We start from the raw sequence: 56,157 nt of genomic DNA on the forward strand, positions 1-56,157 counted from the left end.
GCCCACCAAAGTGTCGCGGGATGGAGCAGCCCGGTAGCTCGTCAGGCTCATAACCTGAAGGTCGTAGGTTCAAATCCTACTCCCGCAACCAAAACCCAAACAATCCAATAAACCTACAATTGATCCACTGAATCAATTGCTTAACGTCCTCACCTCGTCGGGCTCATATTCCTGGGCCGCAATTGAACAACGTCGCGTGACAAGCGAAAGACAAAGGTCTGCGGCTTATGGTCTCCGGTTCAATGGACAAACTAGGGTTCGCCGACCTAGGGCAAAGGCTGTTTGCTTGCCTTAGTCGCCCAGTTTTGCGTGCACCTCGTCAAGATCGATCTCGGCGATCGGCATCTTGTTTGCGGGGTTTTCGAAATCGTATTTGAACAACTCGAAATCCTGTTTGTAGATCTCGTAGACCAGATGCATCGACAGGTCGTCAAAGTAGTCCTCGACCGGATGCGCGCGCTTTGGTCCGTGACCCTCGGATTCGTTGAAGCGCGGAATTTCTGACAGGGTGACAGGATGCGCGGTCTCTAGGTTGTTCAAAACATCCTGCATGCCGTCGTTGAACTTTTCGGTCCAGAAGATGTTGTCATACTGACCGCCATTCGCAATGAGGGTCGAGACATGCCCCGACATCGCCGACCAGTGAATGTCCGGGTCCATCGGGCGTCGCCAGCGAATGGTGTCGCGTGCGAACAGCAGGAATCGGCGAAAGCTGGCGATCTGGTCGAACTCTCCTTTGCCGTCGTCACCGCCTACTTCGATCCCGTAATTGTAGATCAATGTCGGCACCAGATTACCGCGATAGCGTTTGCCATTGCGTTGAATGCCGCAGATCTTGTCGAAAAAAGAGCTCAGGATCCGCGTGTAGGGATTGCGCACACAGGTGAATGTGTACGAGGCATGAGACTGTACGTTCCGGGTGATCGTGTCCTTGCTGGGATCAAAGGCCCATTTGTGCATCCCGTCGGTGGCGTCATGAATATCCCCGTCAAAGAACTGACCGTGATCCGAATAATACATGATCTGGCCGATCGTCGAACACGCGCATTTGGGCACAACACGGTACACCATGCTTTGGCTTTCGGTCATCCATGTTCCGGGAAAACCCATCTGCTATGCCTCCTGCGCTGGTTTGGTCTCAACTCGACAGTCCAGCTTATGAAATCAAAGAACCAAAAATATTCTGTTTATTCAATCGTTCATCCTCAGTATCACGGTTGCAAACGGGCAGAAATGGGAAATACCGACAACGATGGCAAAGATTGCCTTTATCCTTTTGTGCCACAAAGACCCCGAGGCCATCATCGCCCAGGCCCGGCAGTTGACGGCCGCAGGGGACTGTATGGCCATTCATTTCGACGCCAGATCGAGCCATGAAGACTACTCGCGCATTCAGGCGGCTCTGAGCGACAATCCGAACGTGACCTTTGCTGCAAAGCGGATCAGATGCGGCTGGGGGGAATGGTCGCTGGTTCAGGCCACGTTGAACGCTTTGCAAGCTGCGACTGACGCGTTTCCACGGGCTACCCATTTCTACATGCTGTCGGGCGATTGCATGGCGATCAAAACCGCCGAATACGCGCATCATTTTCTGGACGAATCCGACATGGATTTTGTCGAAAGTCACGATTTCTTCGAAAGCGACTGGATCAAGACCGGCATGAAAGAGGACCGCCTGATCTATCGCCATTTCTTCAACGAGCGTACACAGGCCGGCAAGTTCTATGCCAGTTACGAGGCGCAGAAAAAGCTGGGTCTGACCCGCGACGTGCCGCAGGACATACAGGTCATGATCGGCAGCCAGTGGTGGTGTCTGCGCCGCCGCACGGTTGAAATGATCCAAGTATTTCTGCGTGAACGTCGCGACGTGATCCGGTTTTTCTCGACCACCTGGATCCCGGACGAGACGTTCTTTCAGACCCTTGTGCGCCACTTGATCCCGAAAGAGCAGATCGAAAGCCGCACCCTGACCTTTCTGATGTTCTCTGATTATGGGATGCCTGTAACGTTCTATAATGACCATTACGATCTGCTGTTGGCGCAGGACTATTTGTTTGCTCGCAAGATCAGCCCCGAGGCGCATGAGCTCAAAGACCGTCTGGGACAGCTATATGCGGCCGAGGGCGTGACCTTTCACATCTCGGACGAGGGGCGCAACCTTTATCGTTTTTTGACCGGGCGCGGGCGCGTTGGGCGGCGGTATGCGCAGCGCTTCTGGGAGGCCTCGAATACGCTTGGGCCGGACCGGGATCTATTTCTGATCACCTGCAAGAAATGGCACGTGGCCAAACGCTTGCTGGATCAGATCATTTCGGAAACTCAGCTGCCCTGCGTAGAATACCTGTTCAACGAGGAACGTACCCAATTGCCTGATTTGGGCGGGATCGAAACGACCCTGAAGAAACGCGCGCGCCATCGCCGGGCAACTGTTGGCATGTTGTATGACGAGTTCGCGTCCGACCGGCTGGTGCTGTGCGTCGATCCCGGCAGCATCGAGATCATTCGTGATTTCCAGGCCGATCAGGTCCGGCTGCGCGTCTTGGATATCGAGTGCAGCTATACCGACGACTATTTGGCCGGACATGCGGAACGTGTGGGACTTGTCGGCGCAAACAGCCCTGCGGAATCGGTGCAGCGCCTGTTGCCAACCCTGCGCAGCGAGATCACGCATGAATCCGAGCTGATCAGGGAGGCCGCGGGCGACGGATATTTCCGTATCCGCGAAACCGCAAACCGGGCCGAAAACGCCGAGGAATTGGCCCGGTTCCTGTCCGTTTCATCGCAAAAAGCCGAAGCCATATTGCAGCTGGACTATCTGTTTACGGACTGAGCGGCCTCAGATGTCGAACTTGACACCTTGCGCCAGCGGCAATTCGTCCGAATAGTTCACGGTGTTCGTTTGCCGGCGCATATAGGCCTTCCATGCATCCGACCCGCTTTCGCGCCCGCCTCCGGTTTCCTTTTCGCCACCGAAGGCACCACCGATTTCGGCGCCTGACGGGCCGATATTCACATTGGCGATCCCGCAATCGGACCCGGCTGCCGTCAGGAACTGTTCAGCCTCGCGCATGTTCAGGGTGAAGACGCAGGATGACAGCCCTTGCGGCACGTCATTTTGAATGTCGATCGCCTCGGCAAAATCGTCATACCCCATGACGTACAGGATCGGCGCGAATGTTTCGGTTTTGACCGTTTTGGTCTGGCCCGGCATCTCGACGATCGCGGGTTCCATATAGACGCCCGCCGGCACGCCATCGGTCACGCGCTTGCCGCCAAAAACTACGCCGCCCTCGGCCTCGGCGGCGCTGAGCGCAGCTGTCATCGCCGCGCCCGAGGCTTCGTCGACCAGAGGTCCGACCAATGTACCCTCGGCCAGCGGATCGCCAATCGGCAGCCCCGAATAGGCTTTCTTCAACCGTGCGACCAGTTCATCCCTGATCGAGTTGTGGACGATCAGACGGCGCAATGTGGTGCATCGCTGACCCGCCGTGCCAACGGCTGAAAACACGATTGCGCGCACCGCCATTTCCAGATCGGCCGATGGACCGACGATCATGGCGTTGTTGCCGCCCAGTTCCAGAATGCATTTGCCAAACCGCTGCGCCACAACGGGCGCGACGGCGCGGCCCATCCGGGTCGATCCAGTGGCCGAGATTACGGGCACATCCTCGCTGGCCACCAACGCCTCGCCCAATTCGGTCCCGCCGATCAGTGTTTGCAGCAACCCTTCGGGCGCGTCCCCGAACCGCGCCAGCGCACGTTCGAATATCTTTTGACATGCCATAGCTGTCAGCGGTGTCTTTTCCGAGGGTTTCCAGATCACCGGATCACCGCATACAAGCGCAATCACCGTGTTCCACGACCAGACGGCTACGGGAAAATTGAAGGCCGAAATCACACCAACGGGTCCGGCAGGATGCCAGGTTTCCATCATCCGGTGACCCGGACGCTCTGATGCTACGGTCAGGCCATAAAGCTGCCGTGACAGGCCAACCGCAAAGTCGCAGATGTCGATCATCTCCTGCACTTCGCCCAGCCCTTCCGAGGTGATCTTGCCGACCTCCCAGCTGACCAGCGCGCCCAGATCATCCTTGGCGGCGCGCAGCTCTTCGCCCAGCAGGCGGATCAACTCGCCCCGGCGCGGAGCAGGCACAACCCGCCAGGCCTTGAAAGCGGCGGTGGCACGCGCAAAGACAGCTTCCATTTCTGTCGCTGGGGTTTCATGCACCTCAGCCAGCAGGCTGCCATCGATCGGAGAGGTGACGCGCAGCGTGCCGCCTTTCAGCTCGGCCGCTGTCAGGTCCAGATTTGCCAGAATAGTATCCGCAGTCATCACGATATCTTTCATGTCTCAGGCCGCCTTGTTCTGTTCGGTGACGTCGCCGGCGCGATAGAGCCGGCCAAATTCAGTGTTGAGGAAATCCGAGAGCTTGACCTGCTCTTGCCGGACAAACCCTTTGGTCGGCAGAATGCCCTGCCGCATCAGGTCGACGACACCCAGCACACCGGCGGCGGTCGTGACCTGAATGGCGCTCCAGACCTGGCCGCCGATGGTGCGGGCGAAAGACTTGTTAATCAGCGACCGCTCGCGCAGTTCACCGTCGATTGTCCCGCGCGCCGTGCAGTAGACCAGCACGACATCCTGATCGGTGCGCGGCAGCGCGGTTTCGAAAATCTCTTTCAGCAAGTCCCGGCGCCGTTCAAGCCCCAGATCGTTCAGCAGCAGCCGAAGGATGTCCCGATGTCCCGGATAACGGATCGAGCGGTAGGAGACCGCCCGCGCCTTGCCTTCAAGCGTTTCGGGCAAGGTTCCCAGACCGCCCGAAGTGTTGAAGCATTCGTACTCAACGCCGTCATGGCCGATGACCTCGTAATCCTCCAACGGCGCGGTCTTGACCCGTTCGCCGTTTACGATGGCATCGCAGGGGTTGCAGTATTCGTTGATCAGGCCGTCCGTCGACCAGGTCAGGTTGTATTTCAATGCGTTGGTCGGAAACAGTGGCAGCGCGCCCACGCGCATGTGCAGGCTGTCGATCTTGTCGAATTCTACCGCCAGCGCAGCCCCGGCGATGCCGACAAATCCGGGGGCCAGCCCGCATTGCGGCATGAACGCCGTCTTGCTGTTTTGCGCAAGGTCGCGCACGGCTTGGGTGGCCGCCACATCCTCGGTCAGATCAAAGTAATGAGCACCGGCCTTTTGAGACGCTTCGGCAATCATTGGCGTCAGGAAGAACGGAGCAGCCGATATCACCGCGTCAAACTCTGCCAGCCCCTTGGCAAGCGCATCGGGATCACTGGCATCAATCTGACGGGTAGCAATGCCCAGCCCCTTGAGGTCCGACAATGCAGACAGGTTGTTGTCCGCCACAGCGACCGAATAATGGGGTGAGGTTTTCAGCAGGGTTGCGATCATTCGCCCGATCTTACCCGCCCCGACAACGCAAACATTCCAGACCAAAACGCGCCTCCTTTGCCTGTTTCCTTTAAGTATGGAGGGCAGATCGTCCGCGTGGCAGATGGTATCTTGACGAAAACGCCGTGAGTCGCGTCATATAGACGGTAAAATGGACGAATTGACGAATTCCAGTATGCCCCTGCGTCCCCGGATCTATCCGGCAGACGCGAGGTTAAGAAAGCGCGCAACCCATTGGACCGACACTGGGATTCGGTCTCAGTCCGATTGAACGAATACTGGGGGGAGTTTGCGAAAAGGGGCTGGCCTGTACCGGCCAGCCCGATGTCTCAGACCTGACGCACAGCGCCCTTCGCCGCGCTGGTGGCCAGCTTTGCGTATGCTTTCAACGCCGTGGAAACTTTGCGTTTGCGCGGTACGGCTGGTAGCCAGCCCTTCTCATCCTGCTCTTCGCGCCGTGCGGCCAGTTCCTCGTCCGAAACCGCCAGATGGATGGTGCGGTTGGGGATGTCGATCTCGATCTTGTCGCCATTCTGGACTAGGCCGATCTCGCCGCCTTCGGCCGCCTCGGGTGAGACATGACCGATTGAAAGACCCGAGGTGCCGCCGGAGAACCGGCCGTCGGTGAGCAATGCGCAGGCTTTGCCCAGTCCTTTCGATTTCAGGTACGAGGTTGGGTAGAGCATTTCCTGCATGCCCGGCCCGCCGCGCGGACCCTCGTAACGGATCACCACCACGTCGCCTTCCTTGACCTTGCCGGTCAGGATGTCGTTGACGGCCTGATCCTGGCTTTCGCAGACATAGGCCGTGCCGGTGAAGGTCAGAATGTGCTCATCCACGCCCGCCGTTTTGACGATACAGCCGTCGCGCGCAATGTTCCCGAACAAAACCGCCAAACCGCCATCCTGACTGAACGCGTGTTCCTTGGAGCGGATCACGCCGTTTTCGCGGTCGGTGTCCAGTTCCTTATACCGGTTCGACTGGCTGAACGCCTGCGTTGTTCGCACTCCGCCAGGGGCGGCTTTGAACAGGTCCTGCGCGGCCGGGTTGTTGGCGATCTTGATGTCCCAATTAGCGATCGCTTCGCCCATGGTGGCGGAATGCACAGTGTGGCATTCCTCGTGCAGTAGTCCCGCACGGCTGAGTTCGCCGAGGATCGAAAAGATGCCGCCGGCGCGGTGGACGTCCTCCATATGCACGTTCTCAATATTCGGCGCGACCTTGCACAGACAGGGGACCTTGCGGCTGAGGTGGTCCATGTCGCTCATGTTGAAATGTACTTCGCCCTCATGCGCAATGGCGAGCAGGTGCAGCACGGTGTTGGTGGAACCACCCATGGCGATGTCCAGACTCATGGCGTTCTCGAACGCCTCGAACGTCGCGATTTCGCGCGGAAGGAAACCCTTTTCGTCAAGATCGTAATGCCGCTTGGTGATCTCGACGATGCGGCGACCGGCCTCAAGGAACAGTTCCTTGCGGTCGGCATGGGTGGCCAGGGTCGAGCCATTACCCGGCAGCGCCAGACCCAGCGCCTCGGCCAGACAGTTCATCGAGTTGGCGGTGAACATACCCGAACATGACCCGCAGGTGGGGCAAGCGTTTTCCTCAATGTGTTGGACTTGCTCATCGGTGAACCGGTCATCAGCAGCGGCGACCATGGCGTCCACGAGGTCGATCTTTTTGGCGTCCAGATCGGCGATGTCGATCTTGCCAGCCTCCATCGGCCCGCCCGAGACAAAGATCGCCGGGATGTTCAGGCGCATGGCGGCCATCAGCATGCCGGGGGTGATCTTGTCGCAGTTCGAGATACAGACCATCGCGTCGGCGCAATGCGCGTTGACCATGTATTCGACCGAATCCGCGATCACCTCACGCGAAGGCAAGGAATACAGCATCCCGTCATGGCCCATGGCGATACCGTCATCGACCGCAATGGTGTTGAATTCCTTGGCAACACCACCGGCGGCCTCAACCTCGCGGGCGACCATCTGGCCGAGGTCTTTCAAGTGGACGTGGCCGGGCACGAACTGGGTGAACGAATTGACGATGGCGATGATCGGCTTGCCAAAATCATCGTCGCCCATTCCTGTGGCGCGCCACAGTCCACGGGCTCCGGCCATGTTGCGGCCATGGGTCGATGTTCTGGATCGGTACATTGGCATGATGCTGTTTCCCTTTTGCCCCGGTTGCGATATCCGAGTTTCGTACGTTATAGCGCACGTACCACATGTGCGCTATAACGCACAAGAGGATTCGAAGGACGGCAGAATGGCACCGGACGAGATAACGCTGAAATTAAGGGATGTGCGGGCGGCTTCGGGGCTGAGCCTTTCAAAAGCGGCCGAGCTGACCGGCGTCAGCAAAGCCATGCTGGGCCAGATCGAACGCGGTGAATCGAGCCCGACAATTGCCACCCTGTGGAAGATCGCCAAGGGATTTGAGATACCGCTCAGTGCGCTGATTGGCACCACCGCCGGGCGAGACCCGTCTGCCGGTGTTTTCCAGACCGTAACCTTTCCGGGCAGCATTTCGGTCAAGATCGTATTTCCGTTTGATCCGGCCCTTGCAGCGGAAACCTTTCACGTCACGTTGAAACCGGATCAGAGCCACACCTCTCCCGCCCATGCGTCGGGCGTCACCGAAGAGGTGTTCGTTCTGAACGGCCCGTTGGAGGTTCGGCGAAACGGCGAGTGGGTGATGTTGCAGGACGGGCAAGGGTTGCGCTTTGCCGCCGACCTGCCGCATGGGTATCGCGCGGGTCCGGATGGGGCGGAATTTCTGAACATGCATCACTATGGGCAACAAGCAGCAGGCCAACAGGATATTTGATCATGGCATTTTTGAACTCTCTGACTTTTGCCGACGCTGTCGGATCTTTTGGCGCTTTGCTGGTGGTTGCGGCCTATTTTGCGACGCAGATGCGGATGATGAACTCCGAGGATTTGGCCTTTCCGTTGATCAATCTGTTCGGGTCCATTCTGATCGTCTATTCCCTGCTCGAGAACTTCAATCTGGCCTCGATGCTGATCGAAAGCTTCTGGATCGTGATCAGCCTGATTGGTATCGCTCAACATTTCCGCCTGCGCCGCGCCAAGTGAGCGCTATCCAAGCTTGAACCCTTACCCTGCGAAGTATAGGGAAAACTCAAGCTCGCTTAGGGGAGGCTTTGATGCAGGACGATCCAAAAACCCTCGTGTCTACAGACTGGCTGGCCGCGCATATCAAGGACCCGGATCTGCGGATTCTGGACGGGTCCTGGTATCTGCCCGCGCAGAACCGCGACGCCAAGGCCGAATATGACGCGGCGCATATCCCCGGTGCGCGGTTCTTTGATATCGACGACATCTCGGATCATCGCTCGGACCTGCCGCATATGGCGCCACCGGTCGAGAAATTCATGTCGCGCCTGCGTGGCATGGGCGTGGGCGATGGCCACCAGGTTGTGGTCTATGACGGTGCCGGGTTGATGTCGGCCGCACGGGTCTGGTGGTTGTTCCGCCTGATGGGTCAGGACAACATTGCTGTGCTGGATGGCGGCTTGCCAAAATGGCAGGCCGAAGGGCGCGAGGTCGAGGATCTGCCGCCCGTTGTTCGCGATCGCCATATGACGGTCCGCGTCCAGAACCATCTGGTGCGGGATGTGACGCAAGTGTCCGCCGCAGCCAAGCTGGCAGATCATGAAATCATCGATGCCCGGTCGGCAGGTCGATTTGCCGGTACCGAGGCGGAACCGCGCGAAGGTTTGCGATCGGGCCGCATTCCGGGCTCGCGCAATGTACCGTTTGGTATTTTGCTGAACAAGAACGGCACGATGAAATCACCCGAAGAATGTCGCACCATCTTTGAGGCGGCAGGCGTGGACCTGTCAAAGCCCGCAATCACGTCGTGCGGGTCAGGTGTGACTGCCGCAATCCTCAGCCTAGCGCTCGAGCGCATGGGCAAGAAAGACCATTCGCTTTATGACGGCTCCTGGGCTGAATGGGGTGCCTTCCCGACCCTGCCCGTCGCAACCGGAGAGACCTGATGTTCGAGAACCTCAAACCGCAGCCTGCCGACAAGATCTTGGCGCTGATGCAGATGTATCGCGAAGACCCGCGCGATCAGAAGATCGACCTGGGTGTTGGCGTCTACAAGAACGCCGAGGGTGTCACTCCGGTGATGCGCGCGGTGAAGGCGGCCGAGCGGCGTCTTGTCGAAGAGCAGGACAGCAAGGCCTATACCGGGCTTGCAGGTGATCCGGCCTATGCCGATGCGATGATCGGCCTGATCCTTGGGAACACCGTAGCGCGCGGCAATATCGCTGCTGTTGCGACCCCGGGTGGCACCGGGGCCTGCCGTCAGGCGTTCGAGATGATCCGAATGGCCAAACCTTCCGCACGCGTCTTTCTGTCGAACCCCACATGGCCGAACCACCCGTCGATTCTGCGTTATCTGGGAATTGAAACCGCCGAATATCGCTACTTTGATAGCGAAACCCGTGGGGTCGATTTCGATGGCATGATCGAAGACCTGAAAACAGCGAATGCAGGCGACGTGGTCCTGCTGCATGGCTGCTGCCACAACCCGACGGGCGCAAACCTGAACATGGTGCAATGGCAGGAGGTCGTGAACCTGATCAACGAACGTGGCCTCGTGGCGATGATCGACATTGCCTATCAGGGCTTTGGCGATGGCCTGGAAGAGGACGCGCAGGCGACCCGTCTGGTAGCTTCGTCGGTCAAGCGGTGCCTGATCGCGGCCTCGTGCTCGAAGAATTTCGGGGTCTACCGCGAACGCACCGGTCTGTTGATGGCGATCAGTGATGACCCGGCGCAAACGGCTTTGAACCAGGCGACTTTGGCGTTTCTGAACCGCCAGAACTATTCCTTCCCACCGGATCACGGCGCGCGGGTGGTAACCACGATCCTGAACGACGACGCGTTGCGCGCCGACTGGGCGGCCGAGCTGGAAGAGGTCCGTCTGTCGATGTTGGGACTGCGCCAGCAACTGTCGGATGAATTGCAGCGTCTCAGCGGTTCCGACCGGTTTGGTTTCATCGCCCAGCATCGCGGCATGTTCTCGCGCCTTGGCGCGGCCCCGGAACTGGTCGAGCAACTGCGCAACGATCACGGTATCTATATGGTCGGGGACAGTCGCTTGAATATCGCCGGTCTGAACGCGGTTACCGTGCCGATCTTGGCCAAGGCGATTGTCGACGTTGGTGTTTGAGCGGTCTGAACATAAGACAAAAGAAAACCCGGGCGAAAACGCCCGGGTTTTTTGTTTTCCATACTTTACGGTTAGCCCTTAGAGAACTCGGGATAGGCTTCCATGCCCAGTTCTCCCATATCCAGACCGTTGATCTCTTCTTCTTCACCAACGCGCAGGCCGATGGTGTTCTTGAGGATCGTGAACAGGATAAAGCTCACCACGAAGACAAAGATGCCAATGGCGGCAAAGCCGATGATCTGGGTCACGAAGGACGCATCCCCGTTTGTCCACGCGACGATGAAAGTGCCCCAGAAACCTGCGATCAGGTGAACCGGGATTGCGCCGACCACGTCGTCGATCTTCATCCGGTCCAGCATCGGAACTGTCAGGACAACGATCACACCGCCGATGGCACCGATGATCAGAGCCTGGAACAGTGACGGGGCCAGCGGTTCGGCGGTGATCGACACCAGCCCGGCCAATGCGCCGTTCAGCACCATGGTCAGGTCGACCTTGCCGTACATCACCTGCGTCAGGATCAGCGCAGCAACGGCACCGGCGGCAGCGGCCATATTGGTGTTGGCAAAGATGCGGCTGATATCGGCCATGTCTCCGATGGTGCCCATCGCCAGTTGCGAGCCGCCGTTGAAGCCGAACCAACCCAGCCACAGGATGAACGTACCCAGGGTTGCCAGCGCCAGATTTGAACCGGGGATCGGAACAACCTTGCCGTCTTTGTTGTATTTGCCGATCCGCGGGCCCAGCACGATGGCACCGGCCAGCGCTGCGAACCCACCTGCGGCGTGCACAAGGGTCGAGCCTGCGAAATCGCTAAAGCCCATTTCGGACAACCAGCCGCCGCCCCACTGCCAGGATGCCTCGATCGGGTAGATGATCCCGGTCAGGACGATCACGAAGATGAAGAAGGGCCACAGTTTGATACGCTCGGCCACAGTTCCTGACACGATCGACGCTGTTGTGGCGCAGAACATCAGCTGGAAAAAGAAATCCGAACCGACGGAAGCATAGGACAGGTCGGTCTCGACACCGTCAAGACCAACAGGTTCCAGAGAGGTCGGCGAGAACGCGCCCAGAACACCTGTGATGGTCCAGCCGTCACCCGGATACATCAGGTTAAAGCCAACCAGCCAGTACATGATGGCGGCAAAGGAAAACAGACCCATGTTCTTGATCAGCTGCATGGCCACGTTCTTTGACCGCACCAGACCGGCCTCGAGCATGGCAAAACCGGCCGCCATCCAGAACACAAGGAAGCCGCCAACCAGAAACAGCAGAGAAGTCAGGATATATTGCGTGTGTTGCGCGGTCTCACCGGCAGCGGCCTCTTGCGCCAGGCCCATCTGCGGCAGCGCGACAAGCGCGGCGGCAGGGATGAGAGATTTCATCAGGTTCATTGTTCGTCCTCGAATTGTGGTGGATCGGGCGCCTACAGCGCTTCCTCGTTGGTTTCCCCGGTCCGCACGCGCAGCGCCTGCTCGACATCGAGGACAAAAATCTTGCCGTCACCGATCTTGCCGGTTTTGGCGGTTTTGGTGATCGTCTCGACGATCTGATCGGCCATGGTGGCGGGCACCACGATCTCGAGCTTGATCTTGGGTACGAAATTCACGGCGTATTCTGCGCCGCGATAGATCTCTGTGTGTCCGGATTGCGAGCCGAAGCCCTTGATCTCGGTCACCATCATGCCGCGTACCCCGGCCTCGGTGAGCGCTTCGCGCACCTCCTCAAGTTTGAATGGCTTGATTGTCGCAATGATCAGTTTCACATCTTTCCCCTCTGCTGCCCCGGCGATACCGGTTTGTTTGCACCTGCAGAAAAAGAGCGTGACTGGGCCCGGGAAGGCACGGTCTGTCAGTGGATTTTCGGGTCGAAAGCGGTCAAAGTTGCACAATTTTTGCACAAAATCTTAGAGCAGACTAAAAAATAGGCGGATTCAGAAGGGGAATTTCAGGAAATTCGGACCTCTACATGGGCGCCGCATCGCGGTATGGTGGCGCAAAAGTATAATCGGGCAGAGTTTGAGCATGACTGAGTCCAAGCGCCGCAAACCGACGTTGGTTGCAGATAAACGGTATCCGTCGAAGGGTCGTAAGCCTTCGGCGTCGAAACGTGCGGCAAAACCTGCGGGCAAGAAATCGACCGCCCGCAAAACCACCACACGCAAGACGGCGCGGCGTAAAACGCGAAAGACCGGCGGCGGCAAAGGAGGCGGGATTTTCCGCCGCATGTCCCGCTGGATTTTCCGACTGATCTGGGGCCTGACCTGGCGTGTCGGTGCTGTCGTCGCCCTGCTGTTGGCGCTGGCGGTTGGCGTGGTGTATTCGACTTTGCCCGACGTCGACGCGCTGCTCGATGGCCGTGCGCGAGGGTCTGTTACCCTGCTGGATCGCGACGGCAAGGTCTTTGCCTGGCGTGGGGATCAGTTCGGCGGTGTCATTACGGCGGATACGGTGTCGCCGCATCTGAAGAACGCGGTGATTGCGACTGAAGACAAGCGCTTTTATCGCCATTTCGGTGTCAGCCCGCGCGGTGTCGCCAGCGCCGTGCGTATCAACCTGAGCGAAGGACGTGGCCCGCTGTCTGGGCACGGTGGATCGACGATCACGCAGCAAACGGCAAAGTTGCTGTGTCTGGGTGTGCCCTATGTGCCGGAAGACTGGGAATCCGAGGCCGCATATGAATCCGATTGCCGTCAGGGCTCGTTGTGGCGCAAGGCCAAAGAAGCGATTTATGCCATTGCCATGGAGGTCAAATACTCGAAAGACGAGATTCTGACCATCTATCTGAACCGGGCTTTCCTGGGGGCGGGCGCACGTGGGTTCGAAGCGGCCAGTCAGCGTTACTTTGGTATTTCAGCGGCCGAGGTCAGCCCTTCTGAGGCGGCGATGCTGGCAGGGCTACTGGTTGCACCCTCGCGATACGCGCCGACCAATAACCTGAAACGCTCGCAGGATCGTGCGCGACTGGTTGTCGGGTTAATGGAAACCCAAGGCTACCTTTCCCCGGCGCAGGCCAGCGAAGCCCGCAGTCGACCGGCCGAGCTGTCCGAGGCCGCCGCCGCCCGCGCAGGCGGCTATTTCGCCGATTGGGTAATGGCGAGCGGGCCGGAGTTCTTTACCCGCAACACCACCGAAGACGTGGTGATCCGCACCACGCTGGATCAGCGCATTCAGCAATCCGCGGAAGAGGCTTTGAAGTTCATCTTTCAGGAAAAGGTTCGCGATGGGTCTAAGGCTCAGGCGGCGATTGTCGTGATGTCCGCCGACGGCGCGGTGCGCGGTATGGTCGGCGGGCGCAAGACACGGGTGTCGGGTGCGTTCAACCGCGCCACGCAGGCATTGCGGCAGACGGGATCGTCGTTCAAACCCTTTGTCTACGCCACAGCACTGGAACTGGGGTATTCGCCGCTGGATACGGTGATGGATGAGCCCACCTGCTGGAACATCCCCGGATCGGGTCAGTGGTGCCCAAAGAACTACACCAACAAATACTACGGTCGCGTGACGCTTGCGGATGCGCTCAAGAATTCGCTGAATATCCCGGCGGTCAAAGTGGCGGACATCGCCGGGCTGGACAACGTGCGTACGGTCGCCAGCGGGTTTGGCATCGCCAGCGATCTGGCGGAAGGCCCTGCGCTGGCGCTGGGCGCATCGGAAAGCACCCTGATCGAGATGACAGGCGCGTATGCGGGTATCCTGAACGGAGGCTCGGCGGTGGAGCCCTATGGGCTGACCGAATTGAAGCTGTTGGGCGATGAAACGCCGGTGATGGTGACGACAACCGGGATCGGCGAGCGGGTCATCAACGACAACGCGGCCAAGCAGCTGACCTGGATGATGGAGCGCGTGGTTTCAGAAGGCACCGGTGGGCGCGCCAAGCTGCCCGGATGGCAGGTGGCCGGCAAGACAGGTACGACACAGGCCGCGCGCGATGCCTGGTTCATCGGGTTCACCGCAGATTACGTGACCGGAGTCTGGATGGGCTATGACGACAACACGCCCTTGTCCGGCGTCACCGGTGGCGGGTTGCCCGCCGAGATCTGGAAGGAAACCATGCTGCGCGTGACCGAAGGTATGACCCCATCGCCGCTGCCCATGATGGCCCCCGAACCACCGGTTCAGGTCGCGCAGCCGCAGCGTCAGCCACGCCGGAAACAGAATGGCTTTGAACGCGCAGTTAATAAGCTGTTGAGTGATATCTTCGGCAATTGATGCCGAATGCAAAGGGCGGCGCTTTCAGCGCCGCCTTTTTTGGTCCTCAAAGGCTGTCGTCCAGCGCGGCGACAATCGTATCGCCCATTTCGCTAGTCGACACCGGTGTTACGCCCTCATCAGCCAGCAGGTCTGCTGTGCGTACCCCGTCGGCCAGAACCTTTTCGATGGCAGCCTCAAGCCGGTCGGCTTCCTCGCCCTGATCAAAGCTGTAGCGCAGCGCCATTGCAAAGCTGAGGATGCAGGCGATCGGGTTGGCCTTACCCTGACCGGTGATATCCGGGGCCGAACCGTGAACGGGTTCGTACATCGCTTTGGGGCGGCCATTGGACATCGGCGCGCCCAGCGAGGCCGATGGCAGCATGCCCAGCGAACCGGTCAGCATCGCGGCGGTGTCGCTCAGGATGTCGCCGAACAGGTTATCCGTCAGGATCACATCAAACTGTTTCGGGGCGCGGACCAGCTGCATTGCGCCGTTGTCGGCATACATGTGGGTTACTTCCACTTCGGGATATTCTGCGGCCACCCGGTCCACGACCTCACGCCACAGGATGCCCGATTCCATCACGTTGGCCTTCTCCATCGAGCAGACCTTCTTGTTCCGACGCATCGCCAATTCAAAGGCCGAGCGCGCGGCACGTTCGATCTCGGATTCGGTATAGCGCTGGGTGTTGATGCCGACCCGCTCATTGCCTTCCTCGAAGATTCCGCGCGGCTCGCCGAAATAGACGCCCGAGGTCAGTTCGCGCACGATCATGATGTCGAGACCCGCGACCACGTCCTTTTTAAGCGACGAGAAATCTGCCAGCGCGTCAAAACACTGCGCCGGACGCAGGTTCGAATACAGGTCCATTTCTTTGCGCAGGCGCAACAGCCCGCGCTCGGGCTTGAGGCTAAAGTCCAGATCGTCGTATTTTGGACCACCAACAGCACCCAGCAGAACTGCGTCGACCTCTAGCGCCTTGGCCATCGTCTCGTCCGACAGTGGCTTGCCATGGGCGTCATAGGCTGCGCCGCCAACCAGATCCTCGCTTACGTCGAATTCCAAGCCGCGATTGGTACGGAACCAATCGATGATCTTGCGGACTTCGGCCATGACTTCGGGGCCAATTCCGTCTCCGGGCAGGATGAGGAGCGAGGGGTTGGACATGAAGGATCTCCTTGCGTTTTACAGCACAGCCCCTAGCGCCTGCGCCGCACCGGGTCAATGTGATGGAACTGCCAATTTGTAAGGAAAACAGGGGCAATCAAGGAAATCCGGCATCAGCCTTTAGCGGATTGCTGCTCTGCGCTCTATTCTACGTCCAGATCGACCCAGACCAGGCGATGGCGACTGGCGGTCGCCGCAGGATCGTGCGGCGCGTCGATGGGCCAAAAGACCCCAGCATCAGCGACAGACCAGTCCGACGACGGCAGAACATAGTCGACACGCCTGTCACCAACGCCTTTCCACGTCACAGTTGTCTGCGCGCCGTTTTGGTCACGTGGTTGCGGGTCCTGAAGCCGGGGATCAGCAAGAAGCGATTGCATCGCCTCTTTCAATCCCTCCCCGTCTGCGGGGTCGAGGTTGGCGTCGCCCGCGATCACGAAGCGGCTTTTGGGGGCCGGTCCCAATTCGCCATCCAGCAGCACTTGCCAGAATCGAATTTCATCGCGGTTGCGCAATCCGTTGCGATCCTCGGGGCCGTCAAACACCGGTGGCGTTGCGTGGAATGTCATCAGGTCCAACTGTCCCCCAGGCGCCTGGATCGGGACCACCCAATGCGCGGTCGAGGATAACCTCTGGATCGTGTGTGCAGTGGCAGACGGGAACGGAGCGTCGTTCTTTTCCGGCAGTCTTGCGCCGGGAAGATCCTGCCACAGCAGTTCCGAAAAGTTGTTGATCTCGTGTTCGAGGATCGGAAACCGCGACAATACGGCCAGTCCATGGTGACCGGTGAACCTGCCCCAACCCTGCGCGTCGCCGGGGTCATGCGTCTGCCCGTTGCCGTTCAGATCGACATTGGTTTCCAGCCCCGCGTTTGGCTGGGCCGAAAACTGATAGGCGTAATCCAGACCCGCATCCGCCAGCGTCTGGACCAAGGCCGACAAGGCAAGCCTGTCAAGATCCCAGTCGATACCCTGAAGCGCGACGATATCGGGGCGGGTGGCTGCAAGCACGTCCACCACCGCAGAAACCTGCGGATCACCACGCTGGATGTCACGCAGCAACAGGCCGGGACCGTGCCGGCTGAGCTCGGTGTTGAAGGTGGCTACGCGAATCGTTTCGGCCTGCGCTGCAAAGGGCAGCAGCAACAGGACAAGGGCACGGATCATGCGGCCTGAGTGGTCTCGGATGTTGAATAAGCGCGGCGTTTCTCGACGATCAACCCGGCGATGCGAAGGGTCGCCATGCCGCGCATGATCATGCTGGCGGGCAAGAAGGCCCATGCGCTGAGCGTCCAGATCAGCGTCTGCGGATTGCCAAGCGCGATGGGGTCGATAACTGCGGCCAGCAGTTTGATCAGGGCTGGGATCAGGAATGGCAACAGGATACCGATCGAGATGTTCAGCCGACCGTCACGCTGCAGGCGTGAAACCACATCGCCGCCCTTGGTCGGGTCGAACAGTGGCAGATTGGTCCAGACATTGAAGGCCCCATTGCCCGTTGGCCATCCCCGCCATTTCACCGCATAGGCAAAGCTGGCGATTGTCACCAAGGCCAGAACATATGCCACCCCGGCGGCAATGCGTACCAGTTCAACCAGCGGCGCCGCAGCATCAGCTGGCAGCATCAAAACGACAAGTCGCACAGGAGAATACGGAAAATCGGCAACATTTGCGATCATTAGGCCCATGGAATACACCAGCCCGGTCACTTCGGTCGGTGCATAGGCGTTCTTGCAGATCAGCGTCAGGAACATCACCATCGACATCAGGCCGACAAAGCGAAGGCGGTTCACCGGCGGCGCATCGCGGAATTCGATCAGGCTGGGGAATGCGGAGTTGTATTCCGAGAAGGTCAGGATAAACGCAAGGATCGCCAGAAAGACGACAATCTCTGTTCCGTTTTGCGTGGATGCCGGCAGATACAAAGCAGGGGTGAGCACCAGAAGTGCCACCAATAGACCACGTATCGCCGCCCCCGTTGTGCGTGCAATCACTATCCGAACCCTTTTCCAAACCGGACCAGTCGATTCTTTGCCAACTTGGTTCCAACTTGTGCCCGCCGCTCTTTTTTTGACGGATGCCTCTTTTCCGTCAACAGTGGCGACATTGAACTGACCGCTCAAGCCAAGGGGCAGAAAACACTGTGTTTCGGGCAAAATGATGGCGCAACTGGTGCGCGATTGCATCATTTGGGGCGCAAATGTGGCGGGTATCTCAAAATGAGACCTAGATGTAGTATCTGTTAATAAATCAACCCCAAGAATGCGAACGGGGCCGCGTCAGCGACCCCGTTAGGTTGAGTGTCCACAGAATCATCCCCAGGTTCATACCCAGGGGCGCGCCTGATTTGCGTGATCCTCGAATCGGTCGATGTGATGGTCTTTTTCCATCGTCAGGCCAATATCGTCCAGACCGTTCAGCAGGCAGTGCTTGCGATGCGGATCGATGTCAAATTCGATGACAACCCCGTCCGATGTGGTGATCTGCTGATCTTCCAGATGCACGGTCATGCGGGCGTTTTCACCCTTGTGCGCGTCGTCCATCAGGATCGCATGGTGTTCTTCTTCCACCACGATGGGCAGGATGCCGTTCTTGAAGCAGTTGTTGAAGAAGATGTCGGCGAAGCTGGTCGAGATCACCACCTTGATGCCGAAATCCTTGATCGCCCAGGGCGCGTGTTCACGCGACGAGCCGCAGCCGAAATTGTCGCCTGCGACCAGAATCTCTGTCTGCCGGTAGGCGGGTTTGTTAAGAACGAAATCTTCGTTCTCGCCGCCATGTTCGTGATAGCGCATCTCGTCAAACAGAACGACGCCAAGGCCGGACCGTTTGATGGTCTTCAGGTGCACTTTCGGAATGATCATATCGGTGTCGATATTGATCAGCGGCATCGGGGCGGCCACCCCGTGGACTTTTTCAAACTTTTCCATGTTCACACTCCTGCCGGAGAGGGCCGCGCCCGTTCTCCGCGTTTAAGCTTCTTTCGTTTCGTCCTTGGGTGCGTTCTTGACGAAGAACGCCATGAAGACCAATCCGAACCCGTTGAACAGCATCTCGATGCCCAGCAGTATACCCAGAAGGCTCAGCAAAGCGGCAGGTTCGCTGCTTGCATAAGACCAGATGATACCTGCCAGGATGATCGACAAGATGCCCGAGATCATCGTCGGCCAGAAAAACTGCGTTCCCTTCATCTGGAACGACAGAATGACCCGCGCGATGCCGCCTGCCATGAACAGGATCAGCATCACGGTCGCCAGCGTCAGCGTGCCCTGAAGCGGATGATCCAGAAAGGACCAGCCCAGAAACAGCATGACCGCACCCATGATGAGCGACAGGATCTTGTTGCCGGCACCTTCGACCGTGAAGCCGCCGACAATCTGCATTGCGCCCGCGATCAGCAGCAACACGCCGGTCACAACCGTCACCGCCACCGATGCCACAACGGGCGCGCCCAGCACAAAGATGCCGAACGCTATGGACAGAAGCCCCAGCAGGAGCCATTTGATCCAGTCACTCATGTGTTCAATCCCTCAAATATCTAGATATGAGGGGACCTTACATCAATTCACGGACGTCTGTCAGCCGTCCTGTGATTGCCGCTGCGGCAGCCATTGCCGGGCTCAGCAGATGGGTCCGTCCGCCACGTCCTTGACGACCCTCAAAGTTGCGGTTCGAGGTCGCAGCACAGCGCTCGCCCGGTTGCAACTGATCAGGGTTCATCGCCAGACACATCGAACATCCGGCCAGACGCCATTCGAAACCGGCCTCTTTGAAAATCTCGGCAAGGCCCTCTTCCTCGGCCTGCGCGCGAACCAGACCCGAGCCGGGCACGACCATCGCGCGCATCCCGTCCTTGATCTTTTTGCCCTTCAGGATTTCCGCCGCAGCGCGCAGGTCTTCGATCCGACCGTTGGTGCAGGAGCCGATAAAGACGGTGTCGACTTCGACCTCGCTCAGTTTCTGCCCGGCTTCCAGACCCATGTATTCGATTGACCGGCGCGCCGCGTCGACCTTGCCGCCCTCGAAATCTTCAGGGTTCGGAACGGTCGCGGTGATCGGCAGCACGTCTTCGGGGCTGGTGCCCCATGTGACAACCGGTGCGATGTCTTCGCCGCGCAGGGTGATGACCTTGTCAAAATGCGCGCCTTCGTCGGTATAGAGCGTCTTCCACCAGTCCATCGCCGCTTCCCACTGGGCACCTTTCGGGGCATGCGGGCGACCTTTGACATATTCATAGGTGGTCTCATCCGGAGCGATCAGACCTGCGCGAGCGCCGCCTTCGATGGCCATGTTGCAGACGGTCATGCGACCTTCCATCGAAAGGTCACGGATCGCTTCACCGCAATATTCGATGACATAACCGGTGCCGCCGGCGGTGCCGGTCTCGCCGATCACGGCCAGAGTGATGTCCTTGGCGGTCACGCCCGGCTGCAATTTGCCAGTGATTTCCACCTTCATGTTCTTGGATTTCTTCTGGATCAGGGTCTGCGTGGCCAGAACGTGCTCAACTTCAGAAGTACCAATGCCGTGGGCCAAAGCACCAAACGCGCCGTGGGTGGCGGTGTGGCTGTCGCCGCACACAACGGTCATGCCGGGCAGGGTCCAGCCCTGTTCCGGGCCAACGATGTGGACAATGCCCTGACGCACGTCATGCACCGGATAATAGTGGATGCCGAAATCCTTGGCGTTCTTGTCCAGCGCTTCGACCTGAATGCGCGATTCCGGGTTTTCGATACCGTTCACACGGTCCGGCGTTGTCGGAACGTTATGGTCCGGCACCGCGATGGTCTTTTCCGGCGCACGCACCTTGCGGCCGGCCATGCGCAGGCCTTCGAACGCCTGCGGGCTGGTGACTTCGTGCACCAGATGGCGGTCGATATACAGCAGGCAGGTGCCATCATCGGCTTCGTGCGCGACATGGGCATCCCAGATCTTGTCATAGAGTGTTTTGGGGGACATCGGTCCTCTCCCGTATGTAATGAGAAATAGCTGGCGAGTTGGCTTAGGCCGCGGATAGGCGGGCCAGAACCGTGCGGGCAGCCCCAAAGAACCGTTCGCGCAAACGTGCGCGGTCTTCCAGATTCTGTTCTTGGGCCACATTGAGTCTCATGCCGGTTCAGATATAGACACTGGCCGAATCTATCAAGGTCTTGTGCAACCCAGCAGATGCCGTCAGGGCACATTCCTGCGAGGGTCGCCGGGCCTTCATTGAAATGTCATGGGGCGCTTGTTACCTTGTAAGTGTCCCAGCGCCGGGGATTTGACGGCGCGCAGCAAAGGAGGACTATGTCCTGTCTCTACATACACAGGCGGGTTTGCCCGCCGAAGATGGGGCCAGCGTAATGGCCCACTCTCAGTCAATCAGCGACAAGCTGCTTGAACGTATCCTTTCCTCACTTTCCGATGACAAGGCCGAAGACGTCGTGCAGATCAACCTGCAAGGCAAGTCGTCCGTCGCGGATCACATGGTTATTGCCTCGGGTCGGTCGACCCGTCAGGTCTCGGCCATGGCGGAAAAACTGACGGATCGCATCAAGCAGGAATTCGGTTTCACCTCGAAGGTCGAAGGCAAGGATGCCGGCGACTGGGTGCTGATCGATACGGGCGACGTGATCGTCCATATCTTCCGCCCCGAAGTGCGTGAATTCTATCAGCTGGAAAAGATGTGGCTGCCCCAGGGCGGCAGCGCCTCGGCGAACTGAGGCGCTATCCCGGCCCGTATTGAGGGGCCGGAGGCGAGAGAGACATGCGTATCAGCATCGTTGCGGTCGGGCGATTGCGCGCCGGACCGGAGAAATCCCTGCTTGATGACTATCTGACCCGATTTGACCGGACCGGACGCGGCTTGGGCCTTGGGCCTGCGCGCGTGATCGAGGTTGAAGACAAGAAAAATGCCGGTATGGGTGCCGAGGCCACATTGTTGCGCAAGGCGTTGCCCAAGGGCGCAGTGATCTGCACGCTGGATGAGCGTGGGCGGATTATGTCCTCGCCCGATTTCGCCAAAAAGCTGGGGGGCTGGCGCGACGCCGGGCGGCAGGATCTGGCGCTGATCATCGGTGGAGCGGACGGAATAGACCCTGATCTGCGGGCTGAGGCCGATTTTTCCATCTCATTCGGATCGATGGTCTGGCCCCATATGCTGGTCCGTGTGATGCTGGCCGAGCAACTTTACCGGGCCGCTACCATCTTGTCGGGCGGTCCCTACCACCGGGTCTGAGATGGCGCAGCTGCTGATCGTATATCATTCACGCACCGGCGGCGCACGGCAGATGGCCGAAGCGGCGGCCGAGGCTGCGCGCGCCGAAGCAGACACCGTTCTGAAATTCGCTGATCAAGCCGGACCCGAGGATTTGCTGGCAGCAGACGGGTATATCTTTTGCGCGCCCGAAAACCTGGCAGCACTTTCGGGTCTGATGAAGGAGTTCTTCGACCGCTGTTACTATCCCGTACTTGGACGGATCGAAGGGCGGCCCTATGCACAAATGATCTGTACTGGGTCCGATGGCCAAAACGCCGCCCGTCAGACTGCCCGGATCGCAACCGGCTGGCGGCTGAAAGAGGTTCAGCCACCATTGATCCTGTGCACACATGCCCAGTCGCCTGAGGCGATCCTGGCGGAGAAGACCATCCCAAAAGATCAGCTTGAGAAATGTCGCGAGATCGGGGCCGCGATGGCCGCTGGCCTGAGTCTTGGGGTGTTTTGAACCCTAGTTCAGATCAACGATGGTGGTGTCTTCGCTCCAACCGCCAACATTGTCGCGCGCCTGAATTTGTACTTGTGTCATGCCCTCTGGGATCGCGACGCCACTCAACGATCGGGTAAAGGGCTGCTCATCGACATGGGGATGATGCAATACGCGCATGCCCAGTTCGGTTCCCTCCATGTCCAACACGCGCCAGCCATCGGCGTAGTCATCCCAGCCGGTATCGGGATGCCGGATCGTCACATCAAATCGCCACGTGTCACCACTGCGGCTGGCCGAGACCTTTTCGATCACCGGTGAATCGGCAAGGGCTGGACCGGCCAGAAGAAGGCTGAGAATCATATATCGCATGACCCGAACTTACGGGTTGAAGGGCTGCGTTGGAATCACGACTGTGTGTTCGGGGGCCGCGCCATGAGAACCGCGCGTGAATTCGAGACAAATTCGCGCCGGTACAGCACGCCCAGTGTCACCAATGAACTGAGGATCAATGCCGCGGGTCCCAGTATCCAGGCAACCGATGCCAGCGCAAAATAGGTAACGCGCAACCCTCGGTTAAAGCTGCGCGCACCCGTGACACAGATCTCGGCCGCTTGTGCGGCCCGCGGATAGGCTTGCGGGTCTTCGGGATCGTTGGGCACAGCAGCCATCAACACGGCGCAATACCCGAACAGGCGATGAGCCCAGACATATTTCAGAAACGCGTTGGCCAGCAGGGCGATGATGATCAGGATCTTGATTTCCCACACCATTGCCGGGGCGCTGCCAATAGCCAGATCGTTTGCGACGCCTGCCAACCGCTCGGTATTGCCAAGCAGGGCGAGGCCACCGCCGATCGCAATCATCGTGGTCGAGGCAAAGAAGGTGCTGCCCTGCCGCATTGCAGCTACGACTTGCGCATCGAACACCCTGGGCTGGCGCGTAACCATCTCGCGCATCCACGCCCGGCGATAGTCATCCATCATCGTCGCAACGGACGGCTTTGATGGTGCCGGGTTTTCGATCCGCCACCCGATCCAAAGCCAGCCACCCAGCAAAAGCAGAATTGCGGCGTAGTCCAGCGGTGAAAACAGGTGCGCTCGGTCAATCCACGTCATGTCAGCGACATTACGTCCGAAGGCGAAAACTTGCCAGACGGCTAAATTGGTAATATTATTTTACCAAACTGGAGGATCAGCAATGGAAATGCCACAGCCAAATCCCGATGTGCTTGCGCGCAAACCAGCGGTTCTGGCCCGTTTGCAACAGGTTCTACCCCCCGATGCAGTGATCCACGATCCGGCTGAGACGCGGGCATATGAGTGCGATGCCCTGACGGCGTATCGCTGCCCTCCGATGCTGGCGGTGCTGCCGTCGACCACGCAAGAGGTCTCGGACGTTCTGCGCATTTGCCATGAAGAAGGCGTGCCAGTGGTGCCGCGCGGATCGGGCACGTCGCTGGCCGGTGGCGCGCTGCCAACGGCCGATTGCGTGATCCTTGGTGTCGCGCGGCTGACCGAAGTGCTTGAGACCGACTATGACAACCGCTTTATCCGCGTGCAGTCGGGCCGCACCAACCTGAGCGTGACCGGCGCGGTCGAAGAAGAGGATTTCTTTTACGCCCCTGATCCGTCATCCCAGTTGGCCTGCGCGATCGCGGGCAATATCGCGATGAATTCGGGCGGGGCGCATTGTTTGAAATACGGTGTGACCACCAACAACCTGCTGGGCGTGACCATGGTCATGATGGATGGCAGCGTGGTTGAGATCGGCGGCGCGCATCTGGACGCTGGCGGGCTGGACCTGTTGGGCGTCATTTGCGGGTCCGAAGGTCAACTGGGTGTTGTGACCGAGGCCACGTTGCGCATCCTGCGCAAGCCCGAAGGGGCGCGGCCCGTGCTGATGGGGTTCGATGACAATGCTGTCGCCGGTCAATGCGTGTCGGACATCATCAAGTCCGGCATTCTGCCGGTGGCGATCGAATTCATGGATACGTTGTGCATAAAAGCCTGTGAGAACTTTGCCCATGCGGGCTATCCCGATTGCACGGCTTTGCTGATTGTTGAGGTCGAAGGCTCGGAAACCGAAATTGACCATCAACTGTCCAAAATCATCGAGATCGCCAGACGCCACACACCGGTCGAAATCCGCGAAAGCCAGTCGGCTGAGGAAAGCGCAAAGATCTGGCTGGGTCGCAAATCGGCCTTTGGTGCCATGGGGCAGATGAACGACTATATGTGCCTGGATGGCACGATCCCGGTGTCATCACTGCCCGATGTGCTGCGTAGGATCGGAGAACTGAGCGAGGAATACGGCCTGCCCGTCGGCAACGTTTTTCATGCGGGCGATGGCAACATGCATCCGCTGATCCTGTTCGACGCCAACAAACCGGGCGATCTCGAGAAGTGCGAGGCGTTTGGGGCCGATATCCTGAAACTCTGCGTCGATGCGGGCGGCTGCTTGACGGGCGAGCATGGGGTCGGCATCGAAAAGCGAGATCTGATGAGCCATCAATATGCTCCACAGGATCTTGAGGCGCAGATGGCGATCAAAGATGTGTTCGATCCGAGCTGGTTGTTGAACCCGGCCAAGGTCTTTCCACTGGACGTGTCCGAGGCGCGTCGGATGGCGGCGGAATAGGGGGCTCTGCCCCCGCCGCAGCAAGCTGCGACCCCCCCGAGGTATTTTTGAACAGAAGAAGTGACATGGGACCAGAAACAGAAGCGGAACTGGCCGAACTGGTGGCTGGGCTCAATGGCCCGGTGCGGATTGTTGGCGGCGGCACGCGCGGTGTGACCGGTGCAGCACCAGTGCTGAGCACGGCGCGGCTGAGTGGCATCACACTGTATGAGCCCGGTGCGTTGACGCTTGTGGCGCGGGCGGGAACGCCCTTGGCCGAGGTTGAGGCGGCGTTGGAAGCCGAAGGGCAGCAGCTGGCTTTTGAACCGATGGATCATCGCGCTTTGCTGGGCACCAGCGGCGAGCCAACCATTGGCGGAGTTGTTGCGGCAAATGTCTCGGGGCCGCGCAGGATACAATCGGGTGCCTGTCGTGATTTTCTGCTGGGCGTGCGCTTTGTCGACGGTTGCGGGCGTGTCATCAAAAACGGCGGGCGGGTAATGAAGAACGTAACCGGTTATGATCTGGTCAAGCTTATGGCGGGGTCCTGGGGGACGCTGGGCGTTCTGACCGAGGTTTCGCTGAAAGTGCTGCCAAAGCCCGAGGCGTCCGCAACACTGATGGTTCGGGTTCCTGGCATCGAAGCTGCGGTCCAGGTTATGTCGGCGGCACTGCGGTCCCCCTTCGAAGTGACAGGCGCCGCCTATGATCCGGCGCAGGGGTCAGCTTTCCTGCGACTCGAAGGGTTTGCGGATTCGGTTGCCTATCGCAGCGGCAAGCTGCGTGCAGATTTGGCGACGTTGGGAGAGGTCTCGGACCACGCTGAGTCACAAGACCTGTGGCGCGATCTCCGCGATGTCCGCGGCTTGGCGGATGGGGCCGGAGATATTTGGCGGATATCGGTCAGGCCGAGCGAAGCGCCCGGGATTGCCAAAAAGCTGGATGCGGATCGACTGTTGTTCGATTGGGGCGGGGGTCTGATCTGGGCGCTCGTCCCGCAAGGGACCGACGTGCGCGCGCGTCTTGGTGCTATAGCCGGACATGCGACCCTGATCCGCGCCAGTGACGAGACATTCAAGTCCTTGGGTCGCTTCCAACCGGAAACGAAGGAAATTGCGGCTCTGACAAAGGGAGTTCGGCAGAAATTCGACCCGCGAGGTGTTCTCAATCCGGGGTTGATGGGGTAGCGAAATGCAGACAGTTTTCACCGACAAGCAATTGCAGGATCCGACCATTCGACGGTCAAACGAAATCCTGCGCAGCTGCGTGCATTGTGGCTTCTGTACGGCCACTTGTCCGACCTACCAAGTGCTTGGCGATGAGCTCGACAGCCCGCGCGGGCGCATCTATCTAATCAAGGACATGCTGGAAAACGAGCGTGTGCCAGATGCAAAAACCGTCAAGCATATCGACCGGTGCCTGTCCTGTCTTGCCTGCATGACCACGTGCCCGTCGGGCGTACATTATATGCATCTGGTAGATCACGCGCGCGACTATATCGAGCAGAAGTATAAGCGCCCGTTTTCCGACCGTGCCTTGCGCTGGGTGTTGGCGCGTATCCTGCCCTATCCGACGCGGTTTCGCTGGGCCCTGATCGGGGCCAAACTGGGTCGCCCGTTCCGGTTTCTGATGCCGGATGCCCGCCTGCGCGCGATGCTGGATATGGCACCCCGGCACATCCCGCCGGTCAGCCGCAATGACGACCCGCAGAGCTTTGCGCCCGAAGGCCCGCGCCAGAAACGGGTCGCGTTGATGACCGGTTGCGCGCAAAAGGCGCTGAACACGGATATCAACGATGCCACGATCCGCCTGTTAACGCGGCTTGGGTGCGAAGTTGTCGTGGTCGAAGGGGCCGGCTGCTGCGGGGCGCTTACGCATCACATGGGAAAAACCGACTTAAGCCATGCGGCAGCCGCAGCCAATATCCGGGCCTGGAGCGCAGAACTGGATGGGAGCGGTCTCGATGCCATCGTCATCAACACGTCCGGTTGCGGAACCACCGTCAAGGATTATGGCCATATGTTCCGCAACGATCCCCTTGCGCGCGACGCTGCGCGGGTATCGGCGATCACCATGGATGTCAGCGAACTTTTGATGCAGCTGGAGATGCCGGAAGGTGACCGGAAAGACCTGAAAGTTGCTTATCATGCTGCCTGTTCCCTGCAGCATGGGCAACAGATCAAGACCCATCCTAAGGAGTTGTTGAAACGGGCTGGATTCGCCGTGTTAGAGCCTGCTAACAGCCATTTGTGCTGCGGGTCGGCCGGAACGTACAACCTGATGCAACCAGAGATTTCAGCAAAGCTCAAAGAGCGCAAAGTACGTTCGCTTGAAGCCACGACCCCGGACATCATCGCGGCAGGCAATATCGGCTGCATGATGCAGATCGGGTCGGGCACGGACATCCCGGTGGTGCATACGGTCGAATTGCTGGATTGGGCAACGGGCGGCCCCGTGCCGGGCGTCCTGCAACGCGGACAAGCCACGGCTTCGCCCATCCCGATCTTGCGCTAGGATCGCCTGCTGCATTCACGCATCACACCCGGCCAATTCTGCCGGACGCCCTTCCTGCCCTATTTTCGCCCCACAGCGCGGGTAGTTTCGGTGTTCGGAAAAACCGCCGGAGTCGCGCGTGCGCAAATGGATCACAGCCATCGCCTTTGGGATGCTGCCGCTGGCGGCTATGGCGCAGGATTCCGGGTTGAAAAGCTTGAACACCACCGATTCCGGGCGGCAATGGATGGCCGTTGGCCGTCTCAACATTGACGGGACGGGGTTTTGCACCGGGGCGCTGATCTCTCCGACTCTGGTGCTGACGGCGGCCCATTGCCTTTATGACAAAGTTTCGGGCCAGCGGATCGACCCGGGCCGGATCGAGTTTCTGGCCGGGTGGCGACTGGGTCACGCCTCGGCCTATCGGGCCGCGCGGCAAACCGTGATTCACCCCGGTTATGATTTCAATGCTGACACAACCGCGGACCGAGTGCGCCACGACATCGCGCTGATTGAGCTGTGGCAGCCGATCCGCAACACATCCGTCATTCCGTTTGAAACCGGGGACAGACCGGCGCAGGGCGAAGATGTCGGCGTCGTCTCATATGCGGAAGACCGCGCCGAGGCGCCCTCGTTGCAAGAGGTGTGTTCCATCGTGGCGCGCCAGTCCGGCGTTCTGGTGATGTCCTGCAATGTTGACTTCGGGGCATCGGGTGCGCCGGTCTTTTCCTTCGCGTACGAGCGGCCACGGATCGTATCGGTCGTGGCCGCCAAGGCGGAAATGGGCGGCAGCCGCGTGGCGCTGGGCACCGCGCTCGAGGAATCTTTGGAACTTTTGCAGACAGAACTGGCCCAAGGACGAGGGCATACGGCGTCGACCGAGGGGATTGGAAAAAACATAGGAGCGAGGTTTCTGAAACCATGATCCATCATTTGATCAAGGTATTATTTTGTTTGGCTATTTTCGGCACAGCAGCACAGGCGCAGTTGAGCAATCAGCGCCGATTGACCGATCGCGATGACCTGTATGGCTGGGAAGCTGTCGGGCGTCTGGATATTGGCGAGAGCGGGTTTTGTACCGGGACGCTGATCGCGCGGGATCTGGTGCTGACTGCGGCTCATTGTGCGTTGGACAAAGCAACTGGCAGACCTTATCCGCCAGGAAAGGTGACATTTCGTGCAGGTCTGAGCGATGGCAAATCGCTTGCCGATCGCAAGGTTATCCAGATCGCCTCGCACCCAGCTTTCGTGGCCAACGCGCCGGTATCGGTGCAGCGCGTTCGCGTTGATGTCGCGTTGATGCGGCTGGAAGAGCCGATCCCATATTCTGTCGCTGACCCCTTCGCCCTCTATGACGGGCGAATTCTGGGTAACGAAATCAGCGTTGCCTCGTATGGGCGGGGTCGGGCGGATGCGATCACACGCCAACGGTCGTGCCGCATTCTGCAACGTGGACAGGGTCTGATCAGCTTTGACTGCGATATAACCTTCGGCTCGTCCGGGTCAGCTATTCTGGCAAAGAAAGGTTCGCGCTGGCAGATCTTTTCTGTTGTATCCGCCGGCGCATCTGACGGTCGGCGCACCATCGGTTACGGCATGGAATTGCCCGAAATAGTGGCCGAACTCAAAACAATTCTGCGCCGTGACGCGCCGCGACCCATGGCGACGATCAGACGCCTGCAACCGGGGTCAGACAAGTCCAGTTCCGGTGCCAAATTCCTCAGCGCCGGCGGGTCTTGAACTGCTTCCAGCCACTACCCATGTGAACTGTACCGGGTCGCCGCAAACGGGGCCCGGTATACTCCACCGCCCGTCCGAATGGAGGGCAAACTGTAGATCGCTCTGATATGAGGATACCACACATGCGTACATTTGATTTTGCACCGCTGCACCGCGCGACCATCGGCTTTGACCAGATTGCCGACATGATGGATCGGGTTCTGACCAATGACGGCGCTCAGCCCACTTATCCGCCTTACAACATCGAAAAAACCGATGCTGACACCTATCGGATCTCGGTCGCTGTCGCGGGCTTCTCGGATGCTGACCTGTCGGTCGAAGTGAAGGAAAACGCGCTGATCGTTGCAGGCAAGAAAGCCGCTGACGAAAAAGAGCGCAGCTATCTGCACCGTGGCATCGCCACCCGCGCGTTCGAGCGCCGCTTTGCGCTGGCCGATCACGTGCGCGTCACCGGCGCCAGCCACGAAAACGGTATGCTGAACATCGACCTGAAGCGTGAAGTGCCCGAAGCGCTGAAACCGCGCCGGATCGAGATCGCCTCGGCCAATGCCATCGAAAAAGACGTGGTCGATGCCAAGGCCGTAAACTGAGGCTACCTGATCACTGGGCGATAGTTCCGCCTCTCTGAACTGTCGCAGACTGCACGCCCCGCGTTCCTCCAGACGCGGGGCGTTGTTTGTTTTCGCCGCACCGCATTTTCAAACCACATCAGCTGGAAAAAACTGGCAATGATCGCGACCCTCGCGCTAGTCTTTTTGCAACGAGCCTTTTGAGCGCTCGGGTCTTGGTTTGGCAAAAGGATATAGCGACCGATGTCTTTCAAGTTCATCTCAGCCGGAATTTTATGTGCAGCATTCACGCTTTCTTCGATGGCTTCCGCTCCTGCAAAGGCGGACGACACGGATGCGTTGATCGCAGGTGTCGCGCTGGGTGTGCTGGGGGCATCGATTGCCAAGCATCATCACAAGCACGGCTCGCATTACCAGAAGCACCCGCACGTTTCGGCCAAAGAAAATGCCATCGGCCTGTGTATGCACCGGACCCATTCCGCGATGTCAAATCAGGGTTTTTACGCAGTGGACTTCGAGCGGACCTTGTCCTTCACCGAAAATGCAGATGGCATCAACCTGATCGACCTCGAGGTCGCGCGTTCAAACGACCGAACGGATGCGCGTAGCTATATCAAGGCGCATTGTGCGATCCAGGACGACAAAGTCGTGAATTTCCGCTATTCGCACTATTGAATCGGGCTTACATTTGCGGTCAATAAATCGGCCCCGCGTATCCCATGCGCCGGGCCGATTTCTTTTCTGAGATCAATTCCCGGCCGTGACCGACCCGATTGACCAGAACATTGTCTCACCCGAGGCATCATCGACGCCGTCATTGTCGGTCATCACAAACGCCTCGCCCGAGGGCAGGATGGCCAGACCTTCGATCTTGTCCAGAACGTATCCGCCGGTCGATGTCAGGTCAGGCAGAAGGTCACGGACCTCTTGCTTGCTGACAACGGGCAGCTCGCCACCGAGCGGGGCCGGGGCCATCTCGGACAGCGGGATGCGATAGATTTTCTTGGTGACTGCGCGGTGGTCATGCTGGTTGTCGCGCTCGATGACATAGACATGGTCGCCGAAGGCCACGATTTCCGACAGACCAACCCAGCCTTTTTCGGGATCAGCTTTTGGATAGTGCACCGCACCCCATTCCTTGGTCTCAAGGTTGTAAGCGACCAGCTTCACATGGTTTTCCGGGTCGTCCTTCCACTCGCGCTGTACCGCCATCCACAGAGTGTCGCCAACCTTGGTGATGCCCTCGAAGCCAAAGCGCTTTTCGAGGGCCGTCAGTTCCGGGGGCAAGCCGATCTCGCCCTTGCGGTCCTTGATCAGGCCGTCTGCGCCGACATGATAGATCGCGTGCGGGATAACGCGGTCGGTGCGGCCTTCGGAGGCGACGTAGAACCCTCCGTTGCCGTCCAGCGTGATGCCCTCAAGGTCCAGTTTCTGGGCCGGGTTGCCGTCCTGACGGTGGATGCGGATCACGTCCACGATGCGGGCGGGTTTCTGACTGGGGTCAATCTTGAAGATCGACGGCTGGAAGCCGTAGAAGCTGTCATTGACCGCATAGATCATGTCGTCCGCATCCGCGACCAGACCGGACAGCGCCCCCCATCCGATCAGCTCATCCGCGCCTGCCGACGTCAAATGGGGATAGACAGCGGGAGCGTCCTGATATTCGAAGATTGAAACATGCGCCCGCGGGCCGCCATCTTCGATCAGGTCCTTTTCGTTGGCCGAGATCAGCAGGTTGCGTTCCGGGATCGCGACATAACCTTCGGGTCCGACGCCCGAGGGCAGCAACTGTTTCAGAACCGGGTTGGCCGGATCGGTGGCGTCATAAACCCCAACGACCGAGGCGCGCTCGGCCCCCACAAAGATCATCGGCGTGCCGCCGAAGGTGGCCGCGGTCACGCTTTCCGGCTCAACCCCTTTGCTGTCCGAGCGTTTGTCGGGGTAGTGGCCGATCTGGATGATGGCTTTTTCGAACTCGGTGCCGTTCTCGTAAACAACCGTGCCGTCCTTGTGGAAGATGGTCCAACCGCGCGAGCCGCCTTCGTAATCGCCTTCATTGGCGGTGGCGAAATGGTTGTCGTCGATCCATTTGACCGCGTCCGGCTCGCGCAGGCGGCCCGGCTGGCTTTCGGTGAAGATCAGAGCGCCCCGTTCGTCCGTGGCGTCGATGCCTTCCAGATCAACCGCGCCTGCCGAGAAATGGCTGACCACATTGCCGTCCTTGTCGACGACCGCGATGTGGTTGTTCTCCTGCAAAGTTATGACGGTTTCGCCCAGGCTGTTGATGTCAACGAATTCCGGCTCGGGGTCCGTTGGGGCAACGTCTGCCAGCCCGGTCAGCGCGGCAATCTTCATACCGTTGCAATCCAACGCACCGTCCTTCAGAGGCACCAAGGCCAGCGAGCCAGCGGGCAGTTGTGGGATGATACCGTCGTTCAGGTCTTCGTCGCGTTCATTCTCGATCGCTACGGCAACAAAGCTGCCATCGGGGGCTATCGCGACACTGTCGGGCTGGCCGCCCAGGTAACAGGCACCGGTTTCGGCCTTGCCTACGATATCGACCGAGATCAGCTTGCCCGACGGCGCCGTATAGCTGTCCGAAGTGTTCACACCGACGAAAGCCGTTGCGCCAACGATACCCACGGATGTCGGCTCACCGCCCACCTCCATCGCGCCCAACGGTGCCGGGTTCGCGGGGTCGGTGATATCCACCATCCCGATCACGCCCAGCGGGCTGTCGGTATAGACCAGCGTCATGCCATCTGCGGTCGCCGCGATGATCTCGGGCGAGGTTTCGCGGGTGGTATCGGCCCCTTCGGCCATGTTTTTCACGACGGGGAACGACGCGATCCGGTTGAAATTCATCTCTGCCACAGCCTGACCGGCGGTCAGGGCAAGGGCAGATGTCAGGCAGACACAGCGCAATGACATGGGTGATATCCTCTCTCACTTGGACGCTGAGTGGGATGGACGGCCTATGTTGCGGGATCGTGACGGTTTTGTTTCACTTTGGTGACAACTTTGCGCGTGCGTTGCATCTGCGACGCGCCCATCGGTTTCCGTTCGCGCCTGAGTTGTCCGACCTATCTTTTCCCGCCTGAATTTGCCAATCTTTGCGGGAATTTAGCATCCGCGGGGATGTAAATAGGCGTAACATTACCTATGTTATTGGGTAGATAAGAAAAATAGGGATAGAAATAAGATGTCGAACCAGCAATTCGAGGCGTTGATTCAGGAGACGCAAACCAAGGTCCGTGAGAGCCAGGCGCAGATCGAAGGGCTGACCTCGCGGATTGAGGCGGCCCGCGCCAAGATCGGCACTGCCGAGGCGGATATCGACATCGAAAATGCCACGCTCGAGGACGTGCATGCCCATACCGAGGTGATGAACGCCAATATCGCCGAGCTGATCATGGGGCTGGATGACGTCACCAACGCGTTTTCCAAGGATTTCGACGAGATGCGGTCGAAAACCGGGTGGGAGTCGTTTGTCGGCATCTTCGCCAAGGCCAAATCCGAGTCGATGCGGCAGGAACGCATGCGCACCGCCAATATCGACGACAAGCTGCAGGACCTGATCGCCAAATCCGACGTGATCGTCAAACTGCTGGAAGGGCAGTTGTCGGTGCTGGAAGAACAGCGCGTTAAGGTTGAGGACAACCTGACCGTCACGCTGGACGATCGTGAGGCGACCGTGGCCGAACTGGAAGCCTTGCGCGCCGAGATTCAGGGCATGGACCCGACGATCATCACGCTGGAAAACAAAATTTCGGTCGAACAGGATGCTGCCGCGCGCACCCAGTTAGAGACTGAATTGGCCGAGTTGAACAAGCAGTACAACGCCAAGGTTCAGGAGGAACAAGTCAAGCTGGCCAAATCCCAGACGCTCGAACGCTATATCGAAAAGGGCAAGACCTGGGTCGACTCGCTACAGAACCAGGCGGCGACGCAGATGGTGCTGATCAACAAGCTGCAGACAGACACGCAACAGCGCGTGGTCCTGTATGACGCCCTGACCAAATCGCTGAAAACCGCGCAACAGCAGGACGTGGCCCACCGCATCAACGAGATCGGCGTGCAGACGGATCAAGAGGCGCAAACCGCCATGGCCGCCATCGGCACTGCGACCAACCAGAAAATGGCCGACATGCTTGAGGCGCATGAGGACCACATGGTCTTTGCCCGCGACGTGCTCGAGAAAAAGGCCAAGGCGGATGAACGCTTTGCCCGCCGGTTCGCCTCGATTGTCGAGAAACATGATAAGAATTTGTATGGTGGGTAATGCTCAAAAGCCCTCTCGTCAGATTTGTGTGCGTTTCGCTGGCAATGGCTGTGTCACTATATTTGGCATACTTGGCCATTGAGAATTCTGTATTCTCATCTGAAGGACCAATCCTCGTTCTTTGGTTTTTCTTGGCTACTCTATGGACTGTTGGGTTCGCATACCTGTGCGTACGGTATTGGGTGGCAAACATCTGGCTGTTGGCGCTTTGTGTGAAAGGCTTTGGGAAACTCGGATCGGCTTTTTCTCAAACCCACCTATACGTTGTGGGTTTCACGAGCCTTAGAAAAAGAAAAAATGACTAACCCCACCCAAGACCATGTCGGCCTGACCGACACCTTCGCCTCGCGCCGCTATTTCCGCAAATTCGAGGTGATCACCGTCCACCTCCTGCGCGTGGCCGCGACGATGGAGGCGGAGGGCGCGATCAGCAAGCAAGAGGTGCGGATCGTGTCGCGCTATCTCTCCGGGCTGCTCTACACCTTCCGCGCGCTTTCCATGAAATACCTGCTGGTCGGGCGCGATACGGGGCGGTTCTTTGGCAGCCTTGCCATGGACAAGCGCGACAGCGGGTTTCCGGTGGCGGCCGAGCTGCTGACCATGGCCAATGACGCGCAGCAGGCGCAGGTGCACCTGGCGAATATGCCCTCGGAAGACGACCTGAAAACCGACATGGTGCGGACGATCATCGGCGATCAGGAAATCCCGACCAAGCTGCAATTCGCGCTGTCTCAAAGGCTCTATTACGAGGAATTGCTGAAAGGTCAGCTGTTCTGGGCTCGCAACGATCCCGAATGCCACTGGATCGGGAATGAGGGCGAGCGTCGCAAGTTCATGATCCATTGGGCGGTCTATGACAGCCAGATCAACCTGCCGGTCATCTACCTGATGCAGTTGGAGGACAGCGGCAAAACCGCCCTGCCCAAGGACCAGCGCCGCTGGCCCGAGGTGCAGGCGCATCTGATGGCGCAAGCGCTGGGCGGGTTGAAACTGGTGACGATCGCCAAGGGCTTTGATCAGGATTTCGACGACCTGCACCCGAAGCATTTGCGCCGCATCCATGTGGGTCCGATGTATTCCTCGGCCTATACCGAGCAATCCGGCCCCTTGCGGCAAGTGCTTGAGGACGCACAGTCTCCGCCGGGTCAGGACTGGGCACTGGCCTGGACCACCGAAGAGTTGGAAAGCGAAGAGGTGGTTCAGGAACGGTCGGGCTGGTTCGGGACGGTGGATCGAGAGGTCTTCGCGCTGGACCCGTTCGGCGGGCAGGGCGCCGAAACCGGGGCCACGCGCACGCAGCGGTCGATCATCCTGCCACAGCGTCCGTTTCAGGTGTTGGCCGAACGCAACCCGCCGGGCTTTGCGGATGTGCGCAAGTTCGTGGTCAGCAAGTCGGGGCAGGTCTTGCGCTATTAGGTTTTATGCCTCCGGCGGGAGTATTTTTGAAAAGATGAAGCAAGGGCGGTTTTTGAAATGAGTTTGACGTCAGATCAGATGGAATTGCGCGAGTCGGATATTCGTAAGCATTATCCGGCAGCGACCGCCTTGTTGAATGGGTTCGAGCACGCGCCGCGGATTGCCAAAGCGGCTGAGGCGACGGTTGAGCGGTCTCCGGGCGTGTCGACAGGTCGGCGGTTTCGGTCCACGACGCCAGGGTTGGTGACGCGGCGGGTGACGCGGGCGGATGGGGTGCATCTGGTCGAGCGGATCGAAGCTTCGGATGATGGCGATGCGTTGGTCTCTCCGCCTCAGGCGACCACGCAGCAGGCCATTCGTCGGAGCATCGCCATCGCCCTGGCTGTGGCCGAAGCCTATGCGGAACAAACACCGCTGGCCGATTTGAAACGGGCCAATCTGGCTGGGGATCTGCCCGCCGCGCGCAAGACCGAATTCTCGGATTTGTTGACCGCCGAGGCTCTGATTACATCCCACACTTTCGGGAACGCGCTGGCTTATCTGATGTCTTCGCATCTGGGCGGAACCACCGTTGATGTCGGTGAGATCGAAGAGGTCCTGACCGATAACGGCCAGCTTGCCCTGCATGGCGCGCTGTGGGAGCTGGACCAAACGCTGGCCAAACACGCCCCCGACGACGCCCTCCTGATCGCGGCCACCAGCGCCTATGCCGAGCAATTGATGGACAAGGCCGCTCTGCGCGCCCAGTCCGCCGGTCATCTGGCCCCGTTCCAGAACGCAGCCTGGCATATCGAGGCGGATGATCTGACCATCCGGGGCTTTGAACCGGCCTCGAAGGCGAAGTCCACAACGCTTACCATGACGTTCAAGAAGCCGAACGAGGTGGTCGGCAACCATATCGCCAAGTATCAGGCGATGAAGCTGGCCAAGATGGTGATGGCCTATGACTTCGACCGCCGCCTGAACCCGTTTGCGGAACTCGGCGGGTTCATCTTTACCTTCATGGGCGACGGCAAACCGGGCACCGGCAAAACCACCCTGATCCAGATGATGGCCGGGCTGATCAACGACTATTGCCAGAACGCGGGCTATCCGTTCCGCTATCAGAACCTGAGCACGGACAATATCGACAGCTATCAGGGCAAATCCGGACAGAATGCCAAGGCGTTTATCAACACGATCATTGATCCCTCGGTCATCGGCTTCGGCACCATCGACGATATCGACCAACTGGCGGGGAAACGCGGCGACCGGCAATCCTCGGCCGGGCAATTGGAAATCACCGCCGTACTGATGGAGAGTTTTGCGGGCGCCAACACCGTCGTGCGTGGCAACTGCACTTTTGGCATGTTCTCGAACTACCCCGAGAATGTGGACGACGCCCTGCGCCAACGCGCGGGCGCGCGGTTTCTGGTGGACGGGCCGCAAACGCGCGAGGATTACATCGACATCCTGCACCTGCTGATGGGCCGCAACCACGACATCCCGCTGGGCGAACACGACGCCTATGCCGCGCAGGAGATCAAAAAGGCCGTCGCCGCCAGTTTCGAAAGCCATTCCCGCCCGCATGAGGACGCGTTGTTGCAGGTCTATGACCGGGTCTCGGGCGAGATTGGACAGATGGACACCATCGCCAAGCTGGGCACCTACCTCAAGGCGATCCAAGCCGCGGATGAGCGCTTCACTGGTCGCGCGATCAAGAACATCACCGACGCGGTCAAGGTCCGCGCGATGGATTTCGAACTGCCCGACGAATGGATGGAAAACCCCGACCTGTTCCTGTTCCGCGACTACGACACCAAGAAGGCGATGATCGAGGACCTGCGCCAGCCGATTACGGTGGATATGGTGATGCAGGAAATCAACCGCTACGCCGACAGCGAGTTCCGCTATGCCGACAAAAGCGACGAGGTCGCCATCGAAAACGCTGTGCGTGAGATGGGTCGGATGGAAGAGGCAAAGCGGCGTTATCTGGAGGGGAAGGGGTGACCGGAGGGCTTGTTCTTGTCCTTGCGACGCTGGTTCTGGCGTGCGTCTTTTTCGGGATCACCGTGGCCCGAAAGCGGCCGGGCACTTTTAGCTCCTTTGCTAAACTGTGCCTGATCATTTTTGCGATCTGCTATGTTTGGAGTTCGTTGTTTGAGATTTGGATGAACGGGGCCTCGTTGGACAACCCGGAGTCGTTGCTGCACGCATTTGGCCCCGGTCAGATGCCTTCGCTGTTTTTGCAAAGGGCCGCCATTTGGTTCATTCCTGCAATGTTGGTAGCAGCGACCAGTTTTGGGTTGATGCGGGCGCGAATTGTGAACTCTCGCGAAGATTCAGAGGCAAGGAGGGAACCGAGTGAAAGCTAAAGGATGCAACCGTGCCGTAGGAATTTTGGTGCTGCCGGCCTTAGGTGCGTGGCTCATCGTGTATTTCCAGTTCGGAGATATCTGGCCGTTTTCTGCCAGTCCGGCTTTGGCAGAAGGTGAAACACCGCGGGGCGTTTTTAGAAAGTACTTCTTTTCGCTTGCCGGCGTAGCTTTCACTGTCATTGAGTTGCCGAATATTCTTGGTTGGACTGACCGAGAGAAGCGGCTGAGTTCCAATATGAAGGAAGATTCGAACGATGATTGATCTTCCACTTCGGAGCTTTGAATTTGGAAGGCTGACTCGAAACTCGCGGGTGCTCTCATGATCCGCCTCATCGAAAAAGGCCTGATGTTCGGCAATCTCGTCCACATCTCCAGCCCGGCTCTGGTCGAGCGGTATAACCGCGCGCTGCAGCATCTGACAGGCAAGACCACGGCGCTGACGGATTTCCATGTGGATATCTCGGGCTATTCGCCGGAGGTGGGGATTGAGCTGGAGGATGAGCTTTATCTCAACCCCAACGGCGTCAACCGGCAGTTCATCCTGCTGACGACCGAGCAGAAACGCGCGCCTCTGCTGAACGTCAAATTCTCGACCTCGCGCGATATTCTGCGCGACTTCATCGAGTTGAACGAGGCGCAGCTGTTTGCCCTGACCGCCACCGATGCGGTGGCCGGAGAGTTGGTGAACTCGGTCATCAAACTCACCACCCCGGGTGATCTGTTCAACATCCAGAAGATCGAGATCGAGGCGGATACCGCAGGCGGAACGCTGCGCAAGGCAGAACAACTCGCGGGCATGGTCGAGCAGTTCAAAACCGAAGAGGACGCCTGGTTCGACGATGTGTTGATCGCCAAGATGATCGAAACCGCCAAAGAAACCGGCGACGTCACACGCAACCCGGTGCGCCTGCGTCACACCGCGTTTGAGCAGCGCAATTTCTGGACGGCGCATTTCGGGGGGCTCTACCTGTTTCCCGACGTCGACCATCCGGCCGCCATCTGCATGGGCGACAAGGCCGAGGATCTGCCGGTCAAATTCGTGTTCGATCGCAGCCAGCACAATCGGATTGCGAAATTCCTGGGGTTGAACGGGTTGGTTGAGACCATCATCGAGGCCCGCAATGTGGATTCCGCCGCAATCCTGCAACAGAAGATGGACTTTCTGACAATCGCCGCTGCTGCGGACGCGGGTGTCGATCTGACGGATCTGGATCGCAGCGATATGCGGCGTCTCGCACGGGCGCATTCGGACCGTCTGCCCGCGGCGTATCACGGGTTGGCTCAGCTGTTGCGCTGGGCGACTGCAGGCGGGCCGTGGCCGCGCATTACTTCGGACCATCCGGCGTATTTCTACACCCTGCGTGCAGCTGACACGCCAAACCGCGATCTGGTCAATATGCTGTTGACGGAATTGGCGCCGCTGGACCCGCGGCAGATGTTCATCTGCCACAAGGAACTGTTTTACAGCACATACGCGACCTGGCCCGAGACCAAAAAGGCCTATGTTGCCGAATTTCTGGCGCGCGAGTATCAGGTGGACAAGGCAGGCGCACGCGCGGCCCTGTTTGGTCATGAACCGGATATGAGCGGTGACGACAGGGTCAGCGAAACGGTGATTGCCCGGGTCGGCCCCTGGGGCGCGTTGAGGAGGGATTGAGATGTTCGGAGCGATGCGCCTGTTTCTGATCCTGCTGGTCCTTCAAACGGTTGCCTATTTTGCGTTGTCTTACTATTCGCGTGGTGTCCGCCGTCGAAAGCTCGAGGCCTGGTGGGACGAAAAGGGCAAGAAAGGCGACAAAGAGGCGTTTGTCGAACGCGGGTTGCATGTCTACGACAATTCGTTCCGGCGTAAGCTGATCCTGGGCGTCTATATTGTCCCTTGGGTGGCAATCGGCGCGCTGATCTATATCGTGAATTATATGTGAGGATTACGGCATGGCCTATGTGAAATGGGCGTTCATTATCATCTTCTGGGGCATGATTGCTGTGGTTTTGCAGTACTCTCTGCCGCAGCACGACGTCGTGCGGATCGTCAACACCTATGAAGAGCGGCAGGATCTGACCGACTGGACCCGGATTTTCTGGTCCGAGCCTGAAGACCAGTCAACCAGCCTGTCCAATCGCGATGTGCAGTTCATCCAGGCGGTTCGCGCCAATGGCAAACCTATTGTTTACCGGAACGAGGACACCGGCTGGGGTTGGCCGCCCTACTTCAAGTTCGACACGGCCAACCTTTACACCGAAGCCAATGATGCGAAATCGACGAAAGAGAATCCCGATTGGGTCGTCGTGACTCACTACGGGTGGCGGAACGAGTTCATGTCGATCTTTCCCAATGCGATCTTCATTCGGCATGTCGAGGGGCCGGATGTGCACATCATTCCCTGGTTCAACATCATCTTCCTGACCGTGTTTGCCGCCGTGGTCTGGGCGCTTTGGGTGCGTTGGCGCAGGTTCTGGCAGCGTCGTATCGATCCCATGCTGGAAAGCGTCGAGGACGGGATCTACGCCGCAGGCGACGCGATCGAGGAAAGACGCGGTAAATTCCGCCGCTGGTTGGACAGCTGGAAATCAAAATGAATTGCCCCGAGGGGGTGTGCGCAAAGCCGCGCCCCCCTTTGGGCATTTTACCTGACAACAAATTCGGCATGCAGCGCGCCCGCCGCCTTGATCGTCTTCAAGATGTCGATCATGTCGCGGGGGGAAACGCCCAGGGCGTTCAACCCAGCGACAACCTCAGACAGGGTGGCGGCTTCGGGAATTTCGGCAAGACCGGTGCCTTCTTCCTCTTCGATGCCGGCGACGGTTCTGGGGACCACGACCGTTTCGCCACGTGCAAACGGGTTGGGTTGAACGGCAATCGGGGCCTCTTCAACGGTGAGGGTCAGGTTGCCTTGGGATACGGCGACGCGCGAAATCCGGACATCCTGCCCCATCACAATTGTCCCCGACCGCTGATCGACAACAACGCGGGCCTTTGTTTCCGGCTGCACCAAAATGTTCTCGATGCGGCCGATGGCATGCGCTGTCGAGGTCGACTGCGTGGCGGTGATATTAAGCTCAACAGTGCCCGAGTCCCGCATGATCGCAACCGCGCGATTGAACTCGGTGTTGATCGCGGTTTCAATGCGGCCCGCCGTTGTGAAATCAGGCTCCCGTAAAGCAAGGCGCAGCTGTGTCAGCGCCGACAGGTCAAAGTCGATCTCCCGCTCGACGCGCGCACCTGCCGGGATCACGCCCGAGGTCGGAACCCCGCGCACGACAGTGGCAGCCTCGCCCTCGGCCACTGCTCCACCAGCCAGAACCGTGCCCTGAGCAACCGCATAGATTTGACCATCTGCGGCATTCAACGGCGTCATGATCAGCGTCCCACCAAGCAGGCTTTTGCTGTCCCCGATTGCCGAGACCGTGACGTCGATCTGGCTGCCGACGCGCGAAAACGGGGGCAGGCTGGCCGTAACCAGCACAGCGGCAACGTTCTTGGGGCGAAAGTCCTCGCCCGTGACGTTGACGCCCAACCGTTCGAGGATGTTTGACATGATCTCTTCGGTGAAGGGAGAGTTTCGCAGACCGTCGCCGGTTCCGTTCAACCCGACCACAAGGCCGTATCCGACCAGGTCGTTGCCGCGCACCCCGTCAAAGTCCACCAGATCCTTCAGGCGGATAGCCCCGGCCGTTGCCAACCCAGGCAAAAAGAGCAGAAGAAAAATCAGAACCTTCATCTCAGGAAATTCACCAGCGAGAGGTTCGAATTGCGAACCGTGACAGAGTAGAGGCTTTCCAGCTGGAATTGCACCGCCTTCAGCTGCGTTGCGGTTTCTGCCGGATCGGCCCCGATCAGGTTGTTGCGGCCGAATTCCAAGCTGGTGCGCGCCGCGGCGTTTCGGGTTGCGGCCTGTTCTACGCGGGCCTGAGATGCGCCTATACTGGCCCTGAGCTTGACGAAATCACTGTCATTATTTGCCAGATCCTGCCCCAATTGCCGAAACAGCGTGGTTCTGACATCGGGGCTCAGGTTCAAGGTTGTGTCAGAGGCCAGCGCGGCAACAGCCACATCGCGCAAGGCTGCCCGGATGCCCGGGTCGTTTGCCTTGATTGGAATGTTGATACGTTCGTTTTCAGAAATTTGCATCGGGGCCAGATTTGTGTCGGAACCCTGATAGATAACGGCCTCGAACCCGGTAGGATCGTTGAACCAGTCTTCCGCAGCCTGCCGGATGTCGTTTGCAGCGGTCAAACCTGTCAGCTCGGTTCGCAGGGCATTCAACAGATCATCCGGCGACGGCAGCGGCGAGATGTCGGTGGCGGTGCCGGAAAACAGGCTTCGACCACCCGCCCGCGCGTTCAGAGCCGACATCATCGTATCAAGTTCGTTTCGGGCCTTGACCGAGGCATGTTCATACGTCGTGGTCTGGTTTGCGGTGGCGAATGACAACAGCGACGCCGACACCTCGCCCACGGAGGCGTTAACTGTGCCAAGGCTCAATTGCATCGCGTCCGCAAACAGCCGCGTCTCGGACGTGGCGATTTTGAACGCGTCCAGCCTGGCCAGGCTCCGGTCCAGGTCCAGCAATTGCGAGTAATCGCCACCCAGCCGCCCAGCGACGTCTTTTACCTTGCCCGACGACATCTCATACGTGAGGGTGTCGAGCTGGTTTCGTATCTCGGCGCTGCGCGTGCGCAACGTCATGTTGCGCGCCAGATCGCCTATCGCATTCAGTGTCATCCTCACAACCTCAGCAAAGTTTCCATCAATTCATCGACAACCGAGATGACGCGTGCGTTTGCAGCGTAGCTTTGCTGAATACGCATCATGTTTTGCATCTCTGTATCCGTGTCGACGCCTTGCTCGGCCTCGATGCGTGCCATCTCGGATTGCGCATTATCCGCGAAGACCCAGCGCGTCTGGGCAGCATGCGCGTCTGCGCCGGCACTGGACAACAGCGCCTCAGTCACCTCGGCCGCGCGCATGTTTCCGGTGCCGAATATCGCCGATGCAATCGGGCGCGCGGTGTCCAACGCGGCCCCGAACGCCTGTAATTGCGTCGCATTTCCGGGATCTCCAGGTGCCGCTGCACCCAAGCCCGCGCGCAACCGCCAGCTGTCACCACCCGTATCGGGATCGACTGCCGTATTCAGGTTGATGCGTGACGCCAACCCCGGTGGAGCGGTGACGTCAAAGCGGTTTCCGCCATCTGTGAACATGCCCGGATCAGCTGCGCCCGCAGTTGGATCCAGACCGGGAGTTTCAAAGCGTTCGATAAGGTCGCGAGCCACCGCGTCCAGTTGCAGCTGCGCTTCGACCGTCAGAGTGTCGCGAATCTCAAACTGAGCCGCCAGCGCCCCACCGCGAATTTGAGCCGACTCTCCCAGCGTTCGGACCGGGTTTCCGTTCATCTCAAGACCAGACAGCAATCCGTTCGCCACCGTCATGTGAGGCCGCGTGTCACCGGTTGTCGTAAACGTGAATTCGGCCGCTTTCCCTTCCAGAATGATCAGTCCGCCGTCTGAATACAGCGAGACCCGGTCGTTTTCTCTGGCGACCACGTTGACCGGTATAAGTTCATTGACCCGGTCGATCAGAATCTGCCGTTGATCCAACAGGGCGCCAGTGTCACCCCCTCCATTGCGGATCGCTGGTATTTTGGCATTGAGGTCCTCGATGTCTTGCAGCGTTTGGTTCAGCGTTTCAACATAAGAGCCGATTTTTCGATCTGCGTCCGAGCGCGTTTGCCGCAGGTTTTCCGAGGCCGAGTTTAGACCGTCGGACACGGCGCGCGCGCTGCGGGCTGCCTGATCCAGGCGCTCGATCGAATCCGGCAGGCTGGCTGCGGTGATCAGACTGCCTTCAAAATCCGACATCCGGGCGGCAAGAGACGTTGTCTGATCCGGAGGGCCGACAAAGCGTTCGAACCGGGAATGAAACTCTGCAATTGCAGAGTGCCAGCCAAGTTCGGCATCGGTTGTGCGCCGGTTTGCGGTCAGGACCGGGTCCTGATGCCGCGTGATACCCACGACCCGAACGCCATTGCCTGAGATCTGACTGGTGGTCAGCTCCAGCGACCGCCGCGCATAGCCGGGCGTCAGCGCGTTGGCGATGTTGCCCGACACCACTGCGGCACCGCGGCTGGCCGCGGTCAGGCCGCCGAGGGCGTTGTTCAAAGCTGTCGACATGTTCATGGGACAGGTCCTTTCCCTGGATCAACGCCCGGATCAGCGTTTGATGTTTGTGGTTTCCTGCAACATTTCATCCACGGTCTGAATGACTTTGGCGCTGGAGGAGTAGGCGCGCTGGGTCTGGATCATCGAGGTCAGTTCGGTCGCCACATCCGTCGTCGATTCCTCGCGCGCGAACGAAACCAGGTCGCCTGTCGGTCCCTCGCCCGCGTTCCAAAGGAAGAACGTGCCGCTTTCTCGCGAGGGCGCGTAGGTCTGGCTGTCAAGCGCGGTTAACCCATTCGGGTTGGGCACGTCGGCCAGTGGGATCTGGAACATCCGGCGGCTGACGCCAGTGTCATAGAAAGCGTAGACATAGCCGTTTTCGTCGACCTGAACGCTGGTCATGGTGCCGACAGCAGACCCGTCACGCGTGATCGAAACCGGGGCGAAAGTGTCCGACAATTGCGTGATGCCATCCGCATCGCCAATCTCGCCTATATTGACCTCCATCGGGCCACCCGCCACGTTCACGACAAAGCTGCCGGTGGCTGGATCATAGGCCCCGCCCGAGACGGTGGTGACGCTGGCCAGTGTTCCACCAGCCGTGCGGCTGTCGGTGAAGGTCAGTGTATATTCCCCGATCACCGCGCCGCCCGACGCCGAATCCCGCAGTGTCAGGGTCCATTCATTGCTGGACCCGGCGGCGGGTACCGTTGGCACCAGCTCGATATCGACGCTTTCGGATTTGCCCAGATTGTCGAAATACTCGACCGACAGGGGTTGCGTGTCCCCCGGCGCGCCGGCGTCGGTCGCGGTGGCGGGCAGGTTCATGCGCAAGTTCATTTCAGTCGTCGGCGAACCGGATAGTTGATTCACGCTTAACTGTATCGGCTCCAATGCGGCGGGTGTGTCGCGCGGCACGCTCGGGATCGTGCCGTCCGCCGCCGCGCGCCAGCCAAGCAGGACAAGGCCGGATTCCGTGACAAGATAACCTTCTTCATTGGTGCGGAACGAGCCGGTTGTGGTCAACAGCATCTCGTTCGAACCTGCCGCGATTTGCGAGCTTGGACGCACCGGCAGCATGCCGCGACCACGTACGGCCAGATCGGTCGAGTTGTTTGTCGTGACCAGAGGCCCGCGCTGATCAATCAGGCGCTGGCTGGTGGTTCTGACCCCGCCGGCGGAATAGCTGCCACCCTGGCCCGAAGTGACCATGGAATGAAAATCCGTTTCAACCCGCTTGTACCCGAAGGTCGAGGAATTCGCGATGTTGTCGGAAATCGTTGCCAGTTTGTTGGCATTGGCCTTCAACGCCGCGACACCGGCATTCAGCGAAGAGGAAATGGTCATCAGCGCGCCCTTCTGTTGCGTCAATCGTTGTAGCAACAGGTAACGTACTGGCCCTTAACAGCGCGCTAACAGTTAAAATGCGTCGTATCCTTGGGGCTACGGCACGCGCAGAAAGATGATTTCGATCCGGTTGTTGCGCGCTGCCATCGGATTGTCCGCGACCCGTTCCCGGTCGGCGTGACCCGCAACCCGGTCCAGCCGCAGGGGGTCGACGCCATTGTTTTGCAACAGCTGCCGGACCACTTGTGCCCGCGACGTCGACAAATCCCAGACCGGGTTCTTTGCCAGAACCACAGGTGCCGAGCGCACGTGGCCCTCGACCGCGATGGCATTGGTCACAAGGTCCGACGACCGCGCCACCAGCAAGGCCAGTGCGCGCATCATGTCTGTCGGTTTGTCGGTCTCTGGTACGAACAGGGCCTGCGATTCGGTATCGAACAATTCAACGACCAACCCTTCGTCGGTGACGCGGGTGACGATATGTTGCAAGTGCTTGCTCGACACCAGACTCTCGCCGCTGCGCCCCAGCAGGTGCGCTTCGAGCGTCGAGAAATCCTCGGAAGCGCCTTCGCCCCCGCCGCGTGCGTCAACTCCGGTGGAACCGCGCGCCTGGTTCGCTTCGGTTGGATTGCGGTTGCAGGCACCCGAGCCGTCCATCACCATGGTCTTTTCCGAAAACATGTTGTCTCCGCCAAAGGCACCGTCTCCCCCGCCTGACACGGGATTGACCGGGATCGTCGGCGAAAAGTAATCCGCCAGCCCCTTGCGTTGTTTTTCCGTCGTTGCGTTCAGCAGCCACATCAACATGAAGAAGGCCATCATGGCCGTGACAAAGTCGGCATAAGCGACTTTCCATGCGCCGCCGTGGTGGCCATCGCCCCCCGACACGCGCTTCTTCTTGATGATGATTGGCGCCGCATTGGTTTGCGCACCCATCTCCACCACCTTTATTCACCCAGCTACAGGGATATCCCCGCAGGTCTTAAGGTGGCCTTAACACTTAAAACTGTTTGGAAATTAGCCGCCTATCTGGGCCCTCCCACTGCCGCGCGGCGCAGGATGAGCGACAAGCGATCAAAGCTGTTCTGAACGCCTTCGGTATCGGGCTTGGCAAAGAAATCATCCAGTTCGGCGTGTACGCGCACGGCTTGATCCAGCAGGGGATCCGAACCCTCGGCGTAAAGGCCCGCTTTGACCATTACCTCGGATTGCTCGTAGCTTCCGACCAGTTTGCGGGTTTCCGAGATCAATTGGTTTTCAGCGTCGCTGGCAGCGTCAGGCAGGCTGCGCGACACCGAGCGGCTGAGGTCGATCGCCGGAAACCTGCCGCGTTCGGCGATGTCGCGGCTGAGGACAATGTGGCCGTCCAACACGCCACGCAGAATGTCGGCGACGGGTTCTTCCATATCCGAACCGGCCACCAGAACGCTGAAAACTGCGGTGATATCGCCCTGATCCTGCGCCCCGGGCCCGGCCCGTTCGCAAAGGCTGGCAATCAGCGAAGTGACCGAAGGAGGGAACCCGCGCAGCGAGGGCGATTCTCCCATCGCCACGGCGATCTCGCGGTGGGCTTCTGCAAAGCGGGTTATTGAATCGGCCAGAAACAACACGTTCAAACCCTGATCGCGCAGGAACTCGGCCACCGACATGGCCGACCAAGCGCAGCGGCGGCGCACCAGTGCGGACTGGTCCGAGGTGGCGGCTACAACGACCGCACGTTTCATTCCATCCGGCCCCAGAGCCTTGTCGACAAACTCGTTCACTTCGCGCCCGCGTTCACCGATCAGCGCGACAACGACCACATCCACCTCCATCGATCGGGCCAGGGTTGCCAGCAGAGTGGATTTTCCAACGCCAGAGCCCGCGAACAGACCAACGCGTTGGCCACGCACGACGGGCAGAACCGTGTTGAGCATTGCCAGCCCGGTTGCCATGCGCGCGCCCAAGGGTTTGCGGGACACGGCTGCGGGCGGCGCTTGCATGATGTCGCGCGCCGCAAGGCCGCCCAGCAATGGCTTGCCGTCCAGCGGCTTGCCGAAGGGATCCACAACGCGGCCCAGCCAGTGCATCGCAGGGGCAAAGGCTGGCGAGGTCTCCAGATACACCCGGTCACCCAGACTAACCCCGTCCGACGCGGCACCAGGCAGCATGTGAATGTGGTCGGCGTCCACGTGCAGCACTTCACCCGACAGATTCGGGCCGTCACGGCGTTGCAGCGTCAGGAGATCGCCGATTCGCGCTGGACCTGCCAAACCACCCACTTCGATCACGCCGTTTGCGACCCCGGTGACCAGCCCCATATGGCGCACCCCAGTCAGCCTGTCGAATTCGCATTTCAAAAGGATGGGATCGAGATCGGTCATGTCGTGGTCTCCAACTGGTTCGCTGAAAACGGTTTTTAAAGGAATCGGGGTTAAGCCTTGATTGAAATTGATCGAGGGAGAAGCCCCGATGTTCTCTGATTTGAACGTCTTTAAGACAGCGTACGCAATGGCAACCCATGCCGGGCAGCGGCAGGCGGTGATCGCACGTAACATGGCAAATGCGGATACGCCGGGTTACCGCGCCCGCGATATTCAAACCTTTCAGATTGCGTTCGAAGATAGCGGCCCCAAAGCCGGGATGGTGGCCACAAGATCCGCGCATATCCATGGGGCCGAGGCCAGTGATCAACACTGGGCCGAGCATGTGTCTCATGCTGCCGGCGATCCCAATGGCAACGGTGTCTCGTTGGAAGAAGAGATGTTGAAGGCGGTCGAGGTCAAGCGTCAGCATGACCGCGCGCTGGCTATCTATCGCTCGTCGATCGGTATCCTGCGAACCAGCCTCGGTCGCGTTTAGGGGGCCAGGTCTTGAGTGATTTTTCTCATTCCCTAACGGCCTCAGCCAGCGCATTGCGGGCACAGGCCGCGCGCCTGCGCCACGTGTCCGAGAATATCTCGAACGCGGATACGCCCGGCTATCGACGCAAGACCGTCCCGTTCGAAACCGTCGAGAAGGCAGGCCGGGACGTGGTGCAGACCGGGCGCGTCAAGCTTGATCGCCGGGCGCTCTCGCGCATCCATGATCCCAGCCATCCCCTGGCGGATGAGACCGGCCATTATCGGGGCTCGAATGTCGATCTGATGATCGAAATAGCCGACGCGCGCGAAGCGCAGCGCAGTTACGAAGCCAACCTCAAAATGTTCGACCAGACCCGGCAGATGTCGTCGGCTCTGATGGATCTACTTCGGAAATAAGGACAACCAGAATGGATATCCGATCAATAACTGCCGCGCAGAACTATGCCGGTGCGCGACCCGCCACGCAGGCTGACCCGGATCACGCCGGATTGGCACAGGGGTTGCGGTCAGGTTTTCAGGACTTCGCGGCGACACTGAAGCAAAGTGAGCAAGTCGCTCAGACCGCCATGGTCGGTCAGGCCGATCCGCACGCGTTGGTGCAAGCCCTGGCGCAGACCGAGCTGGCTGTCGAAACCGCCGTGATCGTGCGCAACAAGGTGGTCGAAGCGTATCAGGAGATCCTGCGGATGCCGGTCTGACACAATGCTGAGCGAGGGTCTCTACTATGACATCGTCCGCCAGGCGCTGTGGGTCGCGGTGATCACTTCGGTCCCGATTCTGGCGGTGGCGTTGGTCTCGGGGCTGGTGGTCGGTCTGTTTCAGGCCCTGACCTCGGTGCAGGAGATGACGCTGACATTTGTTCCCAAGCTGATCGCGATCGTCATCGTGTTCTGGATCTCGATGGGTTTCATGACCCAGACGCTTGTCACATTTTTTACCGGAACGCTGGTTCCATTGATTGCAGGAGGCCGCTGATGGACACTGCCTATGTCACCTTGTCCCGCCAATCGGGGCTGATGAACGAAATGCGGTTGGTCGCGAACAATATCGCCAATGCCAATACCACCGGCTATCGCCAGCAGGGATTGGTGTTTTCCGAATTTGTCCGGGACATGCCGCATACGCCATCATTGTCCATGAGCCGCGCCGAGGTGCGCAATACGCTGCTGCACCAGGGGGTGCTGACCGAGACCGGTGGCCAGTTCGACTTTGCCATCGAAGGCGACGGGTTTTTCATGGTGGAAACGCCCGATGGCAACCGGCTGACCCGCGCAGGAAGTTTCTCCCCGAACGCGGACGGCGATCTGGTGACGCTGGACGGGTTTCGTGTGCTGGACAGCAACGGCGCCCCGGTTTTTGTGCCGCCTGACGCCGCGACGATCGATGTGGGCGGAGATGGCACGCTGAGCGTGGCGGGACAGCCGCTGGGCCAAATTGGGGTGTATCGGGTCGCTGACCCGCAGAACCTGGTGCGCGAAGGCAGCACCCGGTTCCGTCCTGGCGGAGATGTCGAGCCGGTAGATAACCCGGTTGTCCTGCACCGCTTTCTGGAAGGCTCGAACGTCAATGCTGTCGAGCAGGTGACGCGGCTGGTTGAAATTCAGCGCGCCTACGAACTTGGGCAGAGCTTTCTGGACGCTGAAAACGAACGTGTGCGGGGCGCGCTCAAAGCCCTGATGCGCTGATCTGAACAAGGAGAATCGATATGCGGGCACTCAAGATCGCAGCCACCGGGATGACAGCGCAGCAGATGCGGGTCGAGACGATTTCGAACAACCTGGCGAATATGAACACCACCGGGTACAACGCGCGCCGGGCTGAGTTTGCCGATCTGCACTATCAGCAGATGGCGCGCGCAGGCACCGTCAACTCGTCTGATGGGACCGTATTGCCGACGGGTATTCAACTGGGCCTCGGGGTGCGCCCATCGGCGGTCACGGTTCAATTGGAACAGGGCGCACTGTCGCAGACTGGCGGCAACCTTGACGTTGCCATTGAAGGGCGCGGATATCTGGAAGTGACGCTGCCAAACGGCCAGTCTGCCTTTACCCGCGACGGCAGCCTGAAACGATCGGCCGAGGGGCTGATCGTGACCTCGGATGGCTTCACCGTGGCGCCCGAGATCACGATCCCGGACGACGCCAGATCGATCTCGATCAATGCCGCTGGCGAGGTCTACGCCTATTTCGACGACGCTCCCGAAGGACAGTTGTTGGGTGAGTTCACCTTGGCCAGCTTCTCCAACGCCAAAGGGTTGGAGGCGATCGGAAGCAATTTGTTCAAAGAGACCGAAGCCTCGGGCGCACCGGTAGTCGGAACCCCGGGCGAGGACGGTCTGGGGACGTTGCGGCAAGGTTATCTCGAAGACAGTTCGGTCGACGCCGTGCGTGAGGTGACAGAGTTGATTGAGGCTCAGCGCGGCTATGAAATGAACGCCAAGGTCATTACCGCCGTTGATCAGATGATGAGCGCGACGACGCAGGTGCGGTGATGCGGTGCCTGTTCCTTTTGTTGGCAGCTTGGCCACAGGTGGTCCTGCCCGAGATCGTCGTCCCGACCCGAACGATCCGCGCCAAAGAGGTGATCGTAGCCGAAGATTTGGAAGTCAAGGCGTCCAACGTAACCGGGGCGGTGGCAAACGCTGCAAGCCTGGTCGGTCAGGAAGCCCGGGTTGCGCTGTATCCCGGGCGGCCGATCAATCCGGCAGATGTCGGCCCTCCGGCGATTGTCGATCGCAATGACCTGGTGACGCTGGTGTTCGGCCGGGCGCTGCTGTCGATCACCGCCGAAGGCCGTGCGTTGGGACGCGGCGCGGCGGGTGAGCGCATCCGGGTCATGAACCTGTCATCGCGCACAACGATCACCGGTGTAATCCGTCCTGATGGGCAAATCGAGGTAAAGTGATGTCAAACCTGACCAAATCCCTGCTGCTTACCGCGTTGGTGGTCTCGGCCTGTGGTCGACTGGACCATTTGGGCAAGCCGCCCAGCCTGACGCCGACAAACGAATCTCCGGAACATGTGGCAATGCTATGGCCGGGGCTACCGCTGCATAGCCAGTCGCAACGCGCTGTCGACCAGGCATCGCTCTGGAGTGGCGGCCAGCATTCCCTACTGGGCGATCAGCGCGCGATGAAGAAGGGCGACATCCTGACCGTTGTTATTGAATTGGATGAAAAGGCCGAGATTTCCAACGACACCAACCGCTCGCGCACCGGCAAGGAAAGCCTGGCGGTACCTGGCCTGTTCGGTTTCCCGCAGCGCGCCACGCGGGACTGGCCCGAAGGTGCGTCTTTGGACGAAGTTGTCGAGATCGACTCGTCTTCGTCGTCCAAGGGAAAGGGCGCGGTCAAACGCAAAGAAAAACTGACTTTGCGTGTGGCGGCGACCGTGGTCGATGTCTTGCCCAACGGGGTTTTGTCGATCTCGGGCACGCAAGAGCTGCGGGTGAATTTCGAACTGCGTGAATTGCTGGTCTCTGGCTATGTGCGCCCCCAGGACATTTCGCGTCAAAACGAGATCACTTATGACAAGATCGCTTCGGCGCGGGTGTCCTATGGTGGTCGCGGACAGATCACGGACGTCCAGCAACCCCGTTACGGACAACAGGTCCTCGATACGTTGCTGCCATTCTGAGGTTTTGCCGTGATCAAGAAACTTTTACCGATCATCTTTTTGGTTGTTGGATTGGCTGCGGGTGTTGGGGCGGGCCTGTTGATGGCACCGGCCCCGGCCAGCACGGATCACAAAGACGCCAAGGCCGATGCCGAAAAGCCCAAGGACGCCAAATCGAACAAGGACAAGCAAGACAAGAATGCCAAAAAGGATGAAAAATCCGACGGCTATGAATACCTGAAACTGACCAAGCAATTCGTGGTGCCCGTGGTTTCCGAGGACGAAATCACCGCGTTGGTGACAATGTCGCTGAGTTTGCAGGCCAGCCCGGGACTGTCCGATACCTTTTATGCCAAGGAGCCCAAACTGCGCGATGGGTTCTTGCAGGTGCTGTTCGACCACGCCAATACAGGTGGGTTCGACGGGGCGTTTACCTCGTCCGACAACCTGGAGGTCTTGCGCCAGTCCCTGCTGGAAGTTGCGCATAAAGAGTTGGGGCAGGATATCTCGGGCGTTCTGATCATGAGTGTCAATCGACAAGACAGCTGACACCGGCCTGCTAGGCTTTCACCCGGTTGGGCGTCGCGCCGTTGCGCGGGTTTGCGCCCTCAACTCGGCAACGGCCTGTTTACGGCCAAAGGCGGTGCGCAGGCTTTTCATCGCGTCGAGCTTTTGCGCACGTAGCTGCACCAGTTCCATGTTCAGCTGACGCCGCGTGGCCGATTCCCAGCGATGCCACAGAACGTCTGTGCCGGTGATGCGGTAGCTGTCCGAAAGCGAACTTTCAGATTGCACCTGTGCAAGTTGAGCGTCCAACCGGGCGAGCTGTTCCCGGACCCGCGTCTCGGCTTGCAACAGCGGTTGCAGCCCCTGGTTCTCTTTTTCAAACGCGGCTTCGGTTACGGCACGCAGGTCCGAAAGCTGTGTCAGTTTCAACGAATCTTTCCTTTTGCTCGCTTGCGCATCTCTTCTGCAAAGCGAATGGCTGCAGCCACCGGGCGGTAGTGCTCTTGCGCGATCTCCTGCCCGATCTCGACCGTGGCGTGAATGGCCCGCGCGGTCGGCGGATCGGAATGGATCGGAACCGCCGCCTCGGCCGCAGCCGCGCGGATAGCGGCGGCGACTGCGTCCATGCCCTTGGCAATGCAGACCGGGGCCGAACCGCTGGTGCGCGACCATTTCAGCGCGATTGCATAGTGGGTCGGGTTCACGATGATCACGTCGGCGTTCGGCACGTCGGCCATCATCTGATTGGTGGCGATTTCCTGCGCCCGGTGACGGCGCTGTTGCTTGACGTGGGGATCACCTTCGGCGTCTTTGGTCTCGTCTTGGATTTCCTTGCGCGACATGCGGTTCTTGCGCATGTGCTCGGCGTGCTGCCAAAGATAATCCACCACGCCGATCGCCAGCGCGACAAACACCACAATGAACAAAAACCGGGCCAGCAGTCTCATCATCATCAGGATCGAAGTCTGAGCGGGTGAGGCGCTGGCCGAGAGTATCTGATCCAGATGGGCGCGCAAAAACACCGCCAGACATGTGCCATAGATCACCAGCTTCACAAAGCTCTTTGCAAATTCGAACAGGCCGCCGCGTCCGAATTTGTTCTTGGCGTTCGATACCAGCGAGATACGGGACAGTTTGGGTTTGAGTTTTGTAGGGGCGAAAATCAAAGCGCGCTGGGCAATCAGGCTCAGCACCACCGCGGCGGCTGGTAAGACAAACAGCATTGCAACCGGTGTCAGGGTTGAGGCGAGGATGCCTGCGACCGGAGCAGCCGCCGGCCCAGCGGCGATCAGGGCGGCGATCTGATCCGGTTGATCGATCAGAACAAGCAGCGCCGCACCCAGTTCGCGGGCCACATACTGGCCCGCCACCAACATGGCGATCAGCAAACCGACATAGGCGGCGACAACGGATAGATCATTGGATTTGGCAATCTCGCCCTTTTCGCGAGCCTTCTGTAGCTTTTGCGGCGTTGGCTCAAATGGCTTGTCGCTGTCGTCGTCCTGGCCGCTCATGGCGGGGATCCAACCGGGTTTCGCAGGAAGGCGAACAGGGTGTCGGACCAGACGGACAGGATCAGCGGCGCGCCTGCAAACAGCAGAAACAGGCCCGCAATCGTGATCGCCGGGGCGCCAACGAACGCGACCATGAGCTGTGGCATCGCGCGGTTGATCACACCCAGCGCCAGGTTATAGATCAGCGAGGCAATGACAAAGGGTGTCGCCAGCGCAAAGGCCAGCCCAAAGCTGCGCGACACTTGCGCGACACCCCATTGCGACAGGTCCGGTACCGATGGCGAGATCGCCATCGGAAACAGGGCGTAGCTGTTGATGATGAACTGGGCGGCGTAGACGTGCAGCCCCATCAGCGCCGCCAATGCCAATCCCGCAAGGGTCAGGAAATAGCCCATCGCCGGAACGGGCTCGATGGCGGCACCGCCCAGAATTTGCGACAGGGAGGTGGCCTGAGCGGCGATCGAGCCCGCCGTTTGCAGCGCCAGCACAAACAGCCGCAGCCCTATCCCCAAAACCAGCCCCACCAGAACCTCGGTGCCCACCAGCGCGGTCAAGTGCAGCAGCCCGGGTGTGGGACGATACTCGGGTATGGCAGGAGACACGATCAGTGTGAACGCCACGGCAACGCTCAGCTTCACGCGTACGGGAAGGCTGCGTTCCCCAAACGCGGGCAGCAAAGACACCAGCGCCGAGACGCGCAGGAACACCGCAAACATGTGCCAAAGGCCGCCCCCGATCACAGAGAGAAGTTCGGGCGGCAGAGCGATCATGCGGGCACGGTCCCGACCAGTGCCGGCCGCGCCTCGAGGCCGATTTCCTCGAACGAAAGCACTGGGTTCGAAATACCACGCGCCTGCATGATCGTGCGCAGCAGACGGCGGCGCCGGGTCGAAGTCACAAGGGCCGGGAACAACCCGTGCTCAGTGGATTGCGATACTGTTTGCGTCACGCCATCCGCCAACTTGTTGAACAGATTGGGCGGCAAGGCCACATCCGGGCCAGCATGGGGCGTGTCAATCTGGTAGGTGGTAAACGTATCCTCCCATTCCGGGGCCAGCTGGATCAGCGGGATCGAGCCGTCGTCGCGCTTCATGTCGGCGACCAGTTGGAAGCCAAGCTGTTGACGGACGAGCTCGCAGATGCCTTCGGGCTGAGTCGTGGTCAGGCGCGCTTCGGCGATGCTTTCGAGGATCAGCGCCATATTTCGGATTGAAACGCGTTCGTCCAGAAGCAGGCGCAGAACCGAATGCAGCGTGTCGATAGGGACCTTGTCGGGGATCAGCTCGTCCAGCAGTTTCTGGTTCGCCTCGGCCCGGACCGGGTCGCTGAGCCGGGTCATCTCTGACAGCAGTCGGCGCAGCGACTTCAGGGTCAGCAGGCGCGGGAAGTTCTGCTTGATGATCTCCAGCAGATGCGTGGCAAGGATTTCGGGCGGGGTGACAATGGTTGCACCGCTGAGTGCGGCGGTTTCCTGGTCTTTGGGCAGGATCCAGCGTGCCGGGGCACCGTAGACCGGTTCGGTCACATCAGTGCCCTCGGGCAGAAGATCGGCACCGTCCTGCACCAGCGCCAGCACCAAGTCGGAATTTAGAACGCCGCGTGCCTGCTCAACCCCGTGTACCTTGATCACGTAGGTGCCAATGGGCAGCTCGGCCCGGTCGGTCAGGCGGATTTCGGGCAGGATCAGGCCGAAGCTGGAGGCGACATAGGTCCGCATATTGGCGATGCGTGCGTCCAGACCGGTGCCGGGGTTCAGCACCATGCTGACCAGATCGGGCGCAAATTCCAGATGCAGATCGTCAAGGTCAAGAATGTCGCCAATGGCTTGTGAAACCGGCGTTTCGGTCTGAGGGGGCGGGGTCTGTGCCGCCTCGTCCTCGGCTTTCTGGGTCTTGTGGACGCTATAGGCTGCATAGCCCAGAACGCTTGCGCCAAGGATGAAGGGCAGGAACGGCAGGCCCGGGACCAACGCAAACAGCACCATCAGACCCGCCACCGTTCCCAACGCGGCCGGGTGCCGCCCCAGT

58 protein-coding genes and 1 tRNA gene (1 of these 59 only partly in view) are annotated in these 56,157 nt (G+C 59.4%); 33 read left to right on the forward strand and 26 right to left on the reverse strand.

The features are described 5' to 3' along the window. Positions 1 to 14: 14 nt before the first annotated feature. Positions 15 to 91 (forward strand) — tRNA-Met (locus tag ACR0JA_RS20660). 200 nt (positions 92 to 291) lie between these two features. On the opposite strand, the gene ACR0JA_RS20665 is transcribed toward ACR0JA_RS20660, so the two are convergent. Next, a complete protein-coding gene (locus ACR0JA_RS20665; RefSeq protein WP_480579196.1) occupies positions 292 to 1,110 on the reverse strand; it encodes a sulfotransferase family protein in 819 nt (272 codons plus the stop codon). Between the two features lie 142 nt (positions 1,111 to 1,252). Here ACR0JA_RS20665 and ACR0JA_RS20670 point away from each other — a divergent pair, with 142 nt between their 5' ends. Then, positions 1,253 to 2,830 carry a DUF5928 domain-containing protein gene (locus ACR0JA_RS20670; protein WP_480579199.1) on the forward strand — a complete coding sequence of 526 codons (1,578 nt, stop codon included), beginning with the start codon at positions 1,253 to 1,255 and terminating at the stop codon, positions 2,828 to 2,830. A 6-nt stretch (positions 2,831 to 2,836) separates the two neighbouring features. Here the strand turns inward: ACR0JA_RS20670 and amaB are convergent, their stop codons facing one another. The 3 genes from amaB to ilvD all read right to left on the reverse strand — a co-directional run bounded on the left by amaB (position 2,837) and on the right by ilvD (position 7,575). Continuing rightward, the gene (gene amaB, locus ACR0JA_RS20675) at positions 2,837 to 4,333 is read right to left on the reverse strand and encodes an L-piperidine-6-carboxylate dehydrogenase (protein ID WP_480579393.1); all 1,497 of its coding nucleotides are present in this window, start codon (positions 4,331 to 4,333) and stop codon (positions 2,837 to 2,839) included. A gap of 18 nt (positions 4,334 to 4,351) precedes the next feature. After that, entirely contained in the window at positions 4,352 to 5,458 is a 1,107-nt protein-coding gene (locus tag ACR0JA_RS20680; protein WP_480579202.1) for a saccharopine dehydrogenase family protein, read from the reverse strand. Positions 5,459 to 5,742: 284 nt separating this feature from the next. Beyond that, positions 5,743 to 7,575, reverse strand: a complete 1,833-nt coding sequence (gene ilvD / locus ACR0JA_RS20685; RefSeq protein WP_480579205.1) for a dihydroxy-acid dehydratase — start codon at positions 7,573 to 7,575, stop codon at positions 5,743 to 5,745. 106 nt (positions 7,576 to 7,681) lie between these two features. On the opposite strand from ilvD, the gene ACR0JA_RS20690 reads away from it, so the two are divergent. From ACR0JA_RS20690 to ACR0JA_RS20705, 4 genes are all read left to right on the forward strand, one after another. Then, positions 7,682 to 8,242 carry a helix-turn-helix domain-containing protein gene (locus tag ACR0JA_RS20690; RefSeq protein ID WP_480579207.1) on the forward strand — a complete coding sequence of 187 codons (561 nt, stop codon included), beginning with the start codon at positions 7,682 to 7,684 and terminating at the stop codon, positions 8,240 to 8,242. Positions 8,243 to 8,244: 2 nt separating this feature from the next. Next, positions 8,245 to 8,511: a CBU_0592 family membrane protein gene (locus tag ACR0JA_RS20695; protein ID WP_480579209.1), complete on the forward strand. Its 267-nt coding sequence runs from the start codon at positions 8,245 to 8,247 to the stop codon at positions 8,509 to 8,511. A gap of 71 nt (positions 8,512 to 8,582) precedes the next feature. Next, on the forward strand, positions 8,583 to 9,437 hold the full coding sequence (gene sseA, locus ACR0JA_RS20700) for a 3-mercaptopyruvate sulfurtransferase (RefSeq protein WP_480579211.1): 855 nt from the start codon (positions 8,583 to 8,585) through the stop codon (positions 9,435 to 9,437). Continuing rightward, on the forward strand, positions 9,437 to 10,621 hold the full coding sequence (locus ACR0JA_RS20705) for an amino acid aminotransferase (RefSeq protein WP_480579213.1): 1,185 nt from the start codon (positions 9,437 to 9,439) through the stop codon (positions 10,619 to 10,621). Before sseA ends, ACR0JA_RS20705 begins: the two co-directional genes overlap by 1 nt. 71 nt (positions 10,622 to 10,692) lie before the next feature. On the opposite strand, the gene ACR0JA_RS20710 is transcribed toward ACR0JA_RS20705, so the two are convergent. Together ACR0JA_RS20710 and ACR0JA_RS20715 are read right to left on the reverse strand one after the other, a co-directional pair. Next, positions 10,693 to 12,018, reverse strand: coding sequence for an ammonium transporter (locus tag ACR0JA_RS20710; RefSeq protein WP_480579215.1), 1,326 nt, complete (start codon positions 12,016 to 12,018; stop codon positions 10,693 to 10,695). 32 nt (positions 12,019 to 12,050) lie between these two features. Then, positions 12,051 to 12,389 (reverse strand): P-II family nitrogen regulator, encoded by a 339-nt coding sequence (locus ACR0JA_RS20715; RefSeq protein WP_058273036.1) that lies wholly within the window; start codon positions 12,387 to 12,389, stop codon positions 12,051 to 12,053. Between the two features lie 259 nt (positions 12,390 to 12,648). Here ACR0JA_RS20715 and ACR0JA_RS20720 point away from each other — a divergent pair, with 259 nt between their 5' ends. Beyond that, on the forward strand, positions 12,649 to 14,835 hold the full coding sequence (locus ACR0JA_RS20720; protein ID WP_480579217.1) for a transglycosylase domain-containing protein: 2,187 nt from the start codon (positions 12,649 to 12,651) through the stop codon (positions 14,833 to 14,835). 46 nt (positions 14,836 to 14,881) lie between these two features. Here the strand turns inward: ACR0JA_RS20720 and leuB are convergent, their stop codons facing one another. The 7 genes from leuB to ACR0JA_RS20755 all read right to left on the reverse strand — a co-directional run bounded on the left by leuB (position 14,882) and on the right by ACR0JA_RS20755 (position 21,082). Next, positions 14,882 to 15,985, reverse strand: a complete 1,104-nt coding sequence (gene leuB, locus ACR0JA_RS20725) for a 3-isopropylmalate dehydrogenase (RefSeq protein WP_480579219.1) — start codon at positions 15,983 to 15,985, stop codon at positions 14,882 to 14,884. A 143-nt stretch (positions 15,986 to 16,128) separates the two neighbouring features. Further along, positions 16,129 to 17,151, reverse strand: coding sequence for an endonuclease/exonuclease/phosphatase family protein (locus tag ACR0JA_RS20730; RefSeq protein ID WP_480579221.1), 1,023 nt, complete (start codon positions 17,149 to 17,151; stop codon positions 16,129 to 16,131). Further along, entirely contained in the window at positions 17,148 to 17,978 is an 831-nt protein-coding gene (locus tag ACR0JA_RS20735; RefSeq protein WP_480579223.1) for a hypothetical protein, read from the reverse strand. Before ACR0JA_RS20735 ends, ACR0JA_RS20730 begins: the two co-directional genes overlap by 4 nt. Positions 17,979 to 18,308: 330 nt before the next feature. Further along, complete coding sequence (leuD, locus tag ACR0JA_RS20740) at positions 18,309 to 18,914, reverse strand: 3-isopropylmalate dehydratase small subunit (RefSeq protein ID WP_480579225.1); 606 nt, start codon at positions 18,912 to 18,914, stop codon at positions 18,309 to 18,311. A gap of 42 nt (positions 18,915 to 18,956) precedes the next feature. After that, positions 18,957 to 19,502, reverse strand: a complete 546-nt coding sequence (locus ACR0JA_RS20745) for an HdeD family acid-resistance protein (protein ID WP_480579227.1) — start codon at positions 19,500 to 19,502, stop codon at positions 18,957 to 18,959. Between the two features lie 37 nt (positions 19,503 to 19,539). Next, the gene (leuC, locus tag ACR0JA_RS20750; protein WP_480579229.1) at positions 19,540 to 20,943 is read right to left on the reverse strand and encodes a 3-isopropylmalate dehydratase large subunit; all 1,404 of its coding nucleotides are present in this window, start codon (positions 20,941 to 20,943) and stop codon (positions 19,540 to 19,542) included. A gap of 43 nt (positions 20,944 to 20,986) precedes the next feature. Beyond that, entirely contained in the window at positions 20,987 to 21,082 is a 96-nt protein-coding gene (locus ACR0JA_RS20755; RefSeq protein ID WP_260023663.1) for an isopropylmalate isomerase, read from the reverse strand. 244 nt (positions 21,083 to 21,326) lie between these two features. On the opposite strand from ACR0JA_RS20755, the gene rsfS reads away from it, so the two are divergent. Genes rsfS through ACR0JA_RS20770 form a run of 3 tightly spaced genes read left to right on the forward strand, consistent with a single transcriptional unit; the run spans position 21,327 to position 22,688 of the window. Beyond that, a complete protein-coding gene (gene rsfS, locus ACR0JA_RS20760; RefSeq protein ID WP_058276550.1) occupies positions 21,327 to 21,686 on the forward strand; it encodes a ribosome silencing factor in 360 nt (119 codons plus the stop codon). Between the two features lie 44 nt (positions 21,687 to 21,730). Then, the gene (rlmH, locus tag ACR0JA_RS20765) at positions 21,731 to 22,201 is read left to right on the forward strand and encodes a 23S rRNA (pseudouridine(1915)-N(3))-methyltransferase RlmH (RefSeq protein ID WP_480579231.1); all 471 of its coding nucleotides are present in this window, start codon (positions 21,731 to 21,733) and stop codon (positions 22,199 to 22,201) included. Between the two features lies 1 nt (position 22,202). Further along, entirely contained in the window at positions 22,203 to 22,688 is a 486-nt protein-coding gene (locus ACR0JA_RS20770) for a flavodoxin family protein (protein ID WP_480579233.1), read from the forward strand. A 3-nt stretch (positions 22,689 to 22,691) separates the two neighbouring features. Here the strand turns inward: ACR0JA_RS20770 and ACR0JA_RS20775 are convergent, their stop codons facing one another. Both ACR0JA_RS20775 and ACR0JA_RS20780 read right to left on the reverse strand, forming a co-directional pair. Further along, positions 22,692 to 23,039, reverse strand: coding sequence for a hypothetical protein (locus ACR0JA_RS20775; RefSeq protein WP_480579235.1), 348 nt, complete (start codon positions 23,037 to 23,039; stop codon positions 22,692 to 22,694). 35 nt (positions 23,040 to 23,074) lie between these two features. Further along, the gene (locus ACR0JA_RS20780) at positions 23,075 to 23,785 is read right to left on the reverse strand and encodes a DUF599 domain-containing protein (RefSeq protein WP_480579237.1); all 711 of its coding nucleotides are present in this window, start codon (positions 23,783 to 23,785) and stop codon (positions 23,075 to 23,077) included. Positions 23,786 to 23,867: 82 nt separating this feature from the next. On the opposite strand from ACR0JA_RS20780, the gene ACR0JA_RS20785 reads away from it, so the two are divergent. From ACR0JA_RS20785 to ACR0JA_RS20815, 7 genes are all read left to right on the forward strand, one after another. After that, on the forward strand, positions 23,868 to 25,307 hold the full coding sequence (locus ACR0JA_RS20785) for an FAD-linked oxidase C-terminal domain-containing protein (RefSeq protein WP_480579239.1): 1,440 nt from the start codon (positions 23,868 to 23,870) through the stop codon (positions 25,305 to 25,307). 65 nt (positions 25,308 to 25,372) lie between these two features. Further along, a complete protein-coding gene (glcE, locus tag ACR0JA_RS20790) occupies positions 25,373 to 26,473 on the forward strand; it encodes a glycolate oxidase subunit GlcE (RefSeq protein WP_480579241.1) in 1,101 nt (366 codons plus the stop codon). 4 nt (positions 26,474 to 26,477) lie between these two features. Next, a complete protein-coding gene (glcF, locus tag ACR0JA_RS20795) occupies positions 26,478 to 27,800 on the forward strand; it encodes a glycolate oxidase subunit GlcF (protein ID WP_480579243.1) in 1,323 nt (440 codons plus the stop codon). Between the two features lie 118 nt (positions 27,801 to 27,918). After that, positions 27,919 to 28,704, forward strand: a complete 786-nt coding sequence (locus tag ACR0JA_RS20800; protein WP_480579245.1) for a trypsin-like serine peptidase — start codon at positions 27,919 to 27,921, stop codon at positions 28,702 to 28,704. Positions 28,705 to 28,784: 80 nt separating this feature from the next. Then, positions 28,785 to 29,519, forward strand: coding sequence for a trypsin-like serine peptidase (locus tag ACR0JA_RS20805; protein ID WP_480579247.1), 735 nt, complete (start codon positions 28,785 to 28,787; stop codon positions 29,517 to 29,519). A gap of 122 nt (positions 29,520 to 29,641) precedes the next feature. Then, a complete protein-coding gene (locus tag ACR0JA_RS20810) occupies positions 29,642 to 30,109 on the forward strand; it encodes an Hsp20 family protein (RefSeq protein ID WP_480579249.1) in 468 nt (155 codons plus the stop codon). A 222-nt stretch (positions 30,110 to 30,331) separates the two neighbouring features. Next, a complete protein-coding gene (locus ACR0JA_RS20815) occupies positions 30,332 to 30,763 on the forward strand; it encodes a hypothetical protein (protein ID WP_480579251.1) in 432 nt (143 codons plus the stop codon). A gap of 72 nt (positions 30,764 to 30,835) precedes the next feature. Here ACR0JA_RS20815 and ACR0JA_RS20820 read toward each other — a convergent pair whose 3' ends face one another. Then, entirely contained in the window at positions 30,836 to 33,019 is a 2,184-nt protein-coding gene (locus ACR0JA_RS20820) for an esterase-like activity of phytase family protein (RefSeq protein ID WP_480579253.1), read from the reverse strand. Between the two features lie 271 nt (positions 33,020 to 33,290). On the opposite strand from ACR0JA_RS20820, the gene ACR0JA_RS20825 reads away from it, so the two are divergent. The 7 genes from ACR0JA_RS20825 to ACR0JA_RS20855 all read left to right on the forward strand — a co-directional run bounded on the left by ACR0JA_RS20825 (position 33,291) and on the right by ACR0JA_RS20855 (position 40,723). Beyond that, entirely contained in the window at positions 33,291 to 34,370 is a 1,080-nt protein-coding gene (locus ACR0JA_RS20825; protein ID WP_480579255.1) for a hypothetical protein, read from the forward strand. Between the two features lie 297 nt (positions 34,371 to 34,667). Continuing rightward, complete coding sequence (locus ACR0JA_RS20830; RefSeq protein WP_480579257.1) at positions 34,668 to 35,786, forward strand: hypothetical protein; 1,119 nt, start codon at positions 34,668 to 34,670, stop codon at positions 35,784 to 35,786. Between the two features lie 57 nt (positions 35,787 to 35,843). After that, positions 35,844 to 37,775 carry an AAA family ATPase gene (locus ACR0JA_RS20835; RefSeq protein ID WP_480579259.1) on the forward strand — a complete coding sequence of 644 codons (1,932 nt, stop codon included), beginning with the start codon at positions 35,844 to 35,846 and terminating at the stop codon, positions 37,773 to 37,775. 354 nt (positions 37,776 to 38,129) lie between these two features. Next, positions 38,130 to 38,405 carry a hypothetical protein gene (locus ACR0JA_RS20840; RefSeq protein ID WP_480579261.1) on the forward strand — a complete coding sequence of 92 codons (276 nt, stop codon included), beginning with the start codon at positions 38,130 to 38,132 and terminating at the stop codon, positions 38,403 to 38,405. A 57-nt stretch (positions 38,406 to 38,462) separates the two neighbouring features. Continuing rightward, positions 38,463 to 39,800, forward strand: coding sequence for a DUF6638 family protein (locus tag ACR0JA_RS20845; protein WP_480579263.1), 1,338 nt, complete (start codon positions 38,463 to 38,465; stop codon positions 39,798 to 39,800). 1 nt (position 39,801) lies between these two features. Next, positions 39,802 to 40,068, forward strand: coding sequence for a hypothetical protein (locus tag ACR0JA_RS20850; protein ID WP_480579265.1), 267 nt, complete (start codon positions 39,802 to 39,804; stop codon positions 40,066 to 40,068). A 10-nt stretch (positions 40,069 to 40,078) separates the two neighbouring features. Beyond that, positions 40,079 to 40,723 carry a DUF1523 family protein gene (locus ACR0JA_RS20855; protein WP_480579267.1) on the forward strand — a complete coding sequence of 215 codons (645 nt, stop codon included), beginning with the start codon at positions 40,079 to 40,081 and terminating at the stop codon, positions 40,721 to 40,723. A 47-nt stretch (positions 40,724 to 40,770) separates the two neighbouring features. Here the strand turns inward: ACR0JA_RS20855 and ACR0JA_RS20860 are convergent, their stop codons facing one another. The 6 genes from ACR0JA_RS20860 to ACR0JA_RS20885 form a co-directional block, all read right to left on the reverse strand. Then, positions 40,771 to 41,865: a flagellar basal body P-ring protein FlgI gene (locus tag ACR0JA_RS20860; protein WP_480579269.1), complete on the reverse strand. Its 1,095-nt coding sequence runs from the start codon at positions 41,863 to 41,865 to the stop codon at positions 40,771 to 40,773. Further along, positions 41,862 to 42,869 carry a flagellin gene (locus ACR0JA_RS20865; protein WP_480579271.1) on the reverse strand — a complete coding sequence of 336 codons (1,008 nt, stop codon included), beginning with the start codon at positions 42,867 to 42,869 and terminating at the stop codon, positions 41,862 to 41,864. Before ACR0JA_RS20865 ends, ACR0JA_RS20860 begins: the two co-directional genes overlap by 4 nt. Positions 42,870 to 42,871: 2 nt before the next feature. After that, positions 42,872 to 44,323: a flagellar hook-associated protein FlgK gene (flgK, locus tag ACR0JA_RS20870; protein ID WP_480579273.1), complete on the reverse strand. Its 1,452-nt coding sequence runs from the start codon at positions 44,321 to 44,323 to the stop codon at positions 42,872 to 42,874. 33 nt (positions 44,324 to 44,356) lie between these two features. After that, positions 44,357 to 45,652: a flagellar hook protein FlgE gene (locus ACR0JA_RS20875; RefSeq protein ID WP_480579275.1), complete on the reverse strand. Its 1,296-nt coding sequence runs from the start codon at positions 45,650 to 45,652 to the stop codon at positions 44,357 to 44,359. 96 nt (positions 45,653 to 45,748) lie between these two features. Beyond that, on the reverse strand, positions 45,749 to 46,588 hold the full coding sequence (locus tag ACR0JA_RS20880; RefSeq protein ID WP_480579277.1) for a flagellar motor protein MotB: 840 nt from the start codon (positions 46,586 to 46,588) through the stop codon (positions 45,749 to 45,751). An 89-nt stretch (positions 46,589 to 46,677) separates the two neighbouring features. Then, entirely contained in the window at positions 46,678 to 48,015 is a 1,338-nt protein-coding gene (locus tag ACR0JA_RS20885) for a FliI/YscN family ATPase (RefSeq protein ID WP_480579279.1), read from the reverse strand. 88 nt (positions 48,016 to 48,103) lie between these two features. Between ACR0JA_RS20885 and ACR0JA_RS20890 the strand changes: the two genes are divergently transcribed. From ACR0JA_RS20890 to ACR0JA_RS20930, 9 genes are read left to right on the forward strand one after another with little or no spacing between them, the layout of a single operon-like run. After that, positions 48,104 to 48,493 (forward strand): FlgB family protein, encoded by a 390-nt coding sequence (locus ACR0JA_RS20890; RefSeq protein ID WP_480579281.1) that lies wholly within the window; start codon positions 48,104 to 48,106, stop codon positions 48,491 to 48,493. 11 nt (positions 48,494 to 48,504) lie between these two features. After that, positions 48,505 to 48,891 carry a flagellar basal body rod protein FlgC gene (flgC, locus tag ACR0JA_RS20895; protein WP_480579283.1) on the forward strand — a complete coding sequence of 129 codons (387 nt, stop codon included), beginning with the start codon at positions 48,505 to 48,507 and terminating at the stop codon, positions 48,889 to 48,891. A gap of 11 nt (positions 48,892 to 48,902) precedes the next feature. After that, on the forward strand, positions 48,903 to 49,193 hold the full coding sequence (gene fliE, locus ACR0JA_RS20900) for a flagellar hook-basal body complex protein FliE (RefSeq protein WP_480579285.1): 291 nt from the start codon (positions 48,903 to 48,905) through the stop codon (positions 49,191 to 49,193). Between the two features lie 4 nt (positions 49,194 to 49,197). Next, a complete protein-coding gene (locus ACR0JA_RS20905; RefSeq protein WP_480579287.1) occupies positions 49,198 to 49,470 on the forward strand; it encodes a flagellar biosynthetic protein FliQ in 273 nt (90 codons plus the stop codon). After that, complete coding sequence (locus ACR0JA_RS20910; protein WP_480579289.1) at positions 49,470 to 50,180, forward strand: flagellar hook-basal body complex protein; 711 nt, start codon at positions 49,470 to 49,472, stop codon at positions 50,178 to 50,180. The genes ACR0JA_RS20905 and ACR0JA_RS20910 overlap by 1 nt, the downstream gene beginning before the upstream one ends. 20 nt (positions 50,181 to 50,200) lie before the next feature. Beyond that, the gene (gene flgG, locus ACR0JA_RS20915) at positions 50,201 to 50,986 is read left to right on the forward strand and encodes a flagellar basal-body rod protein FlgG (protein WP_480579291.1); all 786 of its coding nucleotides are present in this window, start codon (positions 50,201 to 50,203) and stop codon (positions 50,984 to 50,986) included. Beyond that, on the forward strand, positions 50,986 to 51,399 hold the full coding sequence (gene flgA, locus ACR0JA_RS20920; RefSeq protein WP_480579293.1) for a flagellar basal body P-ring formation chaperone FlgA: 414 nt from the start codon (positions 50,986 to 50,988) through the stop codon (positions 51,397 to 51,399). Before flgG ends, flgA begins: the two co-directional genes overlap by 1 nt. After that, on the forward strand, positions 51,399 to 52,130 hold the full coding sequence (gene flgH, locus ACR0JA_RS20925; RefSeq protein WP_480579295.1) for a flagellar basal body L-ring protein FlgH: 732 nt from the start codon (positions 51,399 to 51,401) through the stop codon (positions 52,128 to 52,130). The genes flgA and flgH overlap by 1 nt, the downstream gene beginning before the upstream one ends. 9 nt (positions 52,131 to 52,139) lie before the next feature. Next, positions 52,140 to 52,658 carry a flagellar basal body-associated protein FliL gene (locus ACR0JA_RS20930; protein ID WP_480579297.1) on the forward strand — a complete coding sequence of 173 codons (519 nt, stop codon included), beginning with the start codon at positions 52,140 to 52,142 and terminating at the stop codon, positions 52,656 to 52,658. A gap of 18 nt (positions 52,659 to 52,676) precedes the next feature. Here ACR0JA_RS20930 and ACR0JA_RS20935 read toward each other — a convergent pair whose 3' ends face one another. The 4 genes in view from ACR0JA_RS20935 to flhA are tightly spaced (each overlapping or abutting the next) and all read right to left on the reverse strand, a layout consistent with a single transcriptional unit that may run on beyond the window. After that, the gene (locus ACR0JA_RS20935; protein WP_480579299.1) at positions 52,677 to 53,045 is read right to left on the reverse strand and encodes a hypothetical protein; all 369 of its coding nucleotides are present in this window, start codon (positions 53,043 to 53,045) and stop codon (positions 52,677 to 52,679) included. After that, on the reverse strand, positions 53,042 to 54,130 hold the full coding sequence (gene flhB, locus ACR0JA_RS20940) for a flagellar type III secretion system protein FlhB (RefSeq protein WP_480579301.1): 1,089 nt from the start codon (positions 54,128 to 54,130) through the stop codon (positions 53,042 to 53,044). Before flhB ends, ACR0JA_RS20935 begins: the two co-directional genes overlap by 4 nt. Continuing rightward, positions 54,127 to 54,900 (reverse strand): flagellar biosynthetic protein FliR, encoded by a 774-nt coding sequence (locus ACR0JA_RS20945; RefSeq protein WP_480579303.1) that lies wholly within the window; start codon positions 54,898 to 54,900, stop codon positions 54,127 to 54,129. Before ACR0JA_RS20945 ends, flhB begins: the two co-directional genes overlap by 4 nt. Next, a protein-coding gene (flhA, locus tag ACR0JA_RS20950; RefSeq protein WP_480579305.1) for a flagellar biosynthesis protein FlhA crosses the window boundary here: on the reverse strand, positions 54,897 to 56,157 show its 3' portion. The gene runs 827 nt beyond the window's last position; only the last 1,261 of its 2,088 coding nucleotides appear in the window; the start codon falls outside the window, past its right edge; it ends in the stop codon at positions 54,897 to 54,899. The genes ACR0JA_RS20945 and flhA overlap by 4 nt, the downstream gene beginning before the upstream one ends.

It is taken from the genome of Ruegeria sp. AM4, assembly GCF_056540665.1.

Coding starts and splice junctions, on each gene's coding strand:
- ACR0JA_RS20670 (WP_480579199.1), top strand. CDS start 1,253: ATGGCAAAGATTGCCTTTATCCTTTTGTGCCACAAAGACCCCGAGGCC.
- ACR0JA_RS20945 (WP_480579303.1), bottom strand. CDS start 54,900: ATGATCGCTCTGCCGCCCGAACTTCTCTCTGTGATCGGGGGCGGCCTT.
- ACR0JA_RS20710 (WP_480579215.1), bottom strand. CDS start 12,018: ATGAACCTGATGAAATCTCTCATCCCTGCCGCCGCGCTTGTCGCGCTG.
- flgH (WP_480579295.1), top strand. CDS start 51,399: ATGTCAAACCTGACCAAATCCCTGCTGCTTACCGCGTTGGTGGTCTCG.
- ACR0JA_RS20785 (WP_480579239.1), top strand. CDS start 23,868: ATGGAAATGCCACAGCCAAATCCCGATGTGCTTGCGCGCAAACCAGCG.
- sseA (WP_480579211.1), top strand. CDS start 8,583: ATGCAGGACGATCCAAAAACCCTCGTGTCTACAGACTGGCTGGCCGCG.
- fliE (WP_480579285.1), top strand. CDS start 48,903: ATGGATATCCGATCAATAACTGCCGCGCAGAACTATGCCGGTGCGCGA.
- ACR0JA_RS20665 (WP_480579196.1), bottom strand. CDS start 1,110: ATGGGTTTTCCCGGAACATGGATGACCGAAAGCCAAAGCATGGTGTAC.
- ACR0JA_RS20730 (WP_480579221.1), bottom strand. CDS start 17,151: ATGATCCGTGCCCTTGTCCTGTTGCTGCTGCCCTTTGCAGCGCAGGCC.
- rlmH (WP_480579231.1), top strand. CDS start 21,731: ATGCGTATCAGCATCGTTGCGGTCGGGCGATTGCGCGCCGGACCGGAG.
- ACR0JA_RS20820 (WP_480579253.1), bottom strand. CDS start 33,019: ATGTCATTGCGCTGTGTCTGCCTGACATCTGCCCTTGCCCTGACCGCC.
- ACR0JA_RS20830 (WP_480579257.1), top strand. CDS start 34,668: ATGACTAACCCCACCCAAGACCATGTCGGCCTGACCGACACCTTCGCC.
- flgK (WP_480579273.1), bottom strand. CDS start 44,323: ATGAACATGTCGACAGCTTTGAACAACGCCCTCGGCGGCCTGACCGCG.
- leuC (WP_480579229.1), bottom strand. CDS start 20,943: ATGTCCCCCAAAACACTCTATGACAAGATCTGGGATGCCCATGTCGCG.
- ACR0JA_RS20865 (WP_480579271.1), bottom strand. CDS start 42,869: ATGACACTGAATGCGATAGGCGATCTGGCGCGCAACATGACGTTGCGC.
- ACR0JA_RS20835 (WP_480579259.1), top strand. CDS start 35,844: ATGAGTTTGACGTCAGATCAGATGGAATTGCGCGAGTCGGATATTCGT.
- ACR0JA_RS20815 (WP_480579251.1), top strand. CDS start 30,332: ATGTCTTTCAAGTTCATCTCAGCCGGAATTTTATGTGCAGCATTCACG.
- ACR0JA_RS20695 (WP_480579209.1), top strand. CDS start 8,245: ATGGCATTTTTGAACTCTCTGACTTTTGCCGACGCTGTCGGATCTTTT.
- ACR0JA_RS20905 (WP_480579287.1), top strand. CDS start 49,198: ATGCTGAGCGAGGGTCTCTACTATGACATCGTCCGCCAGGCGCTGTGG.
- ACR0JA_RS20855 (WP_480579267.1), top strand. CDS start 40,079: ATGGCCTATGTGAAATGGGCGTTCATTATCATCTTCTGGGGCATGATT.
- ACR0JA_RS20875 (WP_480579275.1), bottom strand. CDS start 45,652: ATGACCATTTCCTCTTCGCTGAATGCCGGTGTCGCGGCGTTGAAGGCC.
- ACR0JA_RS20770 (WP_480579233.1), top strand. CDS start 22,203: ATGGCGCAGCTGCTGATCGTATATCATTCACGCACCGGCGGCGCACGG.
- ilvD (WP_480579205.1), bottom strand. CDS start 7,575: ATGCCAATGTACCGATCCAGAACATCGACCCATGGCCGCAACATGGCC.
- ACR0JA_RS20845 (WP_480579263.1), top strand. CDS start 38,463: ATGATCCGCCTCATCGAAAAAGGCCTGATGTTCGGCAATCTCGTCCAC.
- flgG (WP_480579291.1), top strand. CDS start 50,201: ATGCGGGCACTCAAGATCGCAGCCACCGGGATGACAGCGCAGCAGATG.
- glcF (WP_480579243.1), top strand. CDS start 26,478: ATGCAGACAGTTTTCACCGACAAGCAATTGCAGGATCCGACCATTCGA.
- flhB (WP_480579301.1), bottom strand. CDS start 54,130: ATGAGCGGCCAGGACGACGACAGCGACAAGCCATTTGAGCCAACGCCG.
- ACR0JA_RS20745 (WP_480579227.1), bottom strand. CDS start 19,502: ATGAGTGACTGGATCAAATGGCTCCTGCTGGGGCTTCTGTCCATAGCG.
- ACR0JA_RS20885 (WP_480579279.1), bottom strand. CDS start 48,015: ATGACCGATCTCGATCCCATCCTTTTGAAATGCGAATTCGACAGGCTG.
- glcE (WP_480579241.1), top strand. CDS start 25,373: ATGGGACCAGAAACAGAAGCGGAACTGGCCGAACTGGTGGCTGGGCTC.
- ACR0JA_RS20705 (WP_480579213.1), top strand. CDS start 9,437: ATGTTCGAGAACCTCAAACCGCAGCCTGCCGACAAGATCTTGGCGCTG.
- rsfS (WP_058276550.1), top strand. CDS start 21,327: ATGGCCCACTCTCAGTCAATCAGCGACAAGCTGCTTGAACGTATCCTT.
- ACR0JA_RS20880 (WP_480579277.1), bottom strand. CDS start 46,588: ATGGGTGCGCAAACCAATGCGGCGCCAATCATCATCAAGAAGAAGCGC.
- ACR0JA_RS20810 (WP_480579249.1), top strand. CDS start 29,642: ATGCGTACATTTGATTTTGCACCGCTGCACCGCGCGACCATCGGCTTT.
- flgA (WP_480579293.1), top strand. CDS start 50,986: ATGCGGTGCCTGTTCCTTTTGTTGGCAGCTTGGCCACAGGTGGTCCTG.
- ACR0JA_RS20690 (WP_480579207.1), top strand. CDS start 7,682: ATGGCACCGGACGAGATAACGCTGAAATTAAGGGATGTGCGGGCGGCT.
- ACR0JA_RS20825 (WP_480579255.1), top strand. CDS start 33,291: ATGTCGAACCAGCAATTCGAGGCGTTGATTCAGGAGACGCAAACCAAG.
- ACR0JA_RS20860 (WP_480579269.1), bottom strand. CDS start 41,865: ATGAAGGTTCTGATTTTTCTTCTGCTCTTTTTGCCTGGGTTGGCAACG.
- leuB (WP_480579219.1), bottom strand. CDS start 15,985: ATGTCCAACCCCTCGCTCCTCATCCTGCCCGGAGACGGAATTGGCCCC.
- ACR0JA_RS20910 (WP_480579289.1), top strand. CDS start 49,470: ATGGACACTGCCTATGTCACCTTGTCCCGCCAATCGGGGCTGATGAAC.
- ACR0JA_RS20850 (WP_480579265.1), top strand. CDS start 39,802: ATGTTCGGAGCGATGCGCCTGTTTCTGATCCTGCTGGTCCTTCAAACG.
- leuD (WP_480579225.1), bottom strand. CDS start 18,914: ATGGAAAAGTTTGAAAAAGTCCACGGGGTGGCCGCCCCGATGCCGCTG.
- ACR0JA_RS20780 (WP_480579237.1), bottom strand. CDS start 23,785: ATGACGTGGATTGACCGAGCGCACCTGTTTTCACCGCTGGACTACGCC.
- ACR0JA_RS20775 (WP_480579235.1), bottom strand. CDS start 23,039: ATGCGATATATGATTCTCAGCCTTCTTCTGGCCGGTCCAGCCCTTGCC.
- ACR0JA_RS20890 (WP_480579281.1), top strand. CDS start 48,104: ATGTTCTCTGATTTGAACGTCTTTAAGACAGCGTACGCAATGGCAACC.
- amaB (WP_480579393.1), bottom strand. CDS start 4,333: ATGACTGCGGATACTATTCTGGCAAATCTGGACCTGACAGCGGCCGAG.
- ACR0JA_RS20720 (WP_480579217.1), top strand. CDS start 12,649: ATGACTGAGTCCAAGCGCCGCAAACCGACGTTGGTTGCAGATAAACGG.